Raw genomic sequence first — 57,671 nt, 5'->3', positions numbered from 1 at the left:
TCTGTGGTTTAAACCAATTAATCTCAATTAATCTCTTTCAAACGAGCCATTTTAGCAGAAAAGCAAAAAGCATTATGAATAATATTCAGATATTCTCAAATATCATTCCAATCTGCATCTGCTTAAGAAGTTTCGCAAAAATTATCTTGCCCTAAAGAGAGCCAAAGATCCCATTCCTCCACTTCAATTGTGGATAAAATATCTCTGAAATCTCTCGCCCTTAGTAGTAAGATAGAGGTGATTTTTTAGATCACTTTTATACCATTTTTATTTGTACTATCTTTTTAATGCCTTAAGCATTCAGCACCTTATCATCATGAGGTTATGAGACTTAAGCGCAGTTTTCGTTAATTTGAACAACCTACTTAAGCAACTATTTAAGTAACTATTTAAGTCACTAATTAAAGCAGAAATAGAGGATTAATCGCAGTGAGAGAGACATTCAATTTTTGTGCAGGTCCAGCAACAATGCCTTATAAAGTCTTAAAAGAGGCGCAAGCAGAACTTCTCGATTGGCAGAAGCAGGGCGCTTCTGTGATGGAAGTGTCCCATCGTAGTAAAGAGTTTGTAGCATTAGCAAAAGAGTGTGAAGCAGATCTTCGTGAGTTGCTCGATATCCCGGTAAACTACAAGGTTCTTTTTCTACAAGGAGGCGGCCTTTCACAATTTGGCTTAGTGCCTCTCAACCTATTAGGTGATCGTATTGGTGATGGTAAAACCACCGTTGATTATATAGAAACGGGAATATGGTCCAAAAAAGCAGCCGCTGAAGGCGCTCGTTACGCAAAAAACAATATTCTCTATAGTGGTAAAGAGGAGGGCTATATCTCTGTACCAAAACAGAATGAGATCTCCCCTAATCCCAATAGTGCTTACCTCCATCTCTGTTCAAATGAGACAATCAATGGTGTTGAGTTCTTCTACGATATTAAAAATAGCCCCATCCCTGTTGTTGCGGATATGAGCTCTAATATCCTCTCCCGTAAGATCGATGTGAGTCAATATGGCGTGATCTATGCCGGCGCACAAAAAAATATTGGTCCTGCAGGTTTAACTTTAGTTATTGTAAGAGAAGATCTATTAGGAAATGCCTCCCCTTATGTTCCTGATGCACTGAACTATACGCTACAGGCTAAAAATGATTCAATGCTCAACACACCGCCAACTTTTGCAATCTATCTTATGAGCTTAGTGCTTAAAGAGCTTAAGGAGAAGGGTGGCTTAGAGGAGATCGAGAAGCTTAATCATAAAAAAGCATTCCTACTCTACAATACTATCGATAATAGTCGCCTCTATCGTAATCGTGTGGATGTTGATGCTCGCTCAAATATGACTATTCCTTTTACACTCGCAGATCCTACCTTAGATGCACTCTTCTTAAAAGAAGCAGAAGAGAATCATCTGATCAACCTTAAAGGACACCGTAGTGTTGGCGGTATGAGAGCAAGTATCTACAATGCAATGCCGATTGAAGGCGTCATCGCTTTGACGAACTTTATGAAAGATTTTGAAGATCGTCACTACTCATAGTCCGTTCTCTATTCGTAATTCGTAATGGATATCTCTAAATGAGCCCTACAAGAGTCCTAAAATTATAGGACTCTCTTTTATGGGATTTTATTGGATTTTATTGGATTTGTTATTGGGCTTTATTGAATTATGCTGATCTTCAGCACTACCGATTACCTCTAAGTAATGTAGGCAAAAAAGTTAAACAAAAAAGCTCGATTCCGCTATACTAAAACGAGTTTTATCAATTGAAATGGAACTGATAAGGGTGTTTATTGGTCACTCTTACAGATCATATTCCTTATTCTCTCGATGGTAGGGATATCTCTTATCGCACTGATTGCAAAAGTATTCAGCAAAAAGATATATAGATAGATATACAGATATATAGATATATAAAATATATATATCTTTGATCAGCAAACATTTGCGAACTAATCAAACAGACAATGGATATAGAAAACGTAATGGTTAATGGGAAAAAATTTATCAAAAGCCGCTTTGCCAAATTAGTCGGTGGACTCTTTATCTCGTCAGCACTTCTATTTGGCCAATCGACAATCGCCGCAACCGATACACCAAAAACGCCGATTATCACGAAGCCTTCCTATAATGAGCAATTGATCAATTCTGCCCATACGGCAATTTTGGCACAATATCATTATGATCGTATCCCTATTGATGATGCACTCTCAGAGCGTATCTATACACTCTACCTTAAGGCGCTCGATCCACAGAAGGTCTTCTTCGTTCAATCAGATATCGATCAATTTGAGCAATATAAGTATAGCTTTGATGACTTCATTCGCCGCTCACAATTAGAGATTCCCTATGAGATGTACCAACAACTCCTGATCCGTATGGATGAGCAGTATGCTTTGGTCACCGACATCTTAGCTGAAGATTTTGACTTCGATGTGGATAAGAGTCTCGTCATTCAGCGCAAAGATGAAAATTTCCCCAAAGATAAGACCGAGATGCGTCAACTTTGGAAAGATCGTCTACAAAATGAGCTGATTAACCTCATGGTCACAGATGATACCTTGACCCTTGAAGAGGCAAAAGAGAAGCTCCAGAAGCGTTACAATGCTCGGCAAAAAAGAATTCATGATATGGAAGAGGGAGAGCTCTTTAGTCTTATTATGAATGTCGTTTCTCTCAGTTTTGACCCCCATTCTGGTTACTACTCCGCTAAACAGATGGAGCAGTTTAATATCAGTATGAGTCTTTCACTGCAAGGGATCGGTACGGTTCTGCGCCAAGATGATGATTCCATCAAGATTGTAGAGGTCGTTCCTGGAGGACCTGCAGACTTGACTGGCCAGGTGCAGATCGGTGATGAGATTATCGGCGTTGCGCAGGGTGAAGATGGTGAGTTTGTTGATATTGTTGGGATGCGTCTTGATAAAGTGGTTGAGATGGTTCGCGGGGAAAAAGATACTGTTGTCCGTCTACAGATGATTGGCAATAAAGGAAAAGGCGCAGAAAAAATTGTTAAGATCGTTCGTGATACAGTCAAACTTGAAGAGCAAGAAGCGAAATCGAAAGTCTATCAACTCCCTTCTGAAAATGGTGAAGAGGAATATACTTTAGGCGTTATTACACTTCCGGCATTCTATAGTGACTTTGAAGGTAGTAAAAAAGGGATTCAAGACTTCAAAAGCACAACACGTGACGTTAAAAAATTACTACTTAAGTTGGTCAATGATGAGCATATTGATGGGCTCTTAATTGATCTACGCGGTAATGGTGGTGGATCTTTAACGGAGGTGATCGATCTCTCTGCACTCTTTATCGGTAGTGATAAGACCATTGTTCAAACGCGAGGATTTGATGGTCAGCAAGATGCACAATCGAGTCCTAATGAAGAGTTGATCTATGATGGACCTATGGTGGTTCTAATCGATCGCTTAAGTGCTTCAGCTTCTGAGATTTTTGCCGGCAGTATGCAAGATCAGGGGAGAGCAATCATTGCTGGTCAAACCTCTTTTGGTAAAGGTACCGTTCAGACGATGATCGATCTTAGCCGAATTTTAGCAAAATCGACCAAACCAGGACAATCGAAAGTCACTATTGCAAAGTTCTACCGCGCAAATGGAGAGTCGACACAAGAGAAAGGGGTTGAGCCTGATGTAACGCTCCCTTCAATTTATGATCCTAATGAGATTGGTGAGTCGAAAGAGCTCTATGTGATGGCTTGGGATACTATCGATGCAGCTCCGGATTATGAGCCTTCTGTGGTTATTACAGAAGAAGTGACTTCCCAGTTGCAAAATAAGAGTCAAGAGCGCTTTAAAGAGGAAGAGAAGCATCAGATCTTTAAAAAACAGGCGAATAAGACATTAGAGCTCTGGAAGATCAATGAGATGAGCCTCAATCTTGATAAGCGCAAAGAGAAGCTTAAGCGCGAAGAGGAAGAGAATCTTCAATTGCAAAATAGAATGCGAGTTCTCTACGATTATGAACCATTAACACTTGAGCAGTTCCGCAACGAAGATGGTTCATATACAAAGCTCTTAAAAGAGACAGAGACCGATCTTCTACTTGAAGAGGGATTATTGATTCTCCGTGATTATATCGATCTTCTCGATGATGAAAAGAAGAGCGATAAACAGTAACGATATACTGTATCAATCAACAATAGAAATCAGCGATAAAAATCAGCTATAAAAATGGTTAGCCTTCTATTTATATTATTCGATAGAATGCTAACCATTTATTTTTACAGCAACCAATATGATGGATCAGCCACACTAAAATCAGTACTGTTGGAAGTTTGGACTATCAAAGTTTGTATCATTAATTTTATATCAATAATTTACATTAATGATTTATATCGATGGTTTATATCGATGGTTTATATCATTAAAATATCATTAAAGTATCATTAAAATTTATACTATTTAGATTTGTACCATTCATAGTAATGGGCTAAAAGAGTTGAGAGGCTAAGAGATGGAAGATATAAGAGGTAAACGTGTCATTGTAGGAATGAGCGGTGGAGTCGACTCCTCTGTAGCGGCGTTTCTCTTAAAAGAGCGGGGCGCTGATGTTCATGGCGTATTTATGAAGAATTGGGAAGAGGAGTTTGACCAAGGTTACTGTAGTGCGGAAGATGATCTTAAAGATGCAGAAGCGGTCTGTGAGACACTCGGCATTCCACTTCACCGTGTCAATTTCGCTAAAAATTATAAAGAGCGAGTATTTGACTACTTTATCGATACGTTGAAAGATGGGCTAACCCCCAATCCCGATGTTCTCTGTAATAAAGAGATTAAATTTAAAGCTTTTTTAGAGTATGCAGAAGAGTTGGGCGCAGATTATCTCGCAACGGGGCATTATGCTCGTGTTCGCCGGGAAGATGGCAAAGCTTATCTCTTAAAAGGTATCGATAATAATAAAGATCAGAGTTACTTTCTCTATCTACTCAATCAGCAACAGCTAATCAATACTCTTTTTCCGATCGGAGATTATGAGAAGAGCGAAGTACGACAAATTGCTCTCGATAATCGCCTGATCACTTTTGATAAAAAAGATTCTACAGGGATCTGCTTTATTGGGGAGCGAGATTTTACCGATTTTATCATGCAATATCTCCCCACAGAGCCCGGTGATATGGTCATGCCTAATGGTGAAGTTGTAGCGCAACATCAAGGTTTAGCATTTTACACTATCGGCCAGCGACAAGGTTTAGGGATTGGCGGGCGTAAAGATTCTACAGGTGAGCCTTGGTTTGTGGCGGATAAAGATCTTGAAAAGAATCAATTGATTGTGGTGCAAGGGGATCAAAAGGAGCTCTATGGAAAGGGTCTAATCGCTCGCGAGCTCCATCAAATTAATCCTATCAATTGGGAAGAGGTCAACCCTCGCTTAACGGCAAAGATTCGCTATCGCCAACAAGATGTTAAATGTGAGGTGACACTAGAAAAAGAGGGCAAAATCCGCGTCGACTTTAGAGAGCCACAAAGAGCCATCACGCCCGGGCAATCGATCGTCTTTTATGATGGAGATATCTGTTTAGGGGGCGCTTTTATCGAGCGCAAAATTGCCTAATCAAAGTTTTTAATCACCTATCATTACCAATTATCACTTATTGATACTTATTATCACATATTGCTATCACAAATAATCGATAGCTGAACATAAAAAAAGGCGACATACTAAGTCGCCTTTTTCATGTTCATCTATTCCTATCATCTATTCCTTACCCTCTAATTGATAACAGATATCAAATAAGGTACTCTATCAACTATCAGTCGAATATTATTGATCGAATATTTTTAGCCCCTATTTTTAGTACTTTTATAATGGCCCTTTATGAAAATTCTCCAACGTTTTGAATCCCTTATCGACCCTTTTAAATCACACCCCGATAAGGCGCCTCCTAAAACGTTATTTGCCTTCTATTGGCACTATATTAGCCAGATTAAATGGGTCTTTGTTGCACTCCTTGTGACAGGATTTTTTGTCTCAACATTGGAGATCTTTCTCTTTAAATATATTGGAGAGATTGTTGATCTTGTCGATAGTGTTCATACGCCGGCAGAGCTTTGGGAGAAGCACCACTGGACCTTTATTCTTATGCTATCGGTTATTCTACTCTTCCGCCCTTTAGCCTCATTTCTTCATAATCTTCTGATCAATCAATCATTAACGACTAACTTTACATCGATGATTCGCTGGCAACAGCACCGTTATGTCGTTAAACAGAGCCTTAACTTCTTTCATAGTAGCCTTTCTGGTGGGATTGCAAGCCGTGTCATGAATACCGGTCAATCGATCCGCAATTCAGTGATTATGTCTACCGACTCTATGTGGCGCATTGTGATCTATGCGGTTACAACGATTATTCTCTTCTTTGAGATGAATCCTTGGCTCGCACTTCCTATCTTAATCTGGATTCTGCTTTATACGCTGATTTTGCGTTATTTTCTTCCAAGAACACGTCACCGTTCCCATATCTCCGCAAAAGCACGCTCTCGTTTAATGGGCCATATTGTCGATAGTTATAGTAATATCACAACATTGAAACTTTTCTCCCATTCTGAAAAAGATGAGAATGATGCAAAATCGGTGATGCAGAAACAGACCGATGCCGCTCTTCGATCAACGCAGCTCTCAACGATGATGGATCTCACTCTGATGATTCTAAATAGCCTCTTAATTGCGACAACGATCATACTCTCTGTCTATCTCTGGGGTGCCTCTTTAATCACCGCCGGAGCAATCGCATTTACCATGAGTCTTGTTATTCGAATCAATACCATGTCAAGCTGGGTGATGCGGGTGATTAGCCATATTTTTGAAGATATTGGTAATGTTCAAGATGGAATTAAAGTGATAGCCCAATCGCGAGAAGTACAAGACCATCCTAATGCCGGAATGTTAGAAAATGTTAAGGGCGAAATTACCTTCCGTAATGTCTCTTTTAATTACCACAAGGAGAAACCGATCTACCAGAATCTCAACTTGATGATTCATCCGGGAGAAAAAATTGGATTAGTAGGGCCATCGGGTGCCGGCAAAACAACATTAACGCAGATACTGCTACGACTCTATGACATCGATGCCGGTGAAATATTAATTGATGGTGAGAATATTTGTCACTTTACGCAAGATTCTTTACGGCAAAAAATTGGCGTTGTCACACAGGAGCCGACGCTATTTCATCGCTCTATCAGAGATAATCTGCTCTATGGGAATCCTGATGCGACAGATGAGATGCTCTATGAAGCTTTAAGAAAAACTCATGCAGATCAATTTGTCAGAGAACTGATAGATCAATATGGGCAGAAAGGATTAGATGCTTTAGTTGGGGAGAGTGGTGTAAAACTTTCAGGTGGGCAGCGACAACGTATTGCCATAGCGCGAGTCTTACTTAAAAATGCGCCCATTCTTATTCTCGATGAAGCAACCTCTGCACTCGACTCTGAATCGGAGAGTGTGATTCAAGAGAATCTTGAGCAATTGATGGCAGGGAAAACGGTAATTGCCATCGCCCATCGACTCTCCACCATCGCCAAAATGGATCGTTTAATTGTGATGGAAAATGGCAAAATTATCGAGCAGGGTACCCATAATGCTTTACTTGCGAAAGGTGGACTCTACGCCTCTTTTTGGGAGATGCAAGCAGGCAAGATGAAAGAGGATGAAACGGAGAAATAGCGCTTAAAGTAAAATTCTTTTTATGAAAAGAGTTGACATCGATGCACTATTGAGTCTATGATCTCCTCCAACAAATTAAAAATACCTCGTTAGGTGAGGCTCCTGTACGGAGATATGCTACTGCCCAGAAACGTCCAAAGACGCCAACGGGTTTGAACAGAAACTATCGAATTAAGGTGGTTTATAACGTAGCTAGTCAATTAAGATAGATAGAATAAAGCAGGGGTTACCTTCCTCTCGCTTTCTCCTGATATCTGATTGATCTTATGCCGTACAGTGCTAAAGCTCAATGAATGGAGGACGATCAGACTTTTAGATCAATTGGTAGAGATAATCTCTCTATCGATCTCTTGTGAGTCGATTAAAAACGTATAACAGAGATCAGTATCTTGATACTATCTCTCTAGAAAGCGTGCCTTCATGATTGAGGGTACGCTTTTTTGCGTTATCGCTATAAAAATAAGCTTTAAAATTAAACTTTAAAATTAAGCCTTAACAGATAAGCTGCGTTACCCTCAATAAGTTTTATTAGCTTATATTCATATGTTTTATATATTTCGTGTATTCCGTTTAGATATTCGGATATTTGGATATACGCTTTGATATGCGCTTTTATTAACTTTGATCATTTGATTGCTCTCAATTATTGCTGCTCTCAATTGCACTTAGCCTTACCTAACTGATTATCAAAATTGTTCTCTCCCTCAATACTCATCAAAAGGGCAGTGACGCACTTTAAGCGTTATTGAGAAAGAGAGCAAAGGCATTCGCAAAAAGGAGTTTTATAATGACGATCTATCCAGCAGAGCATGGAATTTTACTCAATAACGCCAACAGATCTCAAGAAGCACAACGAGCAACAACGCTTTGGGTCAATCTAGTCGCGCCGAGTAAGGAGAAGGTCGATAGACTCCTTCACTCGCTCAATCTACCACTCGATACCCTCAATCAGCCTCGCGGTAGTCTGCAGAAAAAGATTGGCGATCTTCTTCTTTTAAGGCTTCATGTTCCTAAAAGAAATCTCCCATATTCTGCCATCCCTTACCAAGTGACCCTTTTAACAATCCTTATTAAGGGGAATCGAGTGATCACTATTTTAGAGGATGAAACACCGCTCTTGATGCATCTTGAGCATGAATATTTAGTAACGTGGGCTTTTGCCGATGTGACAAGCTTTGTCTATCGCCTTTTAGAATTGACTACGGAGAGTTTTATTCTTGCAACAAAAGAGATTGAGAGGGAGACAACAAAGATGGAAGATGAGCTCAAAAGCGCTTTTAACAACCAATCTGTCTATCAACTTCTCAATTACAATAAAAGTTTCCTCTTTTTTGCAAAAGCTTTAAAGCATAACCATAAACTTCTCAATCTAATTTATGAGCAGAGCACTCTAAAAGCAGATTATGAGCAGGATCTGCAGCTCTCTGATCTTATTGTAGAGACGGCTCAAGCAGAGAATTTAGCTCGTGTCTATAATGCCAATTTGCGTAACTTGATGGATGCCTACTCCGCACTGATTGAGAATAATCTCAGCCTTTCAGTGCAATATTTAACGATCTTTATCACCATCTCAGCAATCCCGATGTCGATTGCTGCGCTCTACGGCATGAATACCCCCTTGCCATTTCAAGATGAACCTTACGCCCTAACGCTCTTAGGCATCATCACCGGCATCTTAATCGTGGGAGCACTACTCATCTTTAAGGTTAAAAAGATGCTTTAAAGCAACCTGCAATCGATAACACTCAATAGCATCCGATAACAATCAGTAATAACCGATAATAACCAATAACAATCAGTAATAATCAATCTCGTGAGAGATCAAATTTAATCCGAACATTATAAATCGGCCTAGATAGAGGAGTAACATCATGTTAACCATCTACAAAAATAGCGATGAGCGCTTAATCCAAAAATCAGTCATTCGTCCTAACCATCTCCTTCTTTTGATCGATCCTAATATGGATGAGATCAATCAGATGACGCGCCATTTTCAATTGCCGGCAAAATTCTTTACCGATGCCCTCGATCAAGATGAGCGACCCCGTTTAGAGCGAGATGAGCATGGGTACCTTATTGTTCTCAATCTTCCGATTAAAAATCCCAAGGCAGGGGAAAAACATGAACCACCCTATATCACTCAACCTTTAGGGATCATTCATACCGATAGCAATCTCATTCTGGTAAGTCGTCAGCATCACCCTCTTATTGAGCAACTCATCAATGGAGAGTGTGGCGATTTCCAGACAGAGATGAAGACGCGCATCACGCTACTGCTCTTTAAAGCGGTGGCAAAAGCGTATGATGATCATTTAGGGTATATCAATGATGCCGCGGCAGCATTGCAACAAAAATTACGTGCCTCTTACCAAAATAGAGAGCTCTTTAGCTTAATCGAATTGAGTAAGAGTCTAGTCTTCTTCTCAACTTCGCTCTCCGCCTTGGCCATTCTCTATCGCCAGATGATGCAAGGACGCACTTTTAAAATTCAAGAATCTGATCGAAAACTGCTCGATACAATTTTAGTCGATATTGAGCAATCGGCCGAAGTTGCCGAGATGCGTCGAGAGAGCCTTAGTAACCTAATGGATGCTTATGCCGCAATTGTCCATAACAATCTCAATACCGTTTTAAAAGCGCTTACCGCTATCGCCATTGTGATGATTATTCCTACGATGATTGGTTCGATCTTCTCAATGAATGTTGCGCTACCGAATGAAGATGATCCTACGACTACCATTATCGTCGCCACCATCATGGCGGGATTGAGTCTACTACTCATACTCTTTTTCTACTTTAAGCGTTATCTCCGCCTACATTGATCGAAGAGTCGGGAATCGAGATTGAAGAAAAAATTCGAAGATATAAGCAGAAACAGAAGAAACAGCCAACAATATCGGAGGTATCACAATGATGCAGATCTATAAAAACCTTATTCGCAATAGCTACTACCATGAATCAGAGATCACGCAAGAGAATTGGGTAGAGGTGATTGCCCCCACAGCGGCAGAGCGACTCAAGATGAATCGCCAATTGGGGATCTCCAGCCATTTTATTGCAGAAGCACTCGATCCTAACACTCGGCCGATGATTGAGAAGAGTGCCGGGATCACCTACATTATTATCCATGTCCCCACAGTGAATCGGGAAATTGAGAAAAATAGCGATGGTATCCGTTACCGCACAGTGCCATTTGGTATCGTGCTGACCGGCTCTCACCTTGTAACAATCTGTGGTGTCGAGACGCCACAATTACGGGAGAATTTTATTCGAAACTGCCAAGGTTTAGGGGCAGAGCGGCTTATTCAAAATACGCTCGATCTCCTTCATCACACTGCACAACGTTATCTTAAATTGATGCATACCATGGAGCATGAGATCGCAGAAGCAGAGGAGGAGCTCTCCCGCTCATATCGCAATTCAGAGCTCTATACATTACTCTATCTCAACGATGGATTACTCGATATGACAATCTCTCTTAAACAGATGTTACATCTTATGAGAAAGATTAATCATGAGCACCACCTAGAGCTCATCGCAGATGGACAAGAGTTATTTGATGACACCATTATTGAGCTTGAGCAGGCTTACTCTGTTGCAGAGATCAACCAACTCAATGCCAATAATGTGATGGATGCTTATGGCAATATTATTCAAAATAATGTGAGCCATGTGGTTAAGCTTTTAACGGCAATGACGATTGTGCTCTCGATTCCAACATTAATTGCGAGCATCTATGGGATGAATGTTCCCTTGCCATATCAAGATGAACCAGAGGCATTTATGTTACTGATCGCAATAATGGTGGTACTCAGTGGCGTAGTTGCCGGCATCTTCTTCAAGAAGAGATTCTTCTGAAATTCAGAACCCCCCCGTTAACTTAACCTTTAATTCAGTTTTCTTTAACTTAATTTCAATTAGCCTTTGATACTTACATATCAAAGGCTATATACACTTCTTCATTAGTATTATTCATTAGTTCATTAGTTCATTAGTAAAAATTACTAATAAAATCTACTAGTGAAATCTTAATGCTCTTTTCCCAGCATCACTTCTCGCACAATATACTCTGCGATTGCCATAGAAGAGGTCGCTCCCGGTGATGGCGCATTGCGGATATGGGTAATATTCCCATCACGACGAATCACAAAGTCATCAACTAACGTTCCATCTGCTTCCATTGCTTGCGCTCTAATCCCTCTTGTTGCTGGCTTGACCGTCATTTTAGCGAGGCTCGGCACATATTTAGTCGCTTCATTAATAAAGTTTTGTTGGCTAAAAACCGTCTTAGACTCGCGCATAGCGGCGGGAATATTACGAAAAGCAAAGCGCCAAAAGCCAGGATAGAGGAGATACTCTTTAATATCGCGCCAATTAAATCCTTTACCATCATAATTTTCACGCCCTTTAGAGAGAAAGGCATTGGGGCCGATTGTCATTTTTCCATCAATACGTTTGGTAAAATGGACACCTAAAAATGGATATTTAGGATCAGGAACGGGGTAGATAAGCCCTTTAACATCATCTGTATATTGATCATCTAAAACAAAATATTGCCCAAAGAAGGGGACTATTTTAGGCGTATCGATATCACCTGAATTCTTCGCTAATCGATCTGATTGCAAGCCGGCACAGCTTATCGCATAATCAAATTCTGTAGGAATAGCACGATTGCCGGCAAGTGTGATCTTAATCTTACCATCAGAGCGATTGGTGATCGATTCTACAGGGCTATTGAGTTCGATTTTGCCGCCACGCTCCCGAATCTCTTCGGCAATACGTTTTGCAATCGCTTCATAGCTGACGATCGCCGTTTCAGGAGAGTGAAGGGCAGCAACACCAATACAGTTGGGCTCCACCTCTTTAATTTCATCACCATAGAGCATGCGAACATTGGGTACTTCGTTATCGAGGGCGATTTGATAGAGTTTTTTTAATCGTTCCTCTTCAATCTCATTGAGCGCGACCACAACTTTTCCACACTGATCATAAGGAAGATTATTCGTTTGACAATAATCACGAACAAGCTCCACACCACGTCGACATAATCTTGCTTTTAGGCTACCCTTTGCATAATATAATCCTGCATGCACCACGCCGGAGTTATGGCTTGTTTGATGTCTTGCAACCTCCGACTCTTTTTCAAAAAGGGTCACATTGGCATCGGGATAGTCGATGAGAAGCTGTCTTGCAACGGAGAGTCCGTTGATTCCTCCTCCAATCACTGCATAGTTGATGGTTGACACATTTATCTCCTTAATTACGATACTTGAATATGAAAAAACTAAAAAAAATAGAAAGTCTCTCTGATCAAGCGTTTGAACTCTTACGTGAAGCGATCCTTAACAATGTGTTAGAACCAGGAAAACTCTACTCAGCAACTGAGATAGGGGAGTGGGTCGGTGCATCGAGAACCCCCATTCGAGAAGCCGCCCAACAACTGGCCAATATCGGTCTGGTCCGTATTGAGCGTAATCGTGGTATTCGTATCCTTCCGACCTCTTTAAAAGATCTTCTAGAATCTTTCCAAATTCGCCTGATGCTCGAAGTACCATTAGTTCGAAAAGTGGCAATGATTCGGACCGAAGATGACCTTGAAGCGCTCAATATTGCTTATCAGAACCTCTTTAAAGCAGCAGAGGCAGATGATGCAAAAGCAACACTTCAAGCAGATAAAGAGTATCACTCAGCACTTCTTAAAATTGCCGCCGTCGAAAGGGCGCTGACCATTATCGATAATACCCGTAATACCGTTTTACTATCGGGACCGAGTACTATTCCTCATTCACGCACCTGTCTTGAAGCTTTTGAGGATCATCAAGGATTACATAAAGCGATCCTAAATGGTGACCCAGATAATGCCGGCAAAGAGATGGAGCGCCATATTATCAATACCGCACGTCTCTTAGTGACACAAGAATCAAATAGCCGTGAAAATTGGAATGATACCGATATTCTCGAACAGTTCTCCTGGATTCATAAACAGTAATATTTTAAAGATCTCTCCTTACTTATCAATTCGTTTAGCTTATTGGTATTTTTATCATATGTGACAGTTGCATGCAACACGCAATGTGTAATATATCTAAAAGACCGTCATTGAGTAATCTTCCTCAATAGAGCAGATAGATAGCGATGTTTGAACAATTTTGAGCGATTACTAATCAAACCCATCGAAAGGGTTGTGGAATTTCTCCTGATCCTTTTTTAACGCCTATCTTTAATAGATTTCATATGAACCATTAATCGTAAAATTGGTGCGATTAATCTTCAGCAAAATAGATCAAAAGTATTTCAGCTAAACGTACTAGATATAAACTGCTAAGATATAAATTTTTAGAGAATCTCTCTCAAGCCTCAGAGTCTTAAAAGCCTTTAAAGCCTTTAAAGTCTTTAAAGTCTTTAAAGGCTTCAAAGTCATCTTCATCTAAATCCAATGATGGTCATCATAGATGATGAATGAAACTCTATGACTAAAAGTCTAAAGTCTAAAATCTTAAATAGGCTTAAATAGGAACATAAGATAAAAGAATAAGGATCAAAATGGGTAGTAAGCTTTAAAGAGGGTACTCACCTATCTATATATGAGAGATATATAAGGTGTCTGATTCTATATATTATGTTAAATAGTATGTTTATACAGTCCTAACTCATAAATATCTATCTCTTATAGATTCATAATAACGATCCCAAATTAATATTAATCGTAAGCTTACGTAATGAAACCTCAGAATAAATCTTGAGGTTTCATTAAAAGTATTTATATTCAATTTCTACTTGTATTAGAAAGATAGCCTGATGGCCAAAGCTGCTAAAGTGACTAATAAAATTGGCGAGGTTAAAATAATACCGACTTTGAAGTAATATCCCCAAGTGATTTTTAAGTTCTTCTGAGATAAAACATGTAACCAAAGTAGTGTTGCGAGGCTTCCTATTGGCGTTATTTTGGGGCCTAAATCACTACCGATCACGTTTGCATAAACCATCGCTTCTTCAGTCAGTCCTGCCGCCGTACTCGCATCAATAGAGAGTACGCCGACCAATACTGTAGGCATATTATTCATCACAGATGATAAAATAGCGGTGAGAACCCCTGTTCCAAATATGGATGCCCATAACCCGTTATCCGCAAGATGATTGAGAATATCGGTAATATAATCTGTTAATCCTGCATTTCGTAATCCAAAAACTACAAGATACATGCCTAAGGAGAATATCACGATTTGCCAAGGAGCACCGTTTACAACAGTTTTAAGGTTGATTTTCTTTCCTCGATAAGCAATCAATGCCAAAATTAATGCGGCAATAGAGGCGATTAAACTGATAGGAATCTCTAAATAATCAGATGTGAAGAAGCCAATCAACAGAAAAACTAAAATCCCCCATCCAGCTTTAAATGTCGCTAGATCCACAATAGAATTTTTCGGTGCTTCAAGGTGATGAACGTTATATGAAAATTTTGTATCTCTTCTAAAAAAGAGATGGAGCACAATTAATGTTGTGACAACAGAAACGATATTTACCGGCAACATAACAGAGGCATAACGTGTAAAGTTAATATCAAAATAATCCGCTGAAACGATATTAACGAGATTCGAAACAATAAATGGCAAACTTCCTGTATCAGCGATAAAGCCAGCAGCCATCACAAATGCAAGCGTTGTTGCTCGGCTAACGCCTAAAGATAGAAGCATGGCCATAACGATTGGTGTAATAATGAGAGCCGCACCATCATTGGCAAAGAATGCCGCAACTAAAGCCCCGAGCAGAATTAGATAGGTGAATAGTTTTCGACTATTACCGTTGCCAAATCTGGCAATATGTAAGGCCGCCCATTTAAAAAAGCCTGCTTCATCTAAAATTAAACTAATAATAATAATGGCGATAAAAGTAATCGTCGCATTCCAAATAATCTCCCAAACGAGGGGAATATCTTCAAAGGTAATCACCCCAAATAAAAGTGCTAATATAGCGCCAATAGAGGCGCTCCAACCAATTCCTAAACCTTTGGGTTGCCATATGACTAACACCAAAGTCAGTATAAATATAATAATTGCTGCTATCATCAGTAATTTCCTAAAAAAGATCAATAAGCCCCTAATAAAGGAGCTTATCAATATATGATTTATTTATAAAAATAATGCTTATCAGTGATGAAAAAGTTTACTTAATCCTTCTATGCCTACAGGCTCATCATTTTGTAACCTAACAAGCGCTAAGTTTTCTTGACGTTTTGATACCTTTTCAATTTCCGCTTTTTCTTTCAAGGCTCGCTCTTTTAGGAGTCCTGATCGAGTAGGATAATTGACTAAACTGTTATTGACGATCCAGCCCCATGGTTGAATTCCTGCTCTACCTAAATCTTCTTCAAGATGCTGAGCTTCTGTAATGGGCGTTGTTTCCGCAAGTGTCACAAGAATAACCTTTGTTTTATCGGGATCTTGAATCTGCATCATCGGCGTTGTAACGCCTTTACTACCCATTTGCTTAATCACTTCATTGTGATAGGCACCTGTTGCATCTAATAATAGTAGTGTATGCCCCGTTGGCGCTGTATCCATTACGACAATCTTTTTACTAGATTCTCTGATAATTCTCGAGAATGCTTGGAAAATCGCAATCTCTTCGGTACAAGGTGATCTTAAATCTTCCTCTAAAACAGCTTTTTCACTATCACTTAAATTATCCCCATGGCGTTTCATCACTTCCCCACGATATCTTTCAGTTTCCGCAGTAGGATCAATGCGACTGATGGTTAAATTGCTCAACGCTTCATCATTTAAAGTCGATGCTAAATGTGCTGCAGGATCAGATGTCGATAGATGAACCTGTTTCCCCATTTGCGCTAATTTAACGGCAATTGCTGCGGCCATCGTTGTTTTCCCGACACCGCCCTTCCCCATTAGCATTAATAATCCCGTATCCTTTTGAGCAAGTTTTTCTACCATAGTTGCTAAATTGGGAACAGTAACATTGATTGCTTCGGGTGTTATCAATGTTTCAAACGAGAGATTCTCACGATTTAACAGTAATCTTAAGTAATCAATCCCCACTAAATTAAAGGGTTTTAAAGGGATATAATCAATCGATAATTTCTCAAGATTTGATGGGATGGCTTTTAAAATTTTTTGCTCTCTTTCATAAATTGTAGCCCCTAGTTCATCCTTCTGCGCTTCTTCTTTAGGAAATAAGCCATTGATCACGAGATATTGTTTATGAATTCCAAGAGCATACAGTTCATCGAAAGTTTTAGATACCTCATTGATTGCACTTCTTTGCGCTCGAGAGACAAGAACCATCGTTGTCATTTTTTCATCAGCTAAAGCATCAACCGCAGCTTTATATTGAGTTTTCTGTTTTTCTAGTCCTGCTAAAGGTCCTAAGCAAGAAGCGCCTTCTGGTGAAGCTTCTAAGAATTCGCTCCAAGCACCTGGCAACGATAGCATTCTAATAGTATGACCAGTAGGTGCTGTATCAAAGACAATATGATCAAATTCACGCTTAATATCACTATTTGTTAATAGTGCTGTAAACTCATCAAATGCCGCAATTTCAGTGGTACATGCTCCAGATAATTGCTCTTCTATTCCGGCAATAACATCTTCAGGAAGTGTGCCTTTAATAGGATCAATTATTTTTTTACGATAGGCTTCAGCCGCATCGTGAGGATTAATTTCAATCGCTGAAAGATTTGAAACAGCCTTTATCTCGGTAATATGTGAACCTACTTTTTGCCCGAATACTTGAGCAATATTAGAAGCAGGATCGGTACTAACAATTAATACCTTTTTCCCCATATCCGCCAGCGTTACAGCCGTGGAGGCGGCAATAGATGTTTTTCCAACACCGCCTTTACCGGTAAAAAATAGAAAGGGAGAGGCATGTTTAATAAAATTCATATCAATAACTCCTAGTTCAACCGCTATAAAAGCGCTAACAGATCTTTTTCTTGAGGATAACTTTTAAACTCTAACAAAACAACTATTCAACAACTATTGAAATATTAGATGAGTAATTATATATACAGCATCCTAAAATTATCTTAAAACATTTTTAATGTTTGGGATGTTTCTCTCGAATAGACAAACAATGGGTTGGGTTATTAAAGCAACATTCATCAGTTAAAAACTCTACTAAAGATAACATTAAATCAATATTAGCTTTATAACGTAGGAATCTTCCTTCTTGCTCTACATATAGCATTTCAGCGTGTACAAGAGCCTTTAAATGAAAGGATAAATTAGTATTAGGAATATCCAGTAGAGTTGCTATTTCTCCTGCAACTAAACCTGAATCACCATACTTAACTAATAAGCGGTATACATCCAATCTGACTTCAGACGATAATGCTTCAAACATTTTTATTGCAATCTTCTTTTCCATATTTTGATACTATAACTTCTATTGAAATGATGCAAACAATCTATCTGATTTTTTCTAATAGCCCAAACAACAATAAATTTACGATATCACTTTAACAACAAATAGAGCCCATATTCACCCACGCCGAAGACGGCGACGCCATTTGTCATCTCAAAGCAGTTATCGATCTTCCAGGTTGAAGGGTTAAACCATTGATCACTCTCTTCTCTATAGCGCGTATGCCAATCGATCCCTTCTGGATAGTTGAGCATCAGAACCCATCCTTTTTCGCAATGGTAAATCTCACCATCCTTCTCATATTGATACGCCTCGGCAAGTTCAAGAGCGATTCCTTGATAGTTAAATTCAAAGGCGGAAGTTGGAAGATGATGAATCGCTTGGGGCGTTGAAAAACGGACACTATCGATGCCTTGGCGGATATCTTTTAGGCTCTCTAATGGATAATCTGTGGGGGAATCGAGATTAATCCATGATTGTGCGGGGATCACTATTTCGCCAAAACTTAAATCTTCTTCTACTTGAAAATAACGCTCTTTAAGCTCTTCTAAAGCTCGCTTTTCAGCGATTAGATCGGTGATTTCTGTAACAAAGATTGTCCAAAGAAGCATGACTGCCGGGAAAACCGTAATCACCATCGATAGATTGATTCCAAAGAGTTTGAGCTTAGAGATCTCTCTCGATCCTCGTAAATAACGCCGGCGATAGATCCACAACCCTAAAAAGAGTAGAAAGCCAAGGATGGCAATAAAAATAACAATAATAAAACCACCGGCAGCAGCGGAAGCGCCCATAAAGCCTCTCTTTTAAGATATCAATATATTGAAATGATTGGGAATTAATGTAAGCGACAGTATCGATACACTGCCTCTCAAATTGATCTAACAGATACAATATTAACGGGTTATTAGGAATATTGTCTATGATAAAACTCAATAATTACATATAGATCAACCACTTTTGAAGGTTTAATTAGCCTCATTCTAAGAAAGTGGCGCTACAAATCCTCCATTCACCGTGGCATATGCCGTTCCGATGGCAATTTTTGCCGGAACAATCAGCACTTCTCGCGAATATTTAATTGAAAGTCTCCCCTTATTTACAACAATTACTGCAGGTGTTGTTATTACCTATATTGTTGTCTATTTTATCTCTCGCCTCTTACTAAGATTATCCCTTAGCGCTAGTGCATTAGTAGCGGTTGCTGTTGCCGGACCTGCCGTTCCTTTTTTTGGTCCTGCAATTCTTGAAGGTATTTTCGGCACATCTGGTGCAGTACCGATGGCTATCGGTAGTATCGTCATTAACGTTACGATCGTCCCCTTCACTGTTTATCTTTTAACGGTCGGAAAAATGAAGAGTGAACAAGCAGAAAATGATAAAGAGATAGAAGAAGATGCCGGCTCCATATTTATTGAGCACTTAAAAGAGACTGTACAAAAACCTTTAGTATAGGCACCAATTCTTGCTGTTATTATTGTCTTTTCAGGCCTCGATCTCTCTTCTCTTTTTGGTAAATCCCTCAATTTATTGGGATCATCAGCTTCCGGAGTCGCCCTTTTGCTTCCGGGATTATGTTAGCGGCCTACAAAATTCGATTAGATTTTTTAACATGGTTTATTGTCATATTAAAGAATATTGCGGCACCGGCAGCGATCTATTTTGCGGCATCTGCATTGGGACTCGATCATAAAACTGTCGCTCAAGCAGTGATTACAATGGCAATTCCTGCAATGCCGATCATCGTAGTTTTTGCGATTGAATATAAGGTCGCAGAAAAAAATATGCCCGCGGCACTATTACTCAGCACTATCTTGTCGCCACTAACCATCGGTGGGTTTATCTATCTGTTGGCGGTATAGAGGTTAGATATAGAGTATCAGAAAAATAGGGATGCAAACATTGTAGAAAAATAAAACTTAGAATTATTATGCATCAATTCTTTCACGTTAAAGGAATTAAATATATAGATCTACTTTATATTTTTAAAATTTTATCTCCCATTAAATCAATAAGTTACGTTAACATATCTCTATAAAATTTTTGATCTCACTGAAAATACAATATAATTTAATTAGAAAAAGACATTATTAAAATCACTTAAATAGGAGTTATTATTATGAAAAAGTGGATACCGACAGAAATAATGAATATACAAGATCTTAATATAACAAAATTAAATAATATAAGTACTGATATAAATGCCGATATCAAAGTAGATATTAAAACAGATATAGATGACAATGCATTGGAAGCAATAAAATGGATCGTCGGAGGGATTACAGTTACGGTTATGATTACTTTTGCTGCATCATTGCTTAAAAAATAATAATGAAGAATAAAGTACTTTATTTTTTCGATCCAGAATATAATCCATCTCATAAAATCTAAGAAAAGTCGTTTAATTACTATAAGCTAATCACGCTCTAGACGATTTTGATTTAAATTAGGTCGGTACAATTGTGGCGAGAGAGGACTATCAATCGATAAGCCTTATCTATCGAAAGTAACTCTTAATATATCAAGGGCTGAGTCGCTTCGTAAACTTACCCTAAAAAGACACAAGCCAAAACTAGAGATTTCTGTCATCATTATTTTAGATGGAGGAAATCATGAAACCGTAAGCTTACCGTCAAGCGCACAGTTCATAACTAGAGACTTTTTCGGTTAATTGTTTTTTAAATTCACTGGGAGGTAAATTTCCCAGTGATTCATGAGGTCTTTCTTCGTTATAACTTAACATCCAAGCCCAACTAAGTTCCCGCACCTGCGCTAGTGAAGAGAATAAATGGGGGTTTAATACTTCTGTTCGATAACTGCGATTAAAACGCTCGATATAAGCATTTTGATTTGGCTTTCCTGGCTCAATATAACAGATCCTAACGTGATTATTTTCACACCATTTTGTAAAAGCTAAAGAAGTCATTTCACTGCCATTATCGACACGAATCATTCTAGGAACACCTCTTTCTTCTTTAAGTTGCTCTAAAACTCTCACAACTCTAGTGGCCGGTAGTGAGGTATCAACGACAATATCTAAAGCTTCTCGTGTACCTTCATCAATAATATTCAAAACTCTAAAGCGGGTACCACTATAGAGTGCATCACTCATAAAATCGAATGACCAACTATAATTAGCCTTTGCAGGTACAGCTAAAGGTGCGGGGTTACGCTCTGGTAACCGTTTTTTAGTACGTCTCTTTTGATTTAAATTCATTGCACAGTAAATACGCCACACGCGTTTAAAGTTCCATAAATTGCCATCGAGTCTTAATCTGTGAAAACACTTCCAAAACCCCCAACGAGACCGTGTGGAATCTTGAATAATTGCATTAAGCGCATCCACTATAGGCTGATCACGCTTTAGACGGTTTTGTTTCGGATCAGGCCGGTACCAACTGCGACGAGAAAGTCCTGTCAATCGACACGCCTTAGCTATCGAAAGTAATCCTTGATATACCAAGTGTTGAGTCGCTTCTCTGCGTCGTTCCGGCGTTACAGCTTTCCCAATAAATCCTTAATTGCTGCATTTTCTAAAGCTAACTCAGCATACATTTTTTTGAGCTTGGCATTTTCAGCTTCAATTTCCCGTAATCGCTTCAAATCTGAGGCTTCTAAGCCTCCATATTTACTTTTCCATTGATAGTACGTAGCACTACTAATGCCGTGCTCTCGGCAGATATCGGTAACTTTAACGCCTTTTTCTGCTAATTTTAAAATGTTTACAATTTGTGTTTCTGTGAATTTTGATCGTTTCATGATTTCCTCCATCTAAATAATGATGACAGAAATCTCTAGTTTTGGCTTGTGTCTTTTTAGGGTAAGTTTACGATTCATAACAGTATTTTCTCCGAATACTGTAAACAACGCTAGTAAATCCTACATATCAAATATGTATAGTAGCTATCAATCATAGTGTTATTAAAGTATAATATTTACTATCGAATCGAATTAATAACTCTTTTTGAGTTAATCTTTTTAATTTTTTAGGTAGATACTTAGGTTTAATTTGTAAATCTTGTGCAATTTCATCTATGGTCTTACCATCTATAGCTGAGTTTAAGATTTCATATGCATTTTTAAACCCTTTTTTATAATTATTTTTATAGGGTAACCCAAGAAGGTTATATTGACCCATTTCAGAGAGTTTATTAAATCCCTCAAAAGGCTCACGATTATAACTCATCATATTGATACTACAGTCATCTAAAGTTTTTTTTCTTACATTATTAGTAAAACTATCCAATAGTGCTAGTTCTAATATTTCTCTATTAGATGTTCTAGATAGTTGCATTAAACGAGAAATAATAGGAGCTAGTTTTTTTTGTGTTTTACTATATAGGCTATCTGCAGAGCCATCTGACATAAGAACAAATCCTTCAATTCCACTTAAGTTCCCTTTGATTATTTTACTATCTCTAATTACCTGGGTAGATGTAGTAAATATAGTTGAATTAGCAAATTCTCCATTTTCTGGATGACTTGCTATTTTTAATTCTTCATCTTTGAGATAACCGATAACACCATCACCAATATGAAAAATAATAAAATTATCACCTTTAACAGCTACAAGCAGAAGTGTAGAGGCTAGATCTTTTAGAGAAATATTTTGGGCTAAAGAAATTGCATTAAGTTCTTCTAATATATTATTAATAATATTTTGTTTTACAATAAAAGCATTATCAGAATTATAAATAATATCAAAATTTCTACTTAAGTAATGGGCAGCGTTTCTTACTGTGGAATCCGCTCCAATATGAGAGTATCGTGCTGAACCTGCTCCGTCTGCTAGTGCAATTATGTATACTTCATCTTCTTGTATAGAATAAGTTTTATCTTGACATGGTATATTATCTTTAATATGTCCTCTACCTTGTACAGCACATTCTAAAAAATTCCACATAATATTTTATTTACCTACTAAAAATAATTAACAATTGCCCAATATATTTAAATCATATTGGGCAAATAAGAGTATTAGCTATATGATGTATTTATAATAATATTTTTATTATAAAGTACCCCATCCTTTGATTCCCTCAATATCTAGAATAACCTCTTCTCCCGGAATAGATTGAGATGTCCGAGAAACACTTTGACTTAACCATAAGAAAAATTCTTTAAATTTTAAGCCTTGTAATTTTAATGGCGCCCTTTCTGGAGAAAACTCATTTAATATTTCCATATCTGCATGATTACCAATTCCTATAGGAAATATGGTTAGCTTTCTATCATGAATTAATGTTGTTGTTCGATCTATAGCTCTTTCTAACTCAGCAAGAGTTCCATTAGGAATGCCGTCAGTCATTAATACAAGCCATGGTTGATAATAGTCAACACCTTTATCTTGATATTCTTTTTTTCTTTCTTCAAGTAAATCTAAGCCCAAATTTACAGCCTCACCCATAGGGGTCATACCATTAGCTGTAAGAATAGGAGGATTGGGATTTAATTCTAAACTAGAAAAAGGTGTGAGACATTCAGCTTCATAATCCCCACCAAATGTAACTATACAAATTTCTGCCGCATATAATGCAGTTTCATCTTCTTTGAGAGTTTCGTAGAATAATTTTACTCCTTCATTGAGTTCTTTAATCGGTTCACCTTGCATCGAGCTACTGACATCTAAACATAAACACACAGGTACTCTAGCAGTTGGATTTTCAACTAAATCTTCTAAATTTAAAATATAATCATTCATTTCTTTTTCCTTTTTATCTTATTAATAAGTAACATCTGAATATGTTCTACATAATTGTATTCTTCTAGCTAAAATGGCCAATTTTTAAATATATTCCCAAAAAAATTTGAAGTGAGACTAGAATTATTAGACTTATTTGTCTGATTATTAGAACCTCGACAATTTTTACATCTTTTAGGTAAATCAAATCCTTTATTCTCAAAAAATTGCTTTTCTGCATTTGTAATTGTAAAAGTTGTACCACATGAATTACAGGTACGAGTTGAATGTGTAGCATTATTATTGTTATAACAATTATTACAAAGAGAATATTTATTCTTTTTAGTAATATATTTATGATGATTTGAGTAATAAATAGTATCTCCACATTGATCACATGGGTACTCTTCCTTTAAACTCAAACAAGATTTACAATATTCCTTTATCATTAAGTTATCCTGTTTTTCGACTCGACATAATTTACAGGTACTATAAGTCAAACCTGGATGTTTTTTATGACGTGTAGGAAATAATTCTATTGACATAGAATCTTGTTGTTCTAATTTACCATCATCTAGCAAACTTAAATATTCTTTAAACAAAGATAACCATCTATCCACTGAAGTTCTGGTTTGTTCTGTAGAGTTTTTTTCTCCTTTTTTAAAATTTTGATAAAACTCTTGTTTTAGAGCATAAGTTAAATGACTCCAAATGAATTTCCAAGGTCCATCAGGTGTCTTTTTATTACTTTCTTTACCTAATGGATAGGAAAAATCCATATTAATAATATTAGTAATTTGATCATTTCCACCTTGTTGTGAATAGGGTGGTTTTCCAGGTAACATGATCATAAATAGCAGTGTGGCTACTGCAAAATTTTCATTTCCTATACTTCGTAAAAAATTTGAGAAGTGCTTTCTTTGAATTTCAGGTGCAGTAAAGTTTATTGTACCTACAGGACATGGAAAATCTTCTATTTGATAACTATCAACATCAACAAAATAGACTTCTTTTGAGCTTTTAATGAGAATATTATTAGGATTTATATCTCCCAAGATAATATTATACTTATGCAAGTATGATATTTTTTCTAAAATAGTAATACATAATTCTACGGTATCTCTCTTTTTCCAATTAGGAAAATATTTTTGAAGGTTTTTTTTAATAAAAATCTTTTGTAATATTATCCCAGATGCGTAAGGCATTAAATAACCTACAAATTCATTGGAAGAGTTTTTTAAAGCTGTAATAGGATAACAAATACCATCATGAATAATTGGTTTTTGTAACATTAATAATATTTTTTCTTTCTTACGCAACGTGTTATTTTCAGGTTTATATATTTTTGCAACATGCCTAGTATCTGTACGGTATATAATGCCTTCTCCACCTTCAGCTACTTTTTCTAATAACTTAATTTTATGTCCATCTGATCCCGTAACATAATCACCTTCTTGAGGCAAATAGCTAATAGATAATTTTTCATCCTCCATTGTTGTAACTTGTTTCATTAATCTAAAAGCATCTGGATAAGTTTTATTTTGATGCTTAGATGAATATTTTTTAGATTTATCATTGTACAAACGCAATGTACCCCCCTCTGTTATTCTAAAGACATCAATATCCTTTCCATTAACTGATTGGCTTTTATTAAGATTTAAAATGTCTCGGGACAACTTATTATCTTGAGTAATTAAAACTAACTCAAAATCAACCCTAAATTTAGTAAATACTGATAAAAAAACATTATCAGCAAATTGTTCATTTTCATTCCCTTGAATTCTTATTAAACCTTTTTCTTGATTTAAAGATAGTAATTTATATATTTTAATTGCTTGATGAAAAATTTTTTGTTTTTTTGTTTTAATAATTTTTTCTAATTCACTTACTACCCCATAAGGAACAATTATCTCAATATTATTATTTTTTAGGACAGGGCTTATACTATTCCAAAATAATTTAAAATCATCATGTAATAAACTACATGTATCTATAAATATCTTTTTATTTTTAATATTTTTTATTGGCATAAATTTTCATTGCTCTCATTATCTATAATATGATTATTACAAATTTAGTAAAGATACTTCTTGCAATCCATTGAGATTATGTTCAGAAATATCATCTTGTTCCTGACTACTACAACCAATACAAATAGAATTTGGTGTCTTCGGCATTGCATATATCTTCTCGCCAACACAATTTGCTGGGAATGAGATCGGTAAATTGTAGAGCTCGGAATTACCGATAGCCATTTCATTACCATGCGCTAAGGTTGACTGAGTGAAATAGAGATAGAAGATACCGCCTTCTGGTACAACACTTAATTCCTGCCATTCTTTATATGGTGCATTACGCTCAATGAGAACTTCAAATTTTCTACGACGACTACGACCTACATAGTAAGCAAAAGGCGCTTCTCCACCACTTTCCGTAACTGTATGATTAATAGCTTTTACACCAGATCCTGGGGAAAGACGTAAAATACCTAGTGCAACACCAGTTTTCGCAGTTGGCTGAGCTTCATCAAATTGATCAGCTTCTAAGGGCTTATGAATAATAAATTCTAATTCATTCTTAGGTAGTAAATGTTGTAGTTGTTCAAAATTAATTTCCATTTCTTGAATACGATTATCAACAGCACTCAAATCAGTACTTCCAGTCATTACTGAAAATAGATCTTGTACTAGTGGTGATTTAGTAGAATTTCCAGCTAATAAAAGATGAATTTTAGTAATATTTTTATCTTGAAAAGCTTTTTTCATGGCAACAAAAAAGCTTTGAATACCTTGATAAATACGATGAATAAGATACTGATTTAACTCTTCTACCGGAATTATCAATTCACAAGTTACTCTCTCCCCTTCTCTATCAATCAATGTGATAGATTCAACGCCGGTATTACTGACTTGGTTTTGTTCCCACATTGGACGTAATTTAGAGATTAAAATTAATGTATTCGTATGTGCGGATTGAGTATCATCAATCAACATCTCAGAACCCGGAAATGTTTTGGCATCTAATGGTTTGGTAAAAGAGATCTTCTTACTACGACAGAGATCTAAATTATGTTTAAAAACAATGTAAGCCATATTTTCGAGTAGGTTTTCTCCACCTAAGAAATTATCTCCTGAGGCTTCAAAGTGTTCAAACACTTCCTCTATCGCTTGAGTATCATATTCCTCATCCGTTGAAAGACGATATATCCCAAAATCAAAGTCTGTCGTCCCACCGCCAAAATCGAAAACAGCATAAGGTATACCTTCCTCCGTAGGTTCAATATTATAAGCCGGCATTGCAGCTGCAACATAAGCTGCAGGTTCAGAACCACGCTCCTCTACTAGAAACTCTGCCATAACATCTTGATGCTCAACTAAAGCCGCCGGTAAACTGCGCATTAATCCCCGACGGAAAGAAGATAAAATTTTCTCTTTTACATCATTAGGATAGGATACAGGGAATGTCATGTAATATTTTAAGAAAATACCGCGATTACGCCAGTTAATATTGAGACCCAAGAACCAAGCATAGAGTTCAATCGGATCAAAAGGATCCTCTTCATTAACTTTAAGTAATTCCCCTCTTACAGGATTTCGCTGCGTTAAGTGACTTAAGCGATATTCAAATCCCTCTCGTTGATCTCTAATTCGAATCGGATCATCATTATTTTCTCGTAATGCCCACTGTTTTAGCGTAGTCATAATACTTGCTACAATTTGAGGATCACTATCATTATTACGTAAATTGTGTAATGCTTCATGGGAACAGCGAACCTCATTCCAACTTACAAAAGGTTGTTGCGCCTCAGATTGCCAATATTCAAGCATTTTCTGGATATCTAAAAATTCCAAAATAGTTGGATTCTCATAATGTTCCGGTAATACCTTCTCATAATAATCATCAACACCAATACGCAACAGTTTATGATGTCCATTGATATCATCATATGCAACCACTGTACTACTTGTACCAAAGTCTATACCTATACAACGCCCTTTCCATCGTTCAACATCTTTGAGCGGATCTCGGGCAATAAGCCCTTCTTTCTGTAGTAAATCTTGATCTAATCCATTAAATTCCCAAAGTCCTTTATTAGGATCAGTAAAGTTGACTTTTTCAATAATAGGAAGGCGACAGCGGTTGTAATCTAAATTTTTATATGTTTTGATAATATTTAAATTTGTACATGGATATTTTGTCTGATTTTCTAAGAAAATTTGTAATACGTTTTTTATACTATGACCAGAATTATTATATGGTGAAAATTCGTAACCTTCTTTTTGTAATTGGTCAATTAATTGATTAAGATTTTTTTTAGCAACTTCGCCATCAAATAGAATCAAATGTCCTGAAGTAAATATTTGATGTGATAAGTTATTATTTAAGTTAGAACAGACAATTTTTTCAGTCGAATTAATTGTTAACCAAATGCTTTTCCCTAATAATAACTTATTATTTATATCTTTTTTTTCTGCATTGATATCTTTAACAAGATCTTGAAGTAGAAGTAGTCCGGGGATTTTCCAATCGAAATTGTTATTGCAAATTTTTTTTATTAATTTATGTTTTAACGCAGGTACATTCTCTGGTTTAATTCTTGATAAAGTAACGGGAAGGTACCAGATATCTCTTTTTATTAGATCTAACAAAAATTTCTGATTCTCTTTTTTTACCCACCAAAATCTTATTGCATCATCTATATTAGAAGTTTTATTTGTATCATTTGAATTTATTGATTCTAAATATATGCTTGATAAGTATTTATATAAGTTGTTTGCGTAACTGCTCATAAGATTCCTTTGATATCAATTTAATAGCGATACTTCAATAGTTGTATTTAAATATTTTTCTGAAATATTTCCCTCTACATCACTACAACCAACCACTAAGGTAGTAGGTGTAATGGCAGAGGCATAAACTTTCTGTCCTGCATAACTAGCTGGAAATGTGACTCGACGAGGATAGAGTTCCGAATGACCGACTTCTAATTGATCTCCTAACGCTAAATTCGATTGAGTAAATAGAAAATTGAAAATTCCTTCTTTAGGTACAACACCTAATTCATACCATTTGTTATAAGGCGTATTTCGGTTGATCATCACCTGGAATTTCCCTCTGCGAGCACGGCCTACATAATATGGGAATGGGGCCTCTCCTTCACTCTCTTCTACCGTATGATTAATCACTTCTACCCCAGATCCCGGACATAATCTTAAAATGCCTAGCGCCACACCTGTTTTGGCTGTAGGTATTGAAGAGTCTGCTAGATCCGCTTCTAGTGGTCTATGAATTTCAAATTCTGGGATACTATTTTGAAAAATAGACGGTAGTAACTGTGCACAAGCTTGGATATCGGCATCATCAAGATATTCATCAATGAGATCTTGATACTCTATTGTTGTTTTATCTTCTTCTAATAAATTCTCGTCTTCTTGAGTCGGATGAATAACTGCTTCAAATAATGCTTGTACACGTTCTGATTTAGAGGAGTTCCCTGCTAATAAAATATGAATAAGATTTGCTGATCTCTCTTGAAAAGCTTCTTTCATTGCGGCAAAAAAATTACGGAGTCCTTGAAGTATTCTTTGATTTAAATAAGAAGTTAACTCATCTATAGGAAGGGTAAGCTCACAAGTTACCTTTTCACCTAATCGATTAATTAATGTGATACTCTCGACCCCTGTGTTATTAATAATACCTTGCTCCCAAAAGGGGCGAAGTTTGGAGGTTAAGATTAATGTATTAGTTCTAGCTGCTTGAGTTTTATCGATCAGCATTTCAGATCCAGCAAAAGAATCTGCATCTAGAGGCTTAGTAAAAGCAATTTTATGTTGTCTGCAGAGATCGATATTATGTTTGAATACAATATAAGCCATATTCTCAAGTAGATTTTCTCCACCTAAGAAATTATCACCATTCGCACCAAAATGTTCAAAAACCTCCTCAATCCCATATTGATCATATTCATCATCTGTAGACCAACGATAATATCCATAATCAAAATCGGTCGTTCCACCACCAAAATCAAATACAGCATACGCTGTGCCTTCATCTGTGGCTGACACATTATGTGCCTTGATAGAAGAAGCTACATAGGCTGCGGGTTCAGAACCTCTCTCTTCTACAAGAAATTGATCCATAATATCTTGATCTTCAATTAGCGCGGCAGGAAGACTTCGTAGTAATCCACGTCTAAAAGAAGCTAAAATTTTCTCCTTAACCTCTTTAGGATAAGAGACAGGAAAAGTCATATAATATTTGAGAAACAACCCTCGTTGTCTCCAGTTAATATTAAGGCCCAAAAACCACGCATAAAGTTCAATAGGATCCAAAGGATCATCATGATTTACTTCTAAAGGCTTCCCTTTAACAGGATTTTTGGGTGATAAAGAGGATAATTGATATTCAAACTCATTGATTTGATCAGTAATACGAATGGGCTCATCTTTTGCCTCTCGCAATGCCCACTGCTTAAGTTTATTTAAAATACTTGCAACAATTTCCGGATCACTATCATTATTACGCAAATTATGAAGAGCCTCGTGGGAACAGCGGACTTCCCCCCAACTGACAAGAGGTTGTTGAGCTATTTCATTCCAATGCTCTAATAAAGAATTAAGATCTAAAAATTCTAAAATTGTTGGGTTTTCATAATGCTCTGGAGTAACAGCTTCATAAAAGTCATCAACCCCTATTCGCAATAACAAAGGCCTACCATTAATATCTTCATATGCGACAACTGTACTACTCGTACCAAAATCTATGGCTATATTGGATTCTAGACGTAAATCTTTGTGAGGATCTCTCGCTCTGACTCCTTGCTCTCTTAGAATTTCCAGATCAATTCCGTTTAATTCCCATACACCTTTATGTGGATCTGTAAATTGTATTGTTTCAATTTGAGGTAGTCGGCAACGGTTATAATCTAAATTTTGATATAAATCTATAATATTAGGATTTTTCATATAATCAAGGAGATTGAAATTTTCATTTTTAACGGAGGTAAGAGTTATATCAAAGTTAATAATTTGTTCTATAAAATTTGCCAAATTCTGTGCGATAGAATTATTAACAAAGACAAGATGACCATTAGTTCTTTCTTCATCATCTTTCCCTTTGGCTAAATCTATACATCTGTAAGGGTGTCCGATAATCCAATAACGTTTATTCCACAAGAAATATTTACCATTAAAGCTAGATTCATTCTGTATTTTTACAGCTAGAGCTTGTAATTGCTCAATGTTAGGAATCGTCCACCCGAAATCGTAGCCAAAAGGATAGGATAGGTTACGAAACTCTGTTAAATAATGGTTAACTTCTTTATATTCAATCATGCCATCAGAGTTATTTTTCCATAACAATAGATTTTGAGTATCTAAAATAAACTTTTGATCTTGGACGTACCAAAGTGGTTCAGATTTTAAAAGCTGTAAAATCGATTTTTTTAAATAATCTAAATTTGATAATTTTCTATATAGATTATTTGCGTTACTATTATTTTTCATTTTTAAACCTTACTAATCAGTATTTACTAATACTGGCTTTTCAACTCCTTGAGCTGGGTTTTTTAATCCTGGTAACCATATTTCTGTAACAGTATCGCCTGATGAAGCATTATTCCCTCGCTGCATCTGTTTATAATCGTAGCGATCTCCTCGACTAGCAATATATAACGTGGCACTTTTATCTCGATAAATAAGATTATGAATTTTAACAATTTCTTTTAATAATGAAATTTCAACAGAAGTAGCTTCTCTATTTTCACTTTTACATTTCTTTGCTAAATGATCCCATACTTTCTGTACGTCATTCCATTGTGCTGCTTTCGCAATAAAACGAATCAACTCAATTCCTGTCTGATTATCCTTACCATCTAAAGCAAAAATATTCATTAAATCTGGATCGTTAAATACTGATTTGAAATTATCTATCGTTGTCTGTATTCCAGGTAACTGATATGAGTTTTCTAAAGCCTTATTAAGATTTTTTATTTTATTATAAAGATCGGTATTTATTTTTAATAAGTTATTTTTCTTATTTAACAAATCATTATAATTTTCTTTTAATTCATCGATATATTTACTTTTAATAAAAATATCAGACTCAAGATTTTGATTTTTTTGTTTATATTTTTGTAAAATATTCTCGTGTTCTGTATATAACCGTTCTCTTTCTACTGCATAATCTTGTTGTAATTTTCTAATGTTATGTTCTAATTCAGCAATGATGTTTTGTTGTTCTGATTCTTTTATTTTGTAATCAGATTTAAGTTGAGTAATTGTGTCTTCCAATTGAATAATTTTGGTTTGATCTTGAGAATTAATAAGTTGTTTGTCTAACTTAAAAAAAGTCCTTAAGCTCCGGTATCCTTTCTCATCTTGTGAATAAGAGGAATCAATAGATGGTGGCTGATCTTTCCCCATACTAGATAATCCATTAGCAGCAATTATTTTCAATAAATCGATAATAGAATCTAATTTCTGATTAATGGGGATGGGCTCTACGGAATTATTATTTTGAGTATCTTCAGAATGATCTTTTACCATTGCATTTACCTTTATTATATTAAGAATTAAGAAAAAAACGCATTTCTGAACGAACTTTCAAATTAGGATATTCAAGATCTAAACAAAATTTTCTTAGCTTGTCTTGTTCTTCAAAACGTAAATTTTGTAAACGTTTTTTCATAATAGATATCGTATTAGCATCTGGTTCTGGGTAAGGAGTTTGAATATCAGGAATGGTACAATTGCCTGCTAATAGAGCCAGATCAGATGGTTTTACATGCGTCCAAAAATTATGATAAATGATAGGAAGATAAACAATGAGGTTCTCTATGTCCGGTAAGAACATTGTTTGTAATTGTTGTTCTAATCTTGCTTTTTCCAACTCTAAAATTTGCCGTTCTTGGCGTAATGTCTCCACTGTCTCTTCATGAGCTATTTTGGCTTTTTTTTCAGACTCTTGTAATGTCGTTTCTTGTATTCCTAATAAGTTATTTAGAAGAGGAAGAAAAACATCGGTTAACCACCCCATATTCTCAAGAGGCTTATTACTCAATTCTGCTTGAATTAAATTAGCCCTATGAAATAAAGGTTCCCAACATAGAATTTGCCACTTTCTGCAGTTTAAATAATCTAAATGACTAGAAATCGATTTAAGTAACTTAATATCCGAATTTGCATAGAGAACAATTATCTCTATATTTTCAAGTTTATGCTCACGATTTAAATCATCATTTATTCGTTCAATAACTTCATTTAAATCAAATGGTGTTTTAACAATATCAATGCGCTCACCGGATATCAGTAAATTCATCCATTTAGATTGGAGATTAATTTGGTGATATACAGTTACTTCACCATTTAATAGGATAAATACACAGCGTTCTTTCAAAACAAACCTCTACTTTGATGGTTATAAAGTATCAATATGAAATTAATTACGGTACAAGTTATCTTTGACAGTTTCAATTTCGTCAAAAATAGAATCCTCACTTTTGGTATTGCCAAATTCTTTCTCAATAGTGATCATTTTTTCAACAGTTTTTTCCGCTGCTGCTGGCTGTAATTTATCTTTATCGAAATAATCAATAAAACTTTTAGCTTCACCACTTTTTAAATAATTAACAATTCGATCACTATTAAAATACTTTGGATTTAATCCTGATAAAACAGCTAATGCACCACCTGTTCCTTCAGGTAAATCAAATTTATCCTCTATTCCTCGACAAGCAACCCCGATTCCCGCCAATTGTTTCTCCTCTTCAGGAATAGAGATACTGATATCAGGATCCAAATCGAAATCACGAATCGCTTGTAAATACTCCTCATACTTTTCATAATTTTCCATTTGGATACCTGCTCTACCTGCTTGTATAGCTCTATCCCCCATCTCTTCTGTATTTTCGTTAGGTTTAAAGATACCAACTAAAGCTGATACAATATTTATAATTGGATTAATTTTACTTAATCCACCCAAAATTGCTGGCCCAAACTTAGTAGCAAAATTACTAAGACCGCTTATGGCATTACTAACAACAGAACAACAAGCTGAAAAAGCTGATGATATTGCTGAGCCTATTGATGACCAAAATCCCATAAATACTCCTTTATTAAACAATATAAATATTAAAAAACTAGTAACGAGACAGACTATTTTTATTCTCTCCAACTAAAAATGTTTTATAAAATCTTTTGCTAAATAATGTTTTAAAACTATCAGTTGAATCTAATAATCCACTCAGTAATGTTGGAAATTTTTCTTTAAACTTCATTTGAGTCTCTAGATCCCATGTAGGTGTAAGACTATCATTACAAAATAAGGGGAATAGTTGTGCAAATGTTTCTTGTTTTATATCTAGATGATCAAATAGTTCATTTATATTTTTTCTAAGTCTATCTATCAGTCTCGAAAGAATTTCTAATTGAGGATCTATCTTGTATGTTTTGCATACACGAATAAAAATATTTAGGATCTCTCTGTTCTCTCGAATAAAAGTAGCAAAAGTATCAGGATCAGAAAAAGCTCCTGCTTCTGATAATTGTGGGAAGAGTGAAAAACGTTGATCCCATAATTGTTGTTTTCCTTTATTGGCAATCTCTGCTTCTTGAATCTCTTGCCCTGTAGTATTGGCAAGCTGTTTAATTTGTGCTCGTACAGGTGCATGCCAACCACCACTATATACAATTGTTTCTCCAGGTTTGAGTAGTGGTAAAAAGTCTTTCTGATCTCGATTTAAGCCAATTGCATCCCCGATCGTATCTCGATCATCTGCGGCAAAAAGACGATGGATAATTTTAATATTGGTGTTTTTAATCACATCGCTAATGAGTTTATTCGGAATCTGGTCCGCGATAATTAAACATTCGCCATATTTCCGAACCTCTGCTAGGAGATTCGCAAACATCTCTACTCCCATAGCCTTAGAACCATCTGTACCAGGTTCGGGCTTAGATAAGAGTCGATGCGCTTCTTCAATTAAGGTCATATGCTTAAAATTATATTCCTTACGATGACGATACTTCATTGTTTCAGCAACTCGACCTAAAATTAGAGCCATAAAGAAGGCCTTATCCTCTTCATCTTTAAGCTCTTCTAGCTCAATTACTACCTTCTGGTCTAATAGCTGATCAAAATTCATAGAATGGATTGTATTAATCATTGTCCCTTTAATTCCCTGCGTCAATGCTGATAGCCTTGAAACTAAAGATCCAAGATACTTTTCTTCAAACTCTTGTCCCATCCCTGCTGATTTAATGACTCCTTCGAGCTCACCAATCATATCACTGAATGTTGGCCAGACATTTTCTTCACTTTTCCAGGGATCATCGACAAAAAAGTTAGTAGAGGATACAATATCCCAACCTTTATTTTCGTAAGCTTTCATAATGGCCTGCTCTACGATAAAAGGCATAGAAGCTTCCATTGGAAATACTGCTGTTATTGTTGATTTGAGCATACTGACGTGACCTGTCAAATTTTGCTCAGGCGAAATTAATTCAAAAGGATTTAGCCTAAATGTTGTCAGATCTTCACGACCTAGTGAATAGTATTGAATATCTTGATCGATTTCATATAATGCACGATATTCTGTTTTTGCAGGCTCAACTACCATAAAAGGAAAACCAGAACCTAAAAGAATATTCATACAAGTAGTTGTTTTACCAGAACCAGTTACGCCTGTTACAAAGAGATGTTTATTGAGATCGCTTTTAAGTAATGTCAACGGATTTCTATCTAAAATTCTACCATCTTGTATTAAATTACCTAGTGGAAGACTATTATCCTTATCTTTATGGTTATCTGTATTTACAGCAAAAGAGACGCTTTTACGCAATTTGAGTCCTGGTAATTCTTCAGCAGGTAATCCCGCTACTAAAGATAATTCTTGAATATTTAACCAAGTTGCTCCTGTAATACTATTTTCCCGATTGATAGTTGTACCATGGATTAAAGCTGAAGTGATTGTATTATCACTCTCCTCTGTCTCATAAAAAATTTCTTTAAGAGAGAATAAATTATGCAAAGGAACAATATCTTGGAATTCCAGTTTTGTAATTTGTAGAGGAGAAAGAGTACCTTCAGATCCTTGAAAAATAGATTTTACACTTCCCGACAATCTTTGGTATACCTCTAAATTAGGGGCCGACACATAAATTGCCGTTTTAAACATTCCTTTACTTAACCCTTGGGTATACCGTGGAATTTGATATTCCGTAATATGTTGATGTAATCTCTCTATGCGTTTATTGACTGTTTCAAAAGTTTTACTTTGACTTCCACCGCCCGATTTTCCAGTTGTGATTGATTCATTACTACCCTCGGTTAAAGATTCAGAACTTCCGCTAGCTTCTGATTTGCTAGAACTTTCACTAGTTCCTTTGTTCCAAGAGCTACTTTCCCCTGTCGTTACTCCTGAGGAAATAGATGAATTAACCCCTATATTTTTTGTCTTATTCCAGCTAGAACTGGTGGAATCAGATGTACCCCATGTACGTGTATCTACGGAAGAGTCTCCGGTAGACCTTTTTTCACCATGGTTCTCATTAACAGATTTAGTTTTAGCTTTACTAGTACTATCATTCTTACTATTACTAGATCCTCCACCTTTTGATTCACTACTTCCCTCATTCTTACCAGAACTTTCATTTTTTGAAGTGCTAGAACTCTTACCACCACCTTTACTCTCTGTAGATCCTTCTGTTTTTCCAGTTGTCGTAGTTGAGGAGGTACCTGATGTTTTACTATTAGAAGTCCCTTTTGTTTTAGAATCATTCCAACCAGTATTCGTTGAATTTTGAGAAGATACTTTTACATAGGTTGATAGATCAGTAGAAAATTGATACAACTCATTAAGTATGTTACGAATCTCATTTTCCGTTCCTGATTCTGCAACAATAATTAATTGCCATTCAGTATCTACTAAAGTTTTTGCTAAACGCTCAATACCTTGAAAATCATCTTCAGATTCATTATTTTCATCAATAGAAGGGATGCCTGTAACAATTCCTACATGCTTAGATCTATCAATTAATGATAAAAATTCTTGATCATCTTGAAATATAGGTTGAAGTTGAGACCCAATAAAATTACCTTCAAAAGCATTTTTTAAAATATATCGATCAATACTATTATTCTGCTCGCTAGCAACGCCAATATATAAATTGATTCCTTCTTTAGTCCCCGAAAGAATGTAAATAAATGTACTATCACTTTGATATAAGTTAGCAATGACATTAGCCATTGACATTCGATACTCATCAGATTTACCTTCACTAATTTCTTTTACAAGATAAAAACTGAAATAGTTTTTAAGCGATTCTGGAGAAATATCTAATTCCTCAAATTGAATATGCTGTTTATCAATATTAATATTGGTTATTAATTCTTTGGAAAAACTAGTCATTAAGTCACTCATAGCACAGTCTCTCAATTGTATTTAATTGTTTTTCGATACTTTATCCCCCTGATAGATTACATAACCTTATCTATCATTACTCTCTCGTAAACTCACATTCCAACTTATTACACTAGTTTAAAAATCGAATATAATAGAAAACGTCATCAACGGCACAAATCAGGACAATTAAAATTTTTTATCAATATATCTTTATAATAACGTTAATTATTTTGATATTCCATTAAAAAATCCAATTACTGCATGATTTGATCAAAAATAAATCGCTTTCTTCAGAAATATCAATTTTTGATATTATGTATAAATAAATGTCATAAATTACCCAACAAATAGAGCCCATATTCACCCACGCCGAAGACGGCGACGCCATTTGTCATCTCAAAGCAGTTATCGATCTTCCAGGTTGAAGGGTTAAACCATTGGTCATTCTCTTCTCTATAGCGCGTATGCCAATCGATCCCTTCTGGATAGTTGAGCATCACAACCCATCCTTTATCGCAATGGTGAATCTCACCATCCTTCTCATATTGATACACCTCGGCAAGTTCAAGGGCGATTCCTTGATAGTTGAATTCAAAGGCGGAAGTTGGGAGATGATGAATCGCTTGAGGCGTTGAAAAACGGACACTATCGATGCCTTGGCGGATATCTTTTAGACTCTCTAACGGATAATCTGTGGGGGAATCGAGATTAATCCATGATTGTGCCGGGATCACTATCTCGCCAAAACTTAAATCTTCTTCTACTTGAAAATAACGCTTATTAAGCTCTTCTAAAGCTCGCTTTTCAGCGATCAGATCGGTGATTTCTGTAACAAAGATGGTCCAAAGAAGCATGACTGCCGGGAAAACCGTAATCACCATCGATAGATTGATTCCAAAGAGTTTGAGCTTAGAGATCTCTCTCGATCCTCGTAAATAACGCCGGCGATAGATCCACAAACCTAAAAAGAGTAGAAAGCCAAGGATGGCAATAAAGATAACAATAATAAAACCACCAGCAGCAGCGGAAGCGCCCATAAAGCCTCTCTTTTAAGATATCAATGTATTGAAATGATTGGGAAATTAATGTAATCGGCAGTATCGATACCCTGCCTCTCAAATTGATCTACCAGATACAATATTAACGGGTTATTAGGAATATTGTCTATGATAAAACTCAATAATTACATATAGATCAATCACTTTTGAAGATTTAAGCCTCATTTTGAGAGAGTAGCGCTACAAACCCTCCATCTACCGTCGCTTAAATATCATTTAAACATCACTTAAACATCAACTGGAATATATATTTTTAAATATATATTTATGTATATTCAAAAATATATGGAAAACATTTGCAAAATATTTTATAAAAATTATAAAGAGCAGATCTTATAAAGATTTGTAAAATACCTACCACAAGAAGCTACCACTCCCAAATAAGGTGATCGATATGATGATGACTGTATTAGATACAACGCTCCCTATAGTTGTAACGCTGTTACTCGGTTTTTTCGCTGCATGGCATCATGATTTCACCAGTAGTGATGCGCCGATTTTAAATCGAATGGTCTTAACATATGCCGTTCCGATGGCAATTTTTGCCGGAACAATCAGTACTTCTCGCGAATATTTAATTGAAAGTCTCCCCTTATTTACAACAATTACTGCAGGTGTTGTTATTACCTATATTGTTATCTATTTTATCTCTCGCCTCTTACTAAGATTATCCCTTAGCGCTAGCGCATTGGTGGCGGTTGCTGTTGCCGGACCTGCTGTTCCTTTTTTTGGGCCTGCAATTCTTGAAGGTGTTTTCGGCACATCTGGTGCAGTACCGATGGCTATCGGTAGTATCGTCATTAACGTTACGATCGTCCCCTTCACTGTTTATCTCTTAACTGTCGGAAAAATGAAGAGTGAGCAAGCAGAAAATGATAAAGAGATAGAAGAAGATGCCGGCTCCATATTTATTGAACACTTAAAAGAGACTGTACAAAAACCTTTAGTATGGGCACCAATTCTTGCTGTTATTATTGTCTTTTCAGGCCTCGATCTCTCCTCTCTTTTTGGTAAATCCCTCAATTTATTGGGATCATCAGCTTCCGGAGTCGCCCTTTTTGCTTCCGGGATTATGTTAGCCGCCTACAAAATTCGATTAGATTTTTTTAACGTGGTTTATTGTCATATTAAAGAATATTGCGGCACCGGCAGTGATCTATTTTGCGGCATCTGCACTGGGACTCGATCATAAAACTGTTGCTCAAGCGGTGATTACAATGGCAATTCCGGCAATGCCGATCATCGTTGTATTTGCAATCGAATATAAAGTGGCAGAAAAAAATATGCCCTCGGCACTATTACTCAGCACTATCTTATCGCCACTAACCATCGGTGGGTTTATCTATCTGTTGGCGGTATAGTGAAATCAAATATATCTGTAAAATAGAAGATTGTGATCAAATAGATAGCTACCATGTAATAACTAGATAGTCATTTAAAAAATATTAAAAGTGATAAACTATTCCCTATTCTATTAATAGTAATTTTCTTATAGGTTTCATAAATGGCGATCAATCAAACAGAATTATTCGATAAATTAGAAAAACTTACTCAAAATAAAAATCACGATAATTTCATCTTTGAATTTTTACATCTTTATGATTTCCCTAAATCTACTATTACTCGTTTAAAAAAAACGGTCTCTGGCGATGATGATAATATCAATGTTGCTTTAGCACCTTTAGATGGCGAAGTAGCTAATCAAAGAGGTATCTACTTTAAGCCTATTAAAGATGGCACTAAGCTCTTAGATACATTAGATTCATTAAGAAAAAATCACATTATTCAATCCAAAAATATCGCTTTTATCATTGTTACTGATTATCAAGATATCCTAGCTTATGATGTTGAAAATGATGATATGATCGACTGCCCTTTTATAGAGCTGCATAAAGAGTATGGCTTCTTTTTACCATTAGCAGGATATGAAAAAGGTGCTGAATATACAGATAATCCGGCAGATGTAAAGGCGGCAGAACGATTAAGCCGGCTATTTGATCTGATACGCTATAAAAACAATCTCACCACGGATCAAGAAATTCATGCTCTTAATGTCTTTTTAACCCGTCTATTATTCTGCTTCTTCGCTGAAGATACTGATATTTTCAAGAAGAATCAATTTAGCGACACAGTTGCAAAACATACCAAAATAGATGGTACTGATCTTAAGCCATTTTTAAAGTCACTATTCTCGATTTTAAATAGTGAGCCCGCATCCAGTTTACGTCAAAACTCACCATCCCATCTATCTGATTTCCCTTACGTTAATGGTAAGTTATTTGAAGATGAAGAGACCATTCCTAAATTTGACGCTCGTACTAGAAGGATGTTACTAGAATGCAGCTCTCTTAATTGGTCTGAAATTAATCCAGATATCTTTGGGTCAATGTTCCAAGCCGTAATTCATGAGAATCAAAGACGTCGATTAGGGCAACACTACACCTCTGTTCCTAATATTATGAAAGTTTTACGTCCTCTTTTTCTTGATGAATTAGAAGAGGAGTTTATCAGAAGCAGGCATAGCGAAAAGAAACTTAAAGAACTGTTATTGCGTTTAGGCAATATTCGGGTATTTGATCCAGCTTGTGGTTCAGGAAACTTCTTAATTATTGCCTTTAAAGAGCTTCGAAAATTAGAAATCCGTATCTATCAAGCTCTTTCTGATTTGAATGAAGATCCTGAGATGATGATGTCGAATATTCGGCTAAATCATTTCTACGGCATTGAAATAGATGATTTTGCTCACGAGATAGCCCTACTCTCTTTATGGCTTGCAGAACATCAGATGAATTATGAGTTTAATCGAACTTTAAAAAGTTATATCCCAACACTCCCTCTACATGAAAGTGGTAATGTTATTCAAGGTAATAGCCTTAGAACCGATTGGGTAAAATTTTGTCCAGCTGACAAAGGGGAGGAGATCTATGTTGTGGGAAATCCACCTTTTACTGGCGCACGTATAAGATCAAAAGAACAGACTGAGGACATGGAAGCTGTCTTTAAAGATATAAAGTCATTTAAGAATCTTGATTACGTTGCTTCCTGGTTTTATAAAGGGGCGCAGTATATCGAAAAAACCCAAGCTCAACTTGCTTTAGTTTCAACAAATTCTTTAACTCAAGGCGCTCAAGTATCTCTTCTCTGGCCCGCTATTTTTAATCTTAATGTTGAAATATTTTTTGGCTACCAATCATTCTTATGGGCCAACAATGCTAGGGATAAGGCCGCTGTTTATGTAGTGATAGTAGGCTTAAGACCTAAAAGCGATGAACCTAAAAAGCTTTATCGATTTATAGATTCAACTTGGCACCAAAGTTTTGTAAAAAATATTAACCCTTACTTAATTGAAGGTTTTAATACCGTTATTTCGAGTAGACGAATGCCATTATCGCCTAATATCCCTCCTATGGTATTTGGAAGCATGCCTAACGATGGTGGTCATTTAATTTTTAATAAAGGAGAAAAAGATGAGCTTTTAAAAAAAGAGCCACTGTTAAAAAAATGGATTCGACCCTTATTTGGGTCTGAAGAGTTTATAAATAGTATTGAACGCTTTTGTCTGTGGCTAACAGATTTTAATTTAGAAAAAATGGATGATTTCCCATTTTTAAAGCAAAAAGTCGCATTAACAAAACAACATCGACTTAATAGCTCAAGACCTGCAACACAAAAACTAGCAAATATGCCTCACTTATTTGCAGAAATTAGACAACCTAAAGATGGCAATTATATTTTAGTACCAAGAGTATCGTCAGAGCGCAGAAAATATCTTCCTTTGGGTTTTTTTACGGCAGAAACGATTGTAAATGATTCTGTTCAAATCATACCTAATGGAACTTTGTATGAATTTGCCATTATTCACTCAACAATGCATAACGATTGGATGCGAATGGTTGGTGGTCGTTTGAAGCAAGATTATCGTTATTCGGCATCATTGGTTTATAATACCTTCCCTTGGCCACAAAATATCGGGCCACAACGCCGGGAACAGATTGAAAAGCTTGCCAAAGAAATTTTACGCATTCGTGCCCGCTATCCGGATAAGACTTTAGCGGAACTCTATGATCCAGATAAAATGCCGGCAGATCTATTAGAAGCTCATGAAACTCTCGATCGGGCTGTTGAAAAACTCTACCGAGATGCACCATTTCGAGATAGTACAGAACGAGTTGAATATCTATTTAAACTCTATGAAAAACTCATTAATGAAGAGACAAATAAGAAAAAGAAAAAATAGTGGAGAGATAAAATGAGCAAAACAGTCAATTTAGTAGAAGTCACCTATGAGCAGACAGGTGCTAGCACTCAAAATAATGCGATGGGTATGCGAGAGATGCAAGCAAGAGCTTACGCCTATCGCAATAGCCAATATCTATTGATTAAAGCACCACCAGCATCAGGTAAATCGAGAGCTTTAATGTTTTTAGCGTTAGATAAATTACATCGGCAAGGTATCCGTAAAGCGATTGTTACTGTTCCTGAAATGTCTATCGGTGGTTCTTTTAAAGATACAGATCTTGTAAGCTATGGCTTTTTTACGAATTGGCATATTGAAAATAAAAATAATCTCTGTCTTACTGAAGGAGAAACTACCGGCAAAGTAGATCGCTTTGTTGAGTTTATAAAGAGTGATCTGCCTGAAGATACGATTATTCTCTGTACTCACGCAACATTGCGACATGCTTTTAAAAAATTAGAGCCTCAAGACTTCAATAATACTGTGCTAGCAATCGATGAGTTTCACCATGTTTCTGCCGGCGAAGAAAATATTCTTGGAAAGCTGATTGATGAAGTAATGCAAGGATCAAATGCTCATATTATCGCAATGACAGGTTCTTACTTTAGAGGAGATTCGGTACCAATCTTATTACCAGAAGATGAAGCCAAATTCGATAAAGTGACTTACACCTATTACGAGCAACTCAATGGGTATCAATATCTGAAATCTCTCGGAATCGGATATCATTTCTACCAGGGGCGTTATATTGATGCTCTATCAGAAGTTTTAGATACCAATCAAAAAACATTAATTCATATACCTCATGTGAATTCTTCAGCTTCTACAGGTAATAAATATGCAGAAGTAGGACATATCCATGATGTGATTGGAGAATTTGTATCAAAAGATCCAGATACTCATATTTTGACATTAAAGCGTCATAATGATGGAAAGCTCATAAAAGTAGCCGATCTTGTTGATGATAGCAAAGAGCGCCCTATTGTTATGGAGTATCTTCGTAATGTAAATCATGCCGATGATATCGATATCATTATTGCTTTAGGTATGGCTAAAGAAGGCTTTGATTGGCCTTGGTGTGAACATGCATTAACTGTTGGATTCCGAAATTCTTTAACTGAAATCGTACAAATCATTGGCCGTGCAACACGGGATTGTAAGGGTAAAACCCATGCACAATTTACTAATCTTATTCCACAACCTGATGCAACTGATGAAGATGTCGTTATCTCTGTAAATACGATGTTAAAAGCCATTAGTGCTTCCTTATTGATGGAGCAAATTCTAAAACCGAATATCACTTTTAGACCAAGATCATCTGTTATAGAGGGGGAGGCTTTACCGCCGGGAACGATTGTAATTGATGATACCACTAAGGCTCCTTCTAAAAAGGTATTGGATATTTTAAATGGTTCTACCGACGATATTTTTGCAACGTTGTTAAATACGCCTGAAGCACAACAAGCCTACTGGTCCGAACAAGGTTTAATAGAAACTGAAGTTGTAAATAAATTGATGATTCCTAAAATCATCAGACAACTGCATCCTGATCTAGATGACGAGGAAGTTGATCAAATTCATCAAGGATTATTGACCAGTTTATTTATTCGGCAAAATGGAGGGATAATAGAAGGTAATGCCCTACCTGAAGATGCCATTATTGAGGGAGAATTAGCATCAAATAGAGGAGGCACTCATCCTACATCGAGTGATTATAGTGGGCAGCAATTTATCAATATTGGTAATCGATTTATTAATCTAGATGATTTAAATGTAGACTTAATTGCTTCTGTAAATCCTTTTCAGGGTGCGTATGAGATTCTTTCTAAAAGCATCGATGCCCCACTCTTAAAGACTCTGCAACAAACCTTAGCTTCTCAAAAAATTAATATGACCGAAGAAGAAGCAGTAATGCTTTGGCCTAAAATCAATCAGTTTATAGCTGATAATAATCGCCATCCAGAAGTTAACAGCAATGATAATATTGAACGACGATTAGCAGAGGGTCTGTTATATATTCAAAGAAAATATGCTGAAAAAAGACAACAGGAGGGGCAAGAATGAAACTCTCGGGCATAAAAGATGAGCTCCCTTCCCTAACTTTCGACGAAATTCTCAGCGGACAAGATGATCCACATGGATTACTCAAAAATATTAAGCCTAAAAATAGTAGCAATAAACTACAAAGCGCTTTGGTTTCTAAATTTGATGAGATTAATCAATTTATTGATCAAAAATCTCGATTACCCGAAGTAGAGAGTAGCGATATCACTGAGATGATATTAGCAGAATCGCTATATAGTATTATTGAAAAGCACTCTGATAATAATATATTACGGCAGATGGATCGCCATAACCTCCTTACAAAGGCAGTGGCTTCTATAGCTATAAATAGAGATATAAATATAAAAAATAACAACTCTAAAGCAGAAGAAGTGACTTCTTTAGAAGATATCTTTAATGTTGCCGGTGACCTTTTAAAAGATAACAGCGGAATATTTGAGCTAAAACATATACCAAAGACCAAACAAAATAAAGAGATGCCAGATGACGTAGCTGAGAGAAAAGAGTGTCCTGACTTTTGGAGATTTAAACCGCTATTCATTACGATGCATCAAAAACTTAAAGATGGAGAATTTCAATTACAAAAGTTTAGTAATAACTCCCAAATACGAGAGGGAGATTTTTTTATCCTCAAAGGAGTTGCCTGTTTTGTAGATTCCATTGCGAAGGTAAGTGAAAGAGAAGATGTCCATAACCCAAGAATGCGCCTCATTTTTGAAAATGGATTAGAGTCAAATATGCTAATGCGATCTTTGGCTGCTTCTTTATATAAGGAAGATAATGGACGTCGTATCTTACAAGGTGCTGATGCTGTCACAGAGTCCCTGCTCAATATTTCTCATAAAGATAAACCTTTAGGTTATCTCTATATTTTACGCTCTTTAAGTAATAACCCTACCCTAACAGTATATAAAAACCTTTATAAAATTGGGTTTACAACAACAACGATTGAAGATCGGATTAAGAATGCCGAGAATGATATCGCTTTTCTAGAAGCACCTGTCGAGCTCGTAAAATTTTTCGAATGCCGGCATGTCGATCCTCATAAACTTGAAAGATTAACGCATACTTTCCTCGAAGCTCAAAGGCTTAAAGTTACTTTAATAGGAAAAGATGGGAGTCGATATCAGCCACAAGAATGGTTTAATGTCCCTTTAGGAACCATTATAGAAGTAGTAAAAAAAATTAGTGATGGGACTATAAATCAATATCGTATGAATAACACGACAGGGGAAGTTGTTAGGAAATAATATTAATTTGACTATAAAATTCAGAATATCAAAAGAGGATTCTATGTCATTAAACACCAGTATTTTTGAGAGAAATGATTTTAAAGAAGTTATTCGCAAATTAGAAGAGCTTTTAACCCACTCTAAAATTGTTTTATTAGGAGCAGGGGCAAGTTTCTGCGCCGGATTGCCTTTAACAAATAAGCTGACGGAACAGGTCTTGAGAGACAATAGCCTTTCTACCACATCTAAAGAAATTTTAAAAGCCATTCAATCTAAGTTTAAGGGAGCCAATCCCGCTGCTCATATTGAAGATTACCTCAGTGAATTAATTGATTGGTTAGCCATTACAGCTCGTCGCTTTAATAGAAACGTGGATGATAATTCTATTTCGATCAATAGGAAAAGATATAAGTATGATCAATTATTAAAAGCTGTTGAAGAAATTAAATTAGCCATCTTTTCTGTGATAAACAAAGATGTAACAATTGATACGCATATTAAATTTATTGAATCATTACATCGACCTATTCGACCAGGTAAAAAGTCATCAGAATGTATCGATTATCTAGTGATGAATTACGATACTTTAATAGAAGATGCTTTAGCCCTTTCAAAAATAAAATATGCCGATGGCTTAGAGGGAGGAGTATCAGGATGGTGGAACCCTGATGTATTTGAAAAAAGTGATTTAGAAGCTAAAGTCTTAAAACTACATGGCTCCATCAATTGGTCAGAGGATCCTTCTTCTTTCACTCCGTTTAGAGTTAACAATCGACTTAACTTTCAAAAAGATCCATCAGCAAAAATAATGATATGGCCTGCATCTACTAAATATAGAGAAACGCAGTTAGATCCATATGCATACTTGATGCATAAAGCAAGAGGTATTTTAAATCCTCAAAATGGAAAACAAAAAGTCTTATTAATTAGTGGTTATAGTTTTGGAGATTCACACATCAATTTAGAAATTGAGAGAGGCCTCAAAAACTCTAAAGGTAATTTAACTGTCTTAGCTTTTATCAGCGATAATGAACCAACTGGTATTATTAAAGACTGGAATAATAATCCTGATATAAACAAGCAATTATTAATTTTTGCTAATAAGGGATTTTATCATGCAGATCAACAGATAATTTCTGAAAATGATATTAAATGGTGGAAGTTTGAAAATTTAACTCAAATTTTAGAAGGACGGATTTAACATGATAAACCAACTTATTAAACCTATTGATAATCTTGCTATCGGTAAAATTATCGAAGTTGATGGTACTCGTATTATTGCAGAATTAGACCCCCTACTATTAGATCTATCTAGGGTATTTGCGGGAGAAAACTATCCTATAGGCCAGTTTGGTTCTATTATAAAAGTACATTTTGGGCGAAAATCAATTTATGGTTTAGTTAGTCGCCTACGAATGAAAGCTGACTACGAATTAGAGAATGGAATCCCTATTGTATCTTCCGATGAAAGAATTATAGAGGCAGATCTATTCGGTGAGGGTGAGTGGAGAATAGGTGCAGATGAGAGCCCTTCTTTAGAATTTCAGAGAGGTGTTGCTACATACCCTCTCCCTCAACAAACCATTTACATTACACAAAAATCCGAACTGAAATATATATATGGTAATACACAAGGTGCAATTATTCATTTAGGAGAGCATGTTGGTTCAGGATCCCCCTGTTATGCTGAACTTAATGAATTGCTTGGAAAGCATACCGCAATATTAGGGTCTACAGGATCAGGAAAATCAGGAACAGTCTCAGCTGTATTGCATAGCATCTTAGAACGAGGGAATATTGCTCACTATGAACGTTGGCATCCACAGATTATTATCTTAGATCCTCATAATGAATATGGAAAAGCTTTTCCAAATCATCAACGCCTATCTACAGATGAAGGATCATTAAAGCTTCCTTATTGGCTATTAGATCTTGAAGAAACTATAAGTTTATTTATAGGAAAGACAGAGTATGCAGCTACATCTCAATCTAATATAGTTAAGAACGCATTAATAGCAATCCGTGAACAGGCCGCAAATAAGTTATTATTAGATAAAAGTCTATTAACAGTCGATTCTCCCATCCCATATATTTTGGGAGATCCGAATGGCATAGATGAATTTGGGAAAAAAAATAATGAACTATATACAGAAGGTTTAATTGGAGAAATAAATAAACAGCGTCCAACTAATACAAATAAAAACCAACATGAAGACTACAATAAAGTTATTCGTAAAATTAGCTCTCTCTTAAAAGATGGTAGATTAAAGTTCATGATGAAAGGTTGGGATGGCAAGGCCGATCCTTTACCTAGTATTCTTAGTCAATTTTTAACCTCAGAGACGTCTATCCAAATAGTAGATCTATCAGGCATACCCAATGAAATTGCTGGAATTACAAGTGCCGCTATTGCCCGAATTATATTTCAAATAAAAGTATGGCAGTCAGAAGAGGAAAGACAAAATAGTCCTGTTCTTCTTGTGTGTGAAGAAGCCCATCGTTATGTCCCGAATAAAGGTGAGGCTCAATATGAGGCCGCTCAATCAGCAATTAGAAGAATCGCAAAAGAAGGTAGAAAATATGGCGTTGGATTATTTTTAATATCGCAACGTCCAAGTGAGGTAGAGGCTACGGTCCTCTCTCAATGTAATTCTTGGATTGTCTTGCGTATAACAAATGATACTGATCGAGAACATGTCAAAAGTATTTTGCCTGACTCAATGACAGGCTTAACCAAGATGTTATCAGGATTACGCCGACAAGAAGCTATATTTTTAGGTGAGGCGGCAACACTACCTTCCAGAATTATGATTAAAAACTTAGAAAAAGATCAGCTTCCTAAATCAAGCGATATTGATTTTGATTTAGGCTGGCAAAAGGCAGCCTCTAATTTAAAAGACATGGAAAAAGTGATAAATCGTTGGAGATACCAACAACGTTAAATAACAGAACAAAACTTATATCTTGTATTGATTCTTAACAAATGAAGTACAGAAATAAAGTACAGTTTTGAGGCTTATAAAAATAATAAATTTGTTATTATCTTCCTTATTTAATCACATACGTAAGTTTAAAAATGTTTTCCCCCCAAAAAAACAAAAAGCCGGCGCTATGCCGGCAATTGAATGGATACTCCCATTAAGGTTTATTGTTTTTAAGAGATGTGATTATGAGTAGTGATACAGATTTTCACAATTTTTTATACCTTGGGAGAAAGTGATCCTCAATGAGTAGGATGAATTGTGATGGAATTCACCAATAAGGATATTGGGCACTTTAGCCCTTTCTGTAAAATAGCATCCATTAGAACACATAAAATATGTGCTGTTTGGGTCTAGTGAAACTACTGTACAGAACAACAAATCATAACAAAAATTGTCACAGGTAGCGGAAAATCTTTCTCATTTATTGATATAAGTTGACATATATCATGATTTCTTTATTTAAGGTAAATATCTCTAAAAATGAGCTTAAATGCGCTAAAACAATATAAATTTTTGCCTGGAATTGTTATATATTGTTAATGAAATAACGCCTTTATCCATTTAATGAGGAGTTTAAGATGAAATATAATAGAGATATTCTTTTTATTAATGATTTTTCCGAGTATAGCGATCATCCTTTCCATAGACTCAATGAACGATTGAAAGAGTTACAGAGTGCTCTGAGTGCTTTGGGGTATCAATTTACAGTGGTTGAATCTCTACCACAGGCAACGGCAATCGTTGCGCAGATGCCTCACTTTGGAGGTGTTGGGCTCTTTTGGAGCGGTAAAGAGTCAGATGGCGCTGATGCGCTACACTTTTTAACCACTTTTCGCGCTAGAAATCCAGAAACGCCCATCTTTCTCCTCTCGGTTGAATCGATTACTCATAATCTGCCGATCGATCTCCTTAAAGAGATGAAGGAGTATATCTATCTCTATTCAGAAACGCCTCCCTTTTTAGCCAATCGCATCGACCGAGCAATTCGTCGCCACTATGAAGCGATGCTGCCACCCTACTTTAAGACTTTAAAAGAGTTTACCGAAGATGGTGATTACTATTGGGATTGCCCCGGACATATGGGAGGAATGGCATATCTAAAGCATCCTGTTGGCGCAGAGTTTTTTAAATTTTATGGGGAGAATATGTTCCGCTCCGATATTGGTGTCGCTACGGCGGAGATGGGAGATTATCTCATTCATGAAGGGCCGCCAAAAAAGTCGGAAGCGATTGCGGCAAAAGAGTTTGGAGCTGATTGGACTTTCTATGGTGTCGGAGGCTCTTCTACCTCCAATAGAATCGTGGCGCAAGGTGCCGTAGGTGCTAATGAGATGGTGGCTGTAGATCGCAACTGTCATAAATCGATCAATCACGCCTTAACACTCTCTCAGGCGCGTCCTGTCTATCTTCAACCGACACGAAATGGCTTCGGTCTGATCGGCCCGATTCCGACAAAAAGATTAACCAAAGATCATATCGATAGTTTAATTGCCGCAAGTCCTTTAACAAAGGATGCTATCTCACCGGCGCCCACTTATGCCGTTGTCACGAACTGTACTTATGATGGCTTCTGCTACAACATTAAAGATGTGGTCTCTCATCTTGGCGAATCGGTACCGCGTATCCATTTTGATGAGGCTTGGTACGCCTATGCAAAGTTTCATCCTCTCTATAAGGCACGTTTTGCGATGGATGTTGAAGATAATGATCCCCATCGACCGACAATATTTGCCGTACAATCGACCCACAAGATGTTGCCGGCACTCTCAATGGCGTCGATGATTCATGTGAAGAAGAGTGATCGAGCACCACTCAATTTTGAAGACTTTAATGATGCCTTTATGATGCATGGCACCACTTCGCCCTACTATCCGATCATTGCATCGATCGATGTTGCCGTTAATATGATGAGCGGCCAATCGGGTTACTCTTTAGTACAAGAATCTCTTGAAGAGGCGATCGCTTTCCGAAAATCGATTGTCTCTATTAAACGCCGACTGCAGGAGGAAGAGGGAGAAGAATCTTGGTTCTTCGATCTGCTCCAACCGCGTGAAATCTACTCTGAGAAAGAGAATCGTCATTATAGCTTTGAAGAGGCGCCGATAGAGCTTTTAACTCATGATCCCCGCGCTTGGCAACTTCGAGCGGGTGAGGATTGGCATGGATTTAGCGCCGAGGATCTAGCAGATACCGATAGTATGCTCGATCCAGTAAAAGTGACGATTACCTGCCCCGGCATTACCGCGGATGGCACCTATGAAGCGATGGGAATTCCGGGATATGTGATGACCCGTTTCCTCGATGATCGTCGAATTGAAATTGCCCGAACTGGTGATTATACCCTCTTAATTCTCTTCTCTGTTGGAACAACAAAAGGGAAATGGGGAACATTGGTAGAAGCGCTCCTCGAATTTAAGAGACTCTACGACAGTGATACGCCGGCACTCGAAGCGATTCCTTCTCTAGCCGCTCAAGGGGATCACTATCGAGGGATGACCCTAAAAGCACTCTGTCAGAAGATGCACGATGAGATGAAATCGGCCGATATGATGAAGCAGATCAATAATGCGGTGAATGCTGATCCTATTGCTGAGATCTCTCCGGCAGAAGCTTTCCAGAAGGTGGTTCGTTATCAGACTGAAGTTGTTAAATTAGAGGATTTTAAAGGGCGCATCTCCGCCACAATGGTGACCCCTTACCCTCCCGGTATTCCTGTTTTAATGCCTGGCGAGCGTCTCTCTAAAGAAGATAGTGGTGTCATCGCTTATCTTGAAGCGCTACAAGCGTTTGATAAGAAATTCCCCGGCTTTGAACATGAGCTACAAGGTGTTCATATCGATGAATCGGGGGACTTCTGGGTTCGAGCGATTATTGAAGAGGATCGCGCGCCGATCGAGCCGACCGTAAAATTTAGAAAGCAACGTTCTCATGCGATTCGTACCGCACGCGGTTAAGGAGATCCATTATGAAAAAGCAAGCATCAAAAGCAGCACAAGCAACGAAGCCGGCTTCTAAATTGGGCTTCTTTGCACTGATTGCCATTGTTGTAGGTTCAATGTTAGGCGGTGGGGTTTATAGTCTGCCGCAAAACACCTCGCTCCACTCTGCTGTCGGCCCCATTATTATCGCCTGGCTTATTGCCGGCTTTGGGGTCTATTTTATTGCCAACTCTTTTCGCATCCTCTCTGATATTCGCCCCGATCTTAAATCGGGGGTCTATATGTATGCGCGTGAAGGTTTCGGCCCCTTTATCGGCTTTGTCGTCGCTTGGGGCTACTGGCTCATGACCGCTTTTGGGAATGTCGCGTTTGCCGTTATCTTGATGGATGCAATGAACTATATCTTCCCGGGGAAATTTACCGGGGGGAATAATCTCAACTCCATTATCTTCGGCTCCATTTTGATCTGGCTCTACTACTTCTTAGTTCTTCGTGGTATCAAGACAGCGAGCTTTATCAATATGGTCGGGACGATGAGTAACCTTATCCCCTTAACGCTCTTTATCATTATTATGCTCTTCTTCTTTAAGTTCAGCCATTTTACGGAGAACTTCTGGGGTCATAGTGCGCCGGCACCCAGTGAGGATCTTGGCTCTATTCCTAAGCAGATTATGTCACCAATGTTAGTGGCCTTATGGTGCTTTATCGGTGTTGAAGGGGCTGTGGTTCTCTCAGGCCGAGCGAAAAATCCTGCCGATGTCGGGAAAGCTACTTTAATCGGCTTTTTAGTGGTATTAACGATCTATATTCTGCTCTCGATCCTTCCCTTTGGTTTTATGGCGCAACATGAGATTGCAGAAGTTCCCAACCCTTCCACTGCCGGCGTATTGGGTAAAGCTGTTGGCAATTGGGGGCAATGGTTGATGAATATTGGGCTGATGATCTCCGTTCTTGTCGGCTGGCTCTCTTGGACACTCCTCTGTGCAGAAGTCCCGATGGCAGCGGCACAAAATGGAACCTTCCCTTCGCTCTTTGCCAAGCAGAATAAGAATCAGACCCCATCATTCTCACTGCTCGTCAGTAGCATCATTATGCAGGCGGCGATGTTATTGGTCTATTTCTCCAATAATGCGTGGCAAACAATGCTCAGTATCTCAAGTCTTATTATGTTGCCGGCCTATCTTGGGACTACGCTCTTCCTCTTTAAGCTCTGCACGCAAAAAGAGTATGAGAAGTATGCTAAAAAAGGTAAAACGCTTGCCTATTTAAGTGGTTTGATCGGTTTTCTCTTTGGCCTTTTTATGTTCTATGCCGGCGGTATTCAATATGTGGTAATGGTTCCCGTCCTCTTAGCATTGGGAATTCCGGTATTTATCTGGTCTCGCTGGGAGAAGAGAGATGGTGCGCCGATCTTTCAAAAAGTGGAAGTGCTCTATCTTCTGATCCTTCTGCTATTAGCGATTGCCGGCATTATCTCCGTCTGGGGAGGTTGGGTTAAGTTGTAGTTAAATTCATACTCGTTCACTATTCACATTATTTACACTACTACAGAACTTTTACAGAAGTTTTACAGAAATTTTTATAAAAATTTTTACAAAAATATAAAAAGTGAGGATTCATCAATAATGGGTCAATCAAAAGGTGGTAAATTGGGCTTAATCGCCCTAATTGCAATCGTTATGAGCTCCATGATTGGGGGCGGTGTCTATAGTCTTCCCCAAAATATTGCTCAATATTCCGCGCCGGGACCGGCAATTATCGCATGGATTATTACCGGTATCGGTCTCTTCTTTATCGCAAACTCTTTTAGTATCTTAGCCAATGCTCGCCCCGATCTAAAAGCGGGGATCTATATGTACGCCCATGAAGGCTTCAACCCCTTTGCCGGCTTTCTCGTCGCTTGGGGTTACTGGCTTATGACGATCTTTGGCAACGTCGCCTTTGCCGTGATCTTAATGGATGCGCTCAATACCTTCTTCCCCGGCGTTTTTACCAATGGAAATAACTTAAACTCTATTATCTGCGGTTCGATTCTTATTTGGGGATATAACCTCCTTGTGAGTCGTGGTGTAAAAGTGGCCGGCTTTATCAACTTTATCGGGACAATCGGCAAGACAATTCCTCTTTTGATCTTTATTATCGTTGTGGGAGTGATGCTCGATTATAGTAATTTAACGCATAACTTCTGGGGAAATGATCCCCATACAATGAGTGAGCTTGGCTCCCCCGGGAGACAGATCACCAATCCCTTAATGGTAACTTTATGGGTCTTTGTAGGGGTTGAGGGTGCCGTTGTCCTCTCTGGGAATGCGAAAAATCCCAAAGATGTAGGAAAAGCCACCTTGATCGGCTTCTTCTTAAGTCTCTTTATCTATATTGCGCTCTCTATTTTGCCCTATAGTGTAGCGAGTCAAGATACTTTAGCGAAGATGGCAACACCCTCTACGGCAGAGGTTTTAAAGCTCGTTATTGGTGAGGCCGGTTCGATGATTATGAGTATCGGCGTAATTATCTCGGTGATGACAGGATGGCTCGCTTGGACCATGCTCTGTGCTGAGATCCCGATGGCCGCTTCTGAAAATGGAACCTTCCCTAAATTCCTCTCCATTAAAAATAGTCGCGGCGCTGCAAAATACTCGCTACTGATTAGCAGTAGTATTATGCAGATCGCGATGATCTTGGTCTACTTCTCTAAAGATGCCTGGAATACAATGGTAGATATCACCTCGGTAATGGTGATTCCCGCCTATCTTGCCACTACCCTCTTCCTCTTTAAATATGCAGTTAAAGGGGATAATGAGGTGATTAAGAAGCGTAGAATCTTGGCATTAATGAGTGGCTTGGTCGGTTTTCTCTTCTGTGCCTTTATGCTCTACGCCAGCAATCGCCTCTATGTTGCCGTCATTCCATTACTATTAACGCTAGGTGTTCCGCTCTATATCTGGGCGAAGAAGGAACATCGAACAGCGCCTACAGCAGATGGAGTGATAGAAGCGGGAGATTCTCAATCTGAAAAAGGAAAACTCTTTAGACGCGATGAACTCCTCTACCTCATCCTGCTTCTCATTTTAGATGCAGTTGCGTTAGCAGTTCTCTACTTTGCCCTCTTTAAGCATTAGTTTTAAGGAAAAAAAAGCCGGCATGATCGCGATGATCGTGTCGGCTTTTGTAATTGATAGGATGCATTCTCTATCAATATTACTAGGGGATCGTTATCTATCGATAGTGATAAAACTATCGATTATCAATTCTCTTATAACCTCTCTGCTATCTCTTTTCGATTGAAAAGGTCACCGTGAAGAGATAATCATATTCAACCGCTTGCCCATCCCGCTTTGCAGGCTGATAGCGATACTCATATTGGGGATTAAGCGTAATAGCTCTGCACCATCTTTTGCCGGCGCGGGCTGAATCGCCTAATAGAGGGCGATTGAGAATTCAATTCTCCTTCGCCGGAGAAATAGCGTTGTAGCATCATAGGGATGCTCTGATCGTAGGGCCTAATTTCAAAGGTCTGATCCCCAACGATCTTTCAACGCTTAATGATTCATTTGACTATGATCCATCAAGTCATGATTGGTCTCGGAGTGATTTTGCATCTGATGCTCCATCGTGTGATCCATCGTATGGTCCATTGCCTTATGATCCATAGTGCTGTGATCCATTTCACTATGCCCCATCGCACTATGATCGATCATCTCATGCCCCATTCCCGCATGATCCATGCCGCTGTGATCCATTTGAGAGTGGTCCATCTGTGAGTGATCCATCATTCCATGTCCATGATGATCATGTCCGCCACCGATTCCAAGATCGCTCATCAGCATCGATCCCATATAGAAAATGGTCATCGCTAAAACAAGAACTCCCGAGATCTTTCGTGCTTTAGGGGAGCTAAAGAAGCTTCCAAAGAAGTTGCCGGAGACACTTAAGGTCAACATCATCGGCAAAGTTCCTAAACCAAAAAAGAGCATGACTAATGGTGCAGCAAGCACGTTTTCGACCCCTAAGCTCATCGCAAATGCCATATAGACCATGCCACAAGGGAGGAGACCCCATGCAAGCCCGGCAACATAAGCCCCTTTTAGACTCTTAATGGGGAAGAATTTGCGCGTCAATTGAGAGATTGGGCGCGAGAGCTTGTTAAGCGGTTTTTCAATAAAAGCAAGATATTGAGGAAAGCCGATCAGTTGTAGTGCTACAAAGAGCATAATCACACCTGAAAAATAGCGAATCACTATCTGCAACGGTTTGAGATCTTGCATCGCAATACTCAAAAGCATCGCTACAAAACCTAAAATCACATAAGTAGAGATTCGACCCAAATTATAAAAAATGGCCGTCCCTATCCGTTTACGGTGTGTATCCGCCTCTGTATTCATCCCTAAAATACCGACAATCGGCCCGCACATCCCTACACAATGCAGCGACCCATTAAGGCCTACTAAAAATACCGCTGCGAGCAACGTAATATCAATCATTTTTGTCCCTTATTATTGCTGTTTTTTATAACTATTTTTATAACTATTTTTATAACTACTTTTGTAACTACTTTATTTTTTATATCTATTTTCTATCTTTACGCACTCCACTCTGAGTTGCGCTATATCTCACAAGCTATAATTTATAAGTTGTATATACAGGATTATAGTGTATAGTTGTCTATACAGCTTGTTAACTATAGGGGTATAGTCTAGCCGTAAAAAAATAAATAATAAAGCCCCAAAGATCACTCTTTTTGAAAAAAAGGTTAAAAATCACCGCTAATTTAGAAATAGATGATCAATATCAAATAATTAAAAATAATTAACCTCATTGAGTTTGAGTGCATTCTATAAAATAAAAATAAGCTCTATCAATGAATTTTAGATAAGGGGCTTGATGATCTAATGATTTATTTAATAATTGATTTTAAATACGGCTATGGAACTGGTAGCGAGATGCAGGATAGAACTGCTCTGCATAAGAACGAAGTTTCTCTTGAATCTGGAACTTCTCGATCACCTTAAAGCAAGCCTCTTCGCCATCAAGCGCTAAGATCTTCTGTAACTCTAAAGAGGGAATGATTGCTTCTAATCGATGTTTTTGCGACAGTGCCGGCACTAAATTGAGCAGATAAGCACTACTACAATGGTGAAGGAAATGCTCCTCTTCATAACGGGGGGCAAAAGCGGCAAGTAACGTTCGCTTCTCATACTGAATCGGAACGCCATTGCTTAGATAGAGGATCTCACTATAGAGAAAGGGGAAATCTGCCGCCTCTTCATCGGTAAGTTGAAAGTGGGACGCAAAAGGGACCTCATCGAATGCAAGGCGCTTACGCTCTAAGATAAGAACGCCATATTGGTTCCCTTCAATAGCAATCTCCTGAGAGATCGGAAAGAGCTCAAAAAAGGGGGTTAATTGAAATGGCTCTGCGACAAAAGTTCCAGAGCCCTTCTCCCGAAAGAGATACCCCTCTTCTGTCAGCTCCTTAAAGGCACGATTCACCGTCATGCGGCTAACATTTAAAGCGGCAGAGATCTCATTTTCAGAGGGGAGCTTCTGATGGGGGCGCCACTCTCTGAGCGCAATCTTTTCGAGAATAAACTCTTTAATCTTCTGATAGAGCGGTAACGAGCGATCATCACGCTCAAGTGAGTGCTGAAGTTCTTGAAATGAATGAATAGGCATATTTTCGATTCAATCCCCCATCGATCGATCATTATAAAAGAGGGTAGTATAACTTAAAATCCTGATCACTATGCTATTTCCCCGAAATTGATCTTACTTTTGATCTATAATGGAAAGATAAGTAGATCAACTCCTTTATTTTAACCACTCTACCCCAATCTTACTTGATTGATTATCTCTTATCGATCATATTTCATGAGTCATATTTCATGAATCAATGTTTCATTGAGGTTTTATTAAAGTTTTATTAAAGTTTTATTAAGGGGCGAGTTGATCTCTCATAGCTTACCCATCAACTTCTAGATCGAATCGAGGGCGATAATAATGACAAAAAACAAGATATCACCA

The 57,671-nt window shown here is 37.2% G+C and carries 40 protein-coding genes and 1 riboswitch (1 of these 41 only partly in view); of the genes, 22 read left to right on the top strand and 18 right to left on the bottom strand.

Annotated elements, in window-relative coordinates:
• Nucleotides 1–429: 429 nt before the first annotated feature.
• The 7 genes from serC (at nt 430) to B9T19_RS07695 (ending at nt 11,532) form a co-directional block, all read left to right on the top strand.
• Entirely contained in the window at nt 430–1,530 is a 1,101-nt protein-coding gene (serC, locus tag B9T19_RS07725) for a 3-phosphoserine/phosphohydroxythreonine transaminase (protein ID WP_094568052.1), read from the top strand.
• Nucleotides 1,531–1,958: 428 nt separating this feature from the next.
• A complete protein-coding gene (locus tag B9T19_RS07720) occupies nt 1,959–4,127 on the top strand; it encodes a carboxy terminal-processing peptidase (protein ID WP_233146822.1) in 2,169 nt (722 codons plus the stop codon).
• A 337-nt stretch (nt 4,128–4,464) separates the two neighbouring features.
• Nucleotides 4,465–5,562, top strand: a complete 1,098-nt coding sequence (gene mnmA, locus B9T19_RS07715; RefSeq protein WP_094568050.1) for a tRNA 2-thiouridine(34) synthase MnmA — start codon at nt 4,465–4,467, stop codon at nt 5,560–5,562.
• Nucleotides 5,563–5,826: 264 nt separating this feature from the next.
• Nucleotides 5,827–7,674 (top strand): ABC transporter ATP-binding protein, encoded by a 1,848-nt coding sequence (locus B9T19_RS07710; protein WP_094568049.1) that lies wholly within the window; start codon nt 5,827–5,829, stop codon nt 7,672–7,674.
• 78 nt (nt 7,675–7,752) lie between these two features.
• Nucleotides 7,753–7,979: riboswitch (M-box (ykoK) riboswitch) on the top strand.
• A gap of 482 nt (nt 7,980–8,461) precedes the next feature.
• A complete protein-coding gene (locus tag B9T19_RS07705; RefSeq protein WP_094568048.1) occupies nt 8,462–9,397 on the top strand; it encodes a magnesium transporter CorA family protein in 936 nt (311 codons plus the stop codon).
• A 148-nt stretch (nt 9,398–9,545) separates the two neighbouring features.
• Nucleotides 9,546–10,496 (top strand): magnesium transporter CorA family protein, encoded by a 951-nt coding sequence (locus B9T19_RS07700; protein ID WP_094568047.1) that lies wholly within the window; start codon nt 9,546–9,548, stop codon nt 10,494–10,496.
• A gap of 88 nt (nt 10,497–10,584) precedes the next feature.
• Nucleotides 10,585–11,532, top strand: a complete 948-nt coding sequence (locus B9T19_RS07695; protein WP_233146821.1) for a magnesium transporter CorA family protein — start codon at nt 10,585–10,587, stop codon at nt 11,530–11,532.
• A 170-nt stretch (nt 11,533–11,702) separates the two neighbouring features.
• On the opposite strand, the gene lhgO is transcribed toward B9T19_RS07695, so the two are convergent.
• A complete protein-coding gene (gene lhgO / locus B9T19_RS07690; RefSeq protein WP_094568046.1) occupies nt 11,703–12,920 on the bottom strand; it encodes an L-2-hydroxyglutarate oxidase in 1,218 nt (405 codons plus the stop codon).
• A 29-nt stretch (nt 12,921–12,949) separates the two neighbouring features.
• On the opposite strand from lhgO, the gene B9T19_RS07685 reads away from it, so the two are divergent.
• Complete coding sequence (locus tag B9T19_RS07685; RefSeq protein WP_094568045.1) at nt 12,950–13,663, top strand: GntR family transcriptional regulator; 714 nt, start codon at nt 12,950–12,952, stop codon at nt 13,661–13,663.
• Between the two features lie 793 nt (nt 13,664–14,456).
• On the opposite strand, the gene B9T19_RS07680 is transcribed toward B9T19_RS07685, so the two are convergent.
• The 4 genes from B9T19_RS07680 to B9T19_RS07665 all read right to left on the bottom strand — a co-directional run bounded on the left by B9T19_RS07680 (nt 14,457) and on the right by B9T19_RS07665 (nt 18,848).
• Nucleotides 14,457–15,740, bottom strand: a complete 1,284-nt coding sequence (locus B9T19_RS07680; RefSeq protein ID WP_094568044.1) for an arsenic transporter — start codon at nt 15,738–15,740, stop codon at nt 14,457–14,459.
• A gap of 81 nt (nt 15,741–15,821) precedes the next feature.
• Nucleotides 15,822–17,573 (bottom strand): arsenical pump-driving ATPase, encoded by a 1,752-nt coding sequence (gene arsA / locus B9T19_RS07675; RefSeq protein ID WP_094568043.1) that lies wholly within the window; start codon nt 17,571–17,573, stop codon nt 15,822–15,824.
• Between the two features lie 154 nt (nt 17,574–17,727).
• Nucleotides 17,728–18,057, bottom strand: coding sequence for a helix-turn-helix transcriptional regulator (locus B9T19_RS07670; RefSeq protein WP_094568042.1), 330 nt, complete (start codon nt 18,055–18,057; stop codon nt 17,728–17,730).
• 86 nt (nt 18,058–18,143) lie between these two features.
• The gene (locus tag B9T19_RS07665; protein WP_094568041.1) at nt 18,144–18,848 is read right to left on the bottom strand and encodes a hypothetical protein; all 705 of its coding nucleotides are present in this window, start codon (nt 18,846–18,848) and stop codon (nt 18,144–18,146) included.
• 223 nt (nt 18,849–19,071) lie between these two features.
• Between B9T19_RS07665 and B9T19_RS07660 the strand changes: the two genes are divergently transcribed.
• The 3 genes from B9T19_RS07660 to B9T19_RS07650 all read left to right on the top strand — a co-directional run bounded on the left by B9T19_RS07660 (nt 19,072) and on the right by B9T19_RS07650 (nt 20,383).
• A complete protein-coding gene (locus B9T19_RS07660; RefSeq protein WP_094568040.1) occupies nt 19,072–19,509 on the top strand; it encodes an AEC family transporter in 438 nt (145 codons plus the stop codon).
• Between the two features lie 62 nt (nt 19,510–19,571).
• Entirely contained in the window at nt 19,572–19,916 is a 345-nt protein-coding gene (locus tag B9T19_RS07655; RefSeq protein ID WP_369828088.1) for an AEC family transporter, read from the top strand.
• 257 nt (nt 19,917–20,173) lie between these two features.
• Nucleotides 20,174–20,383 (top strand): hypothetical protein, encoded by a 210-nt coding sequence (locus B9T19_RS07650; protein ID WP_094568038.1) that lies wholly within the window; start codon nt 20,174–20,176, stop codon nt 20,381–20,383.
• 303 nt (nt 20,384–20,686) lie between these two features.
• On the opposite strand, the gene B9T19_RS07645 is transcribed toward B9T19_RS07650, so the two are convergent.
• From B9T19_RS07645 to B9T19_RS07595, 11 genes are all read right to left on the bottom strand, one after another.
• Nucleotides 20,687–21,813 (bottom strand): IS3 family transposase gene (locus B9T19_RS07645; protein WP_369828082.1). Its coding sequence is split into 2 segments (ribosomal slippage): nt 20,687–21,555 and nt 21,555–21,813, totalling 1,128 coding nucleotides; the frame shifts between segments, so codons are not numbered across the junction.
• A gap of 151 nt (nt 21,814–21,964) precedes the next feature.
• Nucleotides 21,965–22,957, bottom strand: a complete 993-nt coding sequence (locus tag B9T19_RS07640; protein WP_094568037.1) for a PP2C family serine/threonine-protein phosphatase — start codon at nt 22,955–22,957, stop codon at nt 21,965–21,967.
• 108 nt (nt 22,958–23,065) lie between these two features.
• Nucleotides 23,066–23,755 carry a VWA domain-containing protein gene (locus tag B9T19_RS07635; RefSeq protein WP_094568036.1) on the bottom strand — a complete coding sequence of 230 codons (690 nt, stop codon included), beginning with the start codon at nt 23,753–23,755 and terminating at the stop codon, nt 23,066–23,068.
• A gap of 68 nt (nt 23,756–23,823) precedes the next feature.
• Nucleotides 23,824–25,764 carry a zinc-ribbon domain containing protein gene (locus B9T19_RS07630; protein WP_094568035.1) on the bottom strand — a complete coding sequence of 647 codons (1,941 nt, stop codon included), beginning with the start codon at nt 25,762–25,764 and terminating at the stop codon, nt 23,824–23,826.
• A gap of 36 nt (nt 25,765–25,800) precedes the next feature.
• Nucleotides 25,801–28,524 carry a hypothetical protein gene (locus B9T19_RS07625; RefSeq protein ID WP_143436869.1) on the bottom strand — a complete coding sequence of 908 codons (2,724 nt, stop codon included), beginning with the start codon at nt 28,522–28,524 and terminating at the stop codon, nt 25,801–25,803.
• Between the two features lie 15 nt (nt 28,525–28,539).
• On the bottom strand, nt 28,540–31,239 hold the full coding sequence (locus tag B9T19_RS07620) for a hypothetical protein (RefSeq protein WP_094568033.1): 2,700 nt from the start codon (nt 31,237–31,239) through the stop codon (nt 28,540–28,542).
• Between the two features lie 12 nt (nt 31,240–31,251).
• Nucleotides 31,252–32,280 carry a hypothetical protein gene (locus B9T19_RS07615; RefSeq protein WP_094568032.1) on the bottom strand — a complete coding sequence of 343 codons (1,029 nt, stop codon included), beginning with the start codon at nt 32,278–32,280 and terminating at the stop codon, nt 31,252–31,254.
• A gap of 19 nt (nt 32,281–32,299) precedes the next feature.
• Nucleotides 32,300–33,130, bottom strand: a complete 831-nt coding sequence (locus B9T19_RS07610) for a hypothetical protein (protein WP_094568031.1) — start codon at nt 33,128–33,130, stop codon at nt 32,300–32,302.
• Between the two features lie 42 nt (nt 33,131–33,172).
• Nucleotides 33,173–33,835 (bottom strand): hypothetical protein, encoded by a 663-nt coding sequence (locus B9T19_RS07605; RefSeq protein ID WP_094568030.1) that lies wholly within the window; start codon nt 33,833–33,835, stop codon nt 33,173–33,175.
• Between the two features lie 37 nt (nt 33,836–33,872).
• Nucleotides 33,873–37,154 carry an ATP-binding protein gene (locus B9T19_RS07600; protein WP_094568029.1) on the bottom strand — a complete coding sequence of 1,094 codons (3,282 nt, stop codon included), beginning with the start codon at nt 37,152–37,154 and terminating at the stop codon, nt 33,873–33,875.
• A 311-nt stretch (nt 37,155–37,465) separates the two neighbouring features.
• Nucleotides 37,466–38,173: a hypothetical protein gene (locus tag B9T19_RS07595; protein ID WP_094568028.1), complete on the bottom strand. Its 708-nt coding sequence runs from the start codon at nt 38,171–38,173 to the stop codon at nt 37,466–37,468.
• Nucleotides 38,174–38,588: 415 nt separating this feature from the next.
• Between B9T19_RS07595 and B9T19_RS07590 the strand changes: the two genes are divergently transcribed.
• The 10 genes from B9T19_RS07590 (at nt 38,589) to B9T19_RS07545 (ending at nt 54,769) form a co-directional block, all read left to right on the top strand.
• Nucleotides 38,589–39,386, top strand: coding sequence for an AEC family transporter (locus B9T19_RS07590; protein ID WP_094568027.1), 798 nt, complete (start codon nt 38,589–38,591; stop codon nt 39,384–39,386).
• Entirely contained in the window at nt 39,346–39,555 is a 210-nt protein-coding gene (locus B9T19_RS10800; protein ID WP_094568026.1) for a hypothetical protein, read from the top strand. The genes B9T19_RS07590 and B9T19_RS10800 overlap by 41 nt, the downstream gene beginning before the upstream one ends.
• 143 nt (nt 39,556–39,698) lie before the next feature.
• Entirely contained in the window at nt 39,699–42,431 is a 2,733-nt protein-coding gene (locus B9T19_RS07580; RefSeq protein ID WP_094568025.1) for a DNA methyltransferase, read from the top strand.
• 12 nt (nt 42,432–42,443) lie between these two features.
• Nucleotides 42,444–44,495, top strand: a complete 2,052-nt coding sequence (locus B9T19_RS07575; protein WP_094568024.1) for a DEAD/DEAH box helicase — start codon at nt 42,444–42,446, stop codon at nt 44,493–44,495.
• On the top strand, nt 44,492–45,745 hold the full coding sequence (locus B9T19_RS07570) for a GIY-YIG nuclease family protein (protein ID WP_094568023.1): 1,254 nt from the start codon (nt 44,492–44,494) through the stop codon (nt 45,743–45,745). The genes B9T19_RS07575 and B9T19_RS07570 overlap by 4 nt, the downstream gene beginning before the upstream one ends.
• 43 nt (nt 45,746–45,788) lie before the next feature.
• The gene (locus B9T19_RS07565) at nt 45,789–46,928 is read left to right on the top strand and encodes an SIR2 family protein (RefSeq protein WP_094568022.1); all 1,140 of its coding nucleotides are present in this window, start codon (nt 45,789–45,791) and stop codon (nt 46,926–46,928) included.
• Between the two features lies 1 nt (nt 46,929).
• The gene (locus tag B9T19_RS07560) at nt 46,930–48,669 is read left to right on the top strand and encodes an ATP-binding protein (RefSeq protein ID WP_094568021.1); all 1,740 of its coding nucleotides are present in this window, start codon (nt 46,930–46,932) and stop codon (nt 48,667–48,669) included.
• Nucleotides 48,670–49,289: 620 nt separating this feature from the next.
• On the top strand, nt 49,290–51,665 hold the full coding sequence (locus B9T19_RS07555) for an Orn/Lys/Arg decarboxylase N-terminal domain-containing protein (RefSeq protein WP_094568020.1): 2,376 nt from the start codon (nt 49,290–49,292) through the stop codon (nt 51,663–51,665).
• Between the two features lie 11 nt (nt 51,666–51,676).
• Entirely contained in the window at nt 51,677–53,155 is a 1,479-nt protein-coding gene (locus B9T19_RS07550; RefSeq protein WP_094568019.1) for a basic amino acid/polyamine antiporter, read from the top strand.
• Nucleotides 53,156–53,275: 120 nt separating this feature from the next.
• On the top strand, nt 53,276–54,769 hold the full coding sequence (locus tag B9T19_RS07545; protein WP_094568018.1) for a basic amino acid/polyamine antiporter: 1,494 nt from the start codon (nt 53,276–53,278) through the stop codon (nt 54,767–54,769).
• A 420-nt stretch (nt 54,770–55,189) separates the two neighbouring features.
• On the opposite strand, the gene B9T19_RS10750 is transcribed toward B9T19_RS07545, so the two are convergent.
• Complete coding sequence (locus B9T19_RS10750; RefSeq protein WP_094568017.1) at nt 55,190–56,131, bottom strand: sulfite exporter TauE/SafE family protein; 942 nt, start codon at nt 56,129–56,131, stop codon at nt 55,190–55,192.
• A 430-nt stretch (nt 56,132–56,561) separates the two neighbouring features.
• Nucleotides 56,562–57,323 (bottom strand): GntR family transcriptional regulator, encoded by a 762-nt coding sequence (locus B9T19_RS07535; RefSeq protein WP_094568016.1) that lies wholly within the window; start codon nt 57,321–57,323, stop codon nt 56,562–56,564.
• Nucleotides 57,324–57,647: 324 nt separating this feature from the next.
• Between B9T19_RS07535 and B9T19_RS07530 the strand changes: the two genes are divergently transcribed.
• On the top strand, nt 57,648–57,671 hold the 5' portion of the coding sequence (locus B9T19_RS07530; RefSeq protein ID WP_094568015.1) for a CopY/TcrY family copper transport repressor. The gene runs 603 nt beyond the window's last position; only the first 24 of its 627 coding nucleotides appear in the window; the start codon lies at nt 57,648–57,650; its stop codon lies beyond the right edge, outside the window.

It is taken from the genome of Ignatzschineria sp. F8392 (assembly GCF_002252045.1).
Taxonomy (GTDB): Bacteria; Pseudomonadota; Gammaproteobacteria; order Cardiobacteriales; family Wohlfahrtiimonadaceae; genus Ignatzschineria.
Note: the sequence above shows the minus strand (reverse complement) of the source record. Positions and strands in the feature narration are given on the sequence as shown.

Excerpts from the sequence above, each read along its gene's own strand:
- B9T19_RS07695 (WP_233146821.1), top strand. The coding sequence starts at position 10,585 with ATGATGCAGATCTATAAAAACCTTATTCGCAATAGCTACTACCATGAA.
- B9T19_RS07565 (WP_094568022.1), top strand. The coding sequence starts at position 45,789 with ATGTCATTAAACACCAGTATTTTTGAGAGAAATGATTTTAAAGAAGTT.
- B9T19_RS07680 (WP_094568044.1), bottom strand. The coding sequence starts at position 15,740 with ATGATAGCAGCAATTATTATATTTATACTGACTTTGGTGTTAGTCATA.
- B9T19_RS07595 (WP_094568028.1), bottom strand. The coding sequence starts at position 38,173 with ATGGGCGCTTCCGCTGCTGCTGGTGGTTTTATTATTGTTATCTTTATT.
- B9T19_RS07630 (WP_094568035.1), bottom strand. The coding sequence starts at position 25,764 with ATGCCAATAAAAAATATTAAAAATAAAAAGATATTTATAGATACATGT.
- B9T19_RS07545 (WP_094568018.1), top strand. The coding sequence starts at position 53,276 with ATGGGTCAATCAAAAGGTGGTAAATTGGGCTTAATCGCCCTAATTGCA.
- B9T19_RS07590 (WP_094568027.1), top strand. The coding sequence starts at position 38,589 with ATGATGATGACTGTATTAGATACAACGCTCCCTATAGTTGTAACGCTG.
- B9T19_RS07550 (WP_094568019.1), top strand. The coding sequence starts at position 51,677 with ATGAAAAAGCAAGCATCAAAAGCAGCACAAGCAACGAAGCCGGCTTCT.
- arsA (WP_094568043.1), bottom strand. The coding sequence starts at position 17,573 with ATGAATTTTATTAAACATGCCTCTCCCTTTCTATTTTTTACCGGTAAA.
- B9T19_RS07710 (WP_094568049.1), top strand. The coding sequence starts at position 5,827 with ATGAAAATTCTCCAACGTTTTGAATCCCTTATCGACCCTTTTAAATCA.
- B9T19_RS07685 (WP_094568045.1), top strand. The coding sequence starts at position 12,950 with ATGAAAAAACTAAAAAAAATAGAAAGTCTCTCTGATCAAGCGTTTGAA.
- B9T19_RS07720 (WP_233146822.1), top strand. The coding sequence starts at position 1,959 with ATGGATATAGAAAACGTAATGGTTAATGGGAAAAAATTTATCAAAAGC.
- B9T19_RS07580 (WP_094568025.1), top strand. The coding sequence starts at position 39,699 with ATGGCGATCAATCAAACAGAATTATTCGATAAATTAGAAAAACTTACT.
- B9T19_RS07665 (WP_094568041.1), bottom strand. The coding sequence starts at position 18,848 with ATGGGCGCTTCCGCTGCTGCCGGTGGTTTTATTATTGTTATTTTTATT.
- B9T19_RS07605 (WP_094568030.1), bottom strand. The coding sequence starts at position 33,835 with ATGGGATTTTGGTCATCAATAGGCTCAGCAATATCATCAGCTTTTTCA.
- B9T19_RS07600 (WP_094568029.1), bottom strand. The coding sequence starts at position 37,154 with ATGAGTGACTTAATGACTAGTTTTTCCAAAGAATTAATAACCAATATT.
- B9T19_RS07560 (WP_094568021.1), top strand. The coding sequence starts at position 46,930 with ATGATAAACCAACTTATTAAACCTATTGATAATCTTGCTATCGGTAAA.
- B9T19_RS07620 (WP_094568033.1), bottom strand. The coding sequence starts at position 31,239 with ATGAAAAATAATAGTAACGCAAATAATCTATATAGAAAATTATCAAAT.
- B9T19_RS07615 (WP_094568032.1), bottom strand. The coding sequence starts at position 32,280 with ATGGTAAAAGATCATTCTGAAGATACTCAAAATAATAATTCCGTAGAG.
- B9T19_RS07555 (WP_094568020.1), top strand. The coding sequence starts at position 49,290 with ATGAAATATAATAGAGATATTCTTTTTATTAATGATTTTTCCGAGTAT.
- B9T19_RS07670 (WP_094568042.1), bottom strand. The coding sequence starts at position 18,057 with ATGGAAAAGAAGATTGCAATAAAAATGTTTGAAGCATTATCGTCTGAA.
- B9T19_RS07575 (WP_094568024.1), top strand. The coding sequence starts at position 42,444 with ATGAGCAAAACAGTCAATTTAGTAGAAGTCACCTATGAGCAGACAGGT.
- B9T19_RS10750 (WP_094568017.1), bottom strand. The coding sequence starts at position 56,131 with ATGATTGATATTACGTTGCTCGCAGCGGTATTTTTAGTAGGCCTTAAT.
- B9T19_RS07650 (WP_094568038.1), top strand. The coding sequence starts at position 20,174 with ATGAAAAAGTGGATACCGACAGAAATAATGAATATACAAGATCTTAAT.
- B9T19_RS07640 (WP_094568037.1), bottom strand. The coding sequence starts at position 22,957 with ATGTGGAATTTTTTAGAATGTGCTGTACAAGGTAGAGGACATATTAAA.
- B9T19_RS07535 (WP_094568016.1), bottom strand. The coding sequence starts at position 57,323 with ATGCCTATTCATTCATTTCAAGAACTTCAGCACTCACTTGAGCGTGAT.
- B9T19_RS07625 (WP_143436869.1), bottom strand. The coding sequence starts at position 28,524 with ATGAGCAGTTACGCAAACAACTTATATAAATACTTATCAAGCATATAT.
- B9T19_RS07570 (WP_094568023.1), top strand. The coding sequence starts at position 44,492 with ATGAAACTCTCGGGCATAAAAGATGAGCTCCCTTCCCTAACTTTCGAC.
- mnmA (WP_094568050.1), top strand. The coding sequence starts at position 4,465 with ATGGAAGATATAAGAGGTAAACGTGTCATTGTAGGAATGAGCGGTGGA.
- B9T19_RS07705 (WP_094568048.1), top strand. The coding sequence starts at position 8,462 with ATGACGATCTATCCAGCAGAGCATGGAATTTTACTCAATAACGCCAAC.
- B9T19_RS07700 (WP_094568047.1), top strand. The coding sequence starts at position 9,546 with ATGTTAACCATCTACAAAAATAGCGATGAGCGCTTAATCCAAAAATCA.
- B9T19_RS07635 (WP_094568036.1), bottom strand. The coding sequence starts at position 23,755 with ATGAATGATTATATTTTAAATTTAGAAGATTTAGTTGAAAATCCAACT.